At 70.5% G+C, this 57,671-nt stretch carries 47 protein-coding genes and 1 tRNA gene (1 of these 48 running past the window's edge); 31 read left to right on the top strand and 17 right to left on the bottom strand.

All coding sequences use genetic code 11. The features are described 5' to 3' along the window. Window positions 1–4,686: the 3' portion of an AAA domain-containing protein gene (locus P9K36_RS24325; protein WP_278306129.1), read on the top strand. It extends 426 nt beyond the left edge of the window; the window shows 4,686 of its 5,112 coding nt (coding positions 427–5,112); its start codon lies beyond the left edge, outside the window; the stop codon is at window positions 4,684–4,686. Beyond that, complete coding sequence (locus P9K36_RS24320; RefSeq protein WP_278306128.1) at window positions 4,683–6,173, top strand: hypothetical protein; 1,491 nt, start codon at window positions 4,683–4,685, stop codon at window positions 6,171–6,173. The genes P9K36_RS24325 and P9K36_RS24320 overlap by 4 nt, the downstream gene beginning before the upstream one ends. Window positions 6,174–6,376: 203 nt before the next feature. Here P9K36_RS24320 and P9K36_RS24315 read toward each other — a convergent pair whose 3' ends face one another. Continuing rightward, window positions 6,377–6,598, bottom strand: coding sequence for a hypothetical protein (locus tag P9K36_RS24315; protein ID WP_278306126.1), 222 nt, complete (start codon window positions 6,596–6,598; stop codon window positions 6,377–6,379). Between the two features lie 10 nt (window positions 6,599–6,608). Here P9K36_RS24315 and P9K36_RS24310 point away from each other — a divergent pair, with 10 nt between their 5' ends. Then, on the top strand, window positions 6,609–7,595 hold the full coding sequence (locus P9K36_RS24310) for a hypothetical protein (RefSeq protein WP_278306124.1): 987 nt from the start codon (window positions 6,609–6,611) through the stop codon (window positions 7,593–7,595). A gap of 304 nt (window positions 7,596–7,899) precedes the next feature. Here the strand turns inward: P9K36_RS24310 and P9K36_RS24305 are convergent, their stop codons facing one another. Next, on the bottom strand, window positions 7,900–8,424 hold the full coding sequence (locus P9K36_RS24305; protein WP_278306123.1) for a hypothetical protein: 525 nt from the start codon (window positions 8,422–8,424) through the stop codon (window positions 7,900–7,902). Window positions 8,425–9,544: 1,120 nt separating this feature from the next. Between P9K36_RS24305 and P9K36_RS24300 the strand changes: the two genes are divergently transcribed. The 4 genes from P9K36_RS24300 (at window position 9,545) to P9K36_RS24285 (ending at window position 13,553) form a co-directional block, all read left to right on the top strand. Continuing rightward, on the top strand, window positions 9,545–11,611 hold the full coding sequence (locus P9K36_RS24300; protein ID WP_278306122.1) for a recombinase family protein: 2,067 nt from the start codon (window positions 9,545–9,547) through the stop codon (window positions 11,609–11,611). A 274-nt stretch (window positions 11,612–11,885) separates the two neighbouring features. Next, the gene (locus P9K36_RS24295; RefSeq protein WP_278306121.1) at window positions 11,886–12,083 is read left to right on the top strand and encodes a hypothetical protein; all 198 of its coding nucleotides are present in this window, start codon (window positions 11,886–11,888) and stop codon (window positions 12,081–12,083) included. A 243-nt stretch (window positions 12,084–12,326) separates the two neighbouring features. Continuing rightward, window positions 12,327–12,572, top strand: a complete 246-nt coding sequence (locus P9K36_RS24290) for a hypothetical protein (RefSeq protein WP_278306120.1) — start codon at window positions 12,327–12,329, stop codon at window positions 12,570–12,572. Window positions 12,573–12,575: 3 nt separating this feature from the next. Further along, on the top strand, window positions 12,576–13,553 hold the full coding sequence (locus P9K36_RS24285; RefSeq protein WP_278306119.1) for a GNAT family N-acetyltransferase: 978 nt from the start codon (window positions 12,576–12,578) through the stop codon (window positions 13,551–13,553). A 135-nt stretch (window positions 13,554–13,688) separates the two neighbouring features. Here the strand turns inward: P9K36_RS24285 and P9K36_RS24280 are convergent, their stop codons facing one another. The 3 genes from P9K36_RS24280 to P9K36_RS24270 all read right to left on the bottom strand — a co-directional run bounded on the left by P9K36_RS24280 (window position 13,689) and on the right by P9K36_RS24270 (window position 17,756). Further along, a complete protein-coding gene (locus tag P9K36_RS24280; protein WP_278306118.1) occupies window positions 13,689–14,561 on the bottom strand; it encodes a hypothetical protein in 873 nt (290 codons plus the stop codon). A 326-nt stretch (window positions 14,562–14,887) separates the two neighbouring features. Then, the gene (locus tag P9K36_RS24275; RefSeq protein WP_278306117.1) at window positions 14,888–17,098 is read right to left on the bottom strand and encodes a hypothetical protein; all 2,211 of its coding nucleotides are present in this window, start codon (window positions 17,096–17,098) and stop codon (window positions 14,888–14,890) included. A 581-nt stretch (window positions 17,099–17,679) separates the two neighbouring features. After that, window positions 17,680–17,756, bottom strand: a tRNA-Arg gene (locus P9K36_RS24270). A 211-nt stretch (window positions 17,757–17,967) separates the two neighbouring features. Between P9K36_RS24270 and P9K36_RS24265 the strand changes: the two genes are divergently transcribed. Next, window positions 17,968–20,148: an FUSC family protein gene (locus tag P9K36_RS24265; RefSeq protein WP_043759493.1), complete on the top strand. Its 2,181-nt coding sequence runs from the start codon at window positions 17,968–17,970 to the stop codon at window positions 20,146–20,148. Window positions 20,149–20,220: 72 nt separating this feature from the next. On the opposite strand, the gene P9K36_RS24260 is transcribed toward P9K36_RS24265, so the two are convergent. Next, window positions 20,221–20,451: a hypothetical protein gene (locus P9K36_RS24260; RefSeq protein WP_043387836.1), complete on the bottom strand. Its 231-nt coding sequence runs from the start codon at window positions 20,449–20,451 to the stop codon at window positions 20,221–20,223. A 302-nt stretch (window positions 20,452–20,753) separates the two neighbouring features. On the opposite strand from P9K36_RS24260, the gene pth reads away from it, so the two are divergent. The 4 genes from pth to P9K36_RS24240 all read left to right on the top strand — a co-directional run bounded on the left by pth (window position 20,754) and on the right by P9K36_RS24240 (window position 24,808). Further along, window positions 20,754–21,362: an aminoacyl-tRNA hydrolase gene (pth, locus tag P9K36_RS24255; RefSeq protein WP_043387837.1), complete on the top strand. Its 609-nt coding sequence runs from the start codon at window positions 20,754–20,756 to the stop codon at window positions 21,360–21,362. Between the two features lie 231 nt (window positions 21,363–21,593). Further along, complete coding sequence (gene ychF, locus P9K36_RS24250) at window positions 21,594–22,691, top strand: redox-regulated ATPase YchF (protein ID WP_043355673.1); 1,098 nt, start codon at window positions 21,594–21,596, stop codon at window positions 22,689–22,691. Between the two features lie 25 nt (window positions 22,692–22,716). After that, window positions 22,717–23,706 carry a MaoC/PaaZ C-terminal domain-containing protein gene (locus P9K36_RS24245; RefSeq protein WP_278306116.1) on the top strand — a complete coding sequence of 330 codons (990 nt, stop codon included), beginning with the start codon at window positions 22,717–22,719 and terminating at the stop codon, window positions 23,704–23,706. A 58-nt stretch (window positions 23,707–23,764) separates the two neighbouring features. After that, window positions 23,765–24,808, top strand: a complete 1,044-nt coding sequence (locus P9K36_RS24240) for an aldo/keto reductase (RefSeq protein WP_278306115.1) — start codon at window positions 23,765–23,767, stop codon at window positions 24,806–24,808. 6 nt (window positions 24,809–24,814) lie between these two features. On the opposite strand, the gene mtnA is transcribed toward P9K36_RS24240, so the two are convergent. Further along, entirely contained in the window at window positions 24,815–25,918 is a 1,104-nt protein-coding gene (gene mtnA, locus P9K36_RS24235) for an S-methyl-5-thioribose-1-phosphate isomerase (RefSeq protein ID WP_111473573.1), read from the bottom strand. Window positions 25,919–26,086: 168 nt separating this feature from the next. Between mtnA and P9K36_RS24230 the strand changes: the two genes are divergently transcribed. The 6 genes from P9K36_RS24230 (at window position 26,087) to P9K36_RS24205 (ending at window position 31,775) form a co-directional block, all read left to right on the top strand. Beyond that, window positions 26,087–28,753, top strand: coding sequence for a DNA translocase FtsK (locus P9K36_RS24230; protein ID WP_043759488.1), 2,667 nt, complete (start codon window positions 26,087–26,089; stop codon window positions 28,751–28,753). 254 nt (window positions 28,754–29,007) lie between these two features. Further along, window positions 29,008–29,490, top strand: a complete 483-nt coding sequence (locus tag P9K36_RS24225; protein ID WP_043346827.1) for an Hsp20 family protein — start codon at window positions 29,008–29,010, stop codon at window positions 29,488–29,490. Between the two features lie 121 nt (window positions 29,491–29,611). Continuing rightward, window positions 29,612–30,130 carry an Hsp20/alpha crystallin family protein gene (locus tag P9K36_RS24220; RefSeq protein WP_043346830.1) on the top strand — a complete coding sequence of 173 codons (519 nt, stop codon included), beginning with the start codon at window positions 29,612–29,614 and terminating at the stop codon, window positions 30,128–30,130. A gap of 125 nt (window positions 30,131–30,255) precedes the next feature. Continuing rightward, window positions 30,256–30,675 carry a hypothetical protein gene (locus P9K36_RS24215; RefSeq protein WP_043384098.1) on the top strand — a complete coding sequence of 140 codons (420 nt, stop codon included), beginning with the start codon at window positions 30,256–30,258 and terminating at the stop codon, window positions 30,673–30,675. Between the two features lie 14 nt (window positions 30,676–30,689). After that, window positions 30,690–31,034, top strand: coding sequence for a hypothetical protein (locus P9K36_RS24210; protein ID WP_278306114.1), 345 nt, complete (start codon window positions 30,690–30,692; stop codon window positions 31,032–31,034). Between the two features lie 24 nt (window positions 31,035–31,058). Continuing rightward, a complete protein-coding gene (locus tag P9K36_RS24205; RefSeq protein ID WP_043384093.1) occupies window positions 31,059–31,775 on the top strand; it encodes a hypothetical protein in 717 nt (238 codons plus the stop codon). Window positions 31,776–31,897: 122 nt separating this feature from the next. Here P9K36_RS24205 and P9K36_RS24200 read toward each other — a convergent pair whose 3' ends face one another. The 3 genes from P9K36_RS24200 to P9K36_RS24190 form a co-directional block, all read right to left on the bottom strand. Then, window positions 31,898–32,938, bottom strand: coding sequence for an aldose epimerase family protein (locus P9K36_RS24200; protein WP_278306113.1), 1,041 nt, complete (start codon window positions 32,936–32,938; stop codon window positions 31,898–31,900). 4 nt (window positions 32,939–32,942) lie between these two features. Next, window positions 32,943–34,214 (bottom strand): hypothetical protein, encoded by a 1,272-nt coding sequence (locus P9K36_RS24195; RefSeq protein ID WP_043384087.1) that lies wholly within the window; start codon window positions 34,212–34,214, stop codon window positions 32,943–32,945. A 171-nt stretch (window positions 34,215–34,385) separates the two neighbouring features. Beyond that, on the bottom strand, window positions 34,386–35,258 hold the full coding sequence (locus tag P9K36_RS24190) for a hypothetical protein (RefSeq protein WP_278306112.1): 873 nt from the start codon (window positions 35,256–35,258) through the stop codon (window positions 34,386–34,388). Window positions 35,259–35,563: 305 nt separating this feature from the next. On the opposite strand from P9K36_RS24190, the gene P9K36_RS24185 reads away from it, so the two are divergent. From P9K36_RS24185 to P9K36_RS24175, 3 genes are read left to right on the top strand one after another with little or no spacing between them, the layout of a single operon-like run. Then, a complete protein-coding gene (locus tag P9K36_RS24185) occupies window positions 35,564–36,517 on the top strand; it encodes a lipid kinase (protein ID WP_043346841.1) in 954 nt (317 codons plus the stop codon). Then, complete coding sequence (locus tag P9K36_RS24180) at window positions 36,514–37,284, top strand: TerC family protein (protein ID WP_278306111.1); 771 nt, start codon at window positions 36,514–36,516, stop codon at window positions 37,282–37,284. The genes P9K36_RS24185 and P9K36_RS24180 overlap by 4 nt, the downstream gene beginning before the upstream one ends. A 15-nt stretch (window positions 37,285–37,299) precedes the next feature. Continuing rightward, on the top strand, window positions 37,300–38,085 hold the full coding sequence (locus P9K36_RS24175; protein WP_182592703.1) for an ABC transporter substrate-binding protein: 786 nt from the start codon (window positions 37,300–37,302) through the stop codon (window positions 38,083–38,085). A 262-nt stretch (window positions 38,086–38,347) separates the two neighbouring features. On the opposite strand, the gene leuS is transcribed toward P9K36_RS24175, so the two are convergent. Further along, window positions 38,348–40,957: a leucine--tRNA ligase gene (gene leuS / locus P9K36_RS24170; RefSeq protein ID WP_274926632.1), complete on the bottom strand. Its 2,610-nt coding sequence runs from the start codon at window positions 40,955–40,957 to the stop codon at window positions 38,348–38,350. 437 nt (window positions 40,958–41,394) lie between these two features. Here leuS and P9K36_RS24165 point away from each other — a divergent pair, with 437 nt between their 5' ends. After that, entirely contained in the window at window positions 41,395–42,102 is a 708-nt protein-coding gene (locus tag P9K36_RS24165) for a YggS family pyridoxal phosphate-dependent enzyme (RefSeq protein ID WP_199807251.1), read from the top strand. 15 nt (window positions 42,103–42,117) lie between these two features. Here P9K36_RS24165 and P9K36_RS24160 read toward each other — a convergent pair whose 3' ends face one another. Next, window positions 42,118–42,675, bottom strand: coding sequence for a L,D-transpeptidase family protein (locus tag P9K36_RS24160; RefSeq protein ID WP_278306110.1), 558 nt, complete (start codon window positions 42,673–42,675; stop codon window positions 42,118–42,120). A gap of 375 nt (window positions 42,676–43,050) precedes the next feature. On the opposite strand from P9K36_RS24160, the gene P9K36_RS24155 reads away from it, so the two are divergent. The 9 genes from P9K36_RS24155 to holA all read left to right on the top strand — a co-directional run bounded on the left by P9K36_RS24155 (window position 43,051) and on the right by holA (window position 52,318). After that, window positions 43,051–43,737: a response regulator transcription factor gene (locus tag P9K36_RS24155; protein ID WP_043346856.1), complete on the top strand. Its 687-nt coding sequence runs from the start codon at window positions 43,051–43,053 to the stop codon at window positions 43,735–43,737. Between the two features lie 65 nt (window positions 43,738–43,802). Next, window positions 43,803–44,294: a Crp/Fnr family transcriptional regulator gene (locus tag P9K36_RS24150; RefSeq protein WP_043384073.1), complete on the top strand. Its 492-nt coding sequence runs from the start codon at window positions 43,803–43,805 to the stop codon at window positions 44,292–44,294. Window positions 44,295–44,345: 51 nt separating this feature from the next. Then, window positions 44,346–45,191, top strand: coding sequence for a 2,3,4,5-tetrahydropyridine-2,6-dicarboxylate N-succinyltransferase (gene dapD / locus P9K36_RS24145; protein ID WP_043384148.1), 846 nt, complete (start codon window positions 44,346–44,348; stop codon window positions 45,189–45,191). A gap of 40 nt (window positions 45,192–45,231) precedes the next feature. After that, complete coding sequence (locus tag P9K36_RS24140; protein WP_043384071.1) at window positions 45,232–46,086, top strand: alpha/beta hydrolase; 855 nt, start codon at window positions 45,232–45,234, stop codon at window positions 46,084–46,086. Between the two features lie 159 nt (window positions 46,087–46,245). Further along, a complete protein-coding gene (locus tag P9K36_RS24135; RefSeq protein WP_278306109.1) occupies window positions 46,246–47,124 on the top strand; it encodes a phosphatase PAP2 family protein in 879 nt (292 codons plus the stop codon). Between the two features lie 130 nt (window positions 47,125–47,254). Next, entirely contained in the window at window positions 47,255–49,489 is a 2,235-nt protein-coding gene (locus P9K36_RS24130) for a TonB-dependent siderophore receptor (protein ID WP_043384067.1), read from the top strand. 107 nt (window positions 49,490–49,596) lie between these two features. Then, on the top strand, window positions 49,597–50,553 hold the full coding sequence (locus P9K36_RS24125; RefSeq protein WP_043346866.1) for an AEC family transporter: 957 nt from the start codon (window positions 49,597–49,599) through the stop codon (window positions 50,551–50,553). A 169-nt stretch (window positions 50,554–50,722) separates the two neighbouring features. Further along, the gene (lptE, locus tag P9K36_RS24120; RefSeq protein ID WP_043346867.1) at window positions 50,723–51,268 is read left to right on the top strand and encodes an LPS assembly lipoprotein LptE; all 546 of its coding nucleotides are present in this window, start codon (window positions 50,723–50,725) and stop codon (window positions 51,266–51,268) included. 6 nt (window positions 51,269–51,274) lie between these two features. After that, window positions 51,275–52,318: a DNA polymerase III subunit delta gene (gene holA, locus P9K36_RS24115; RefSeq protein ID WP_053609616.1), complete on the top strand. Its 1,044-nt coding sequence runs from the start codon at window positions 51,275–51,277 to the stop codon at window positions 52,316–52,318. Between the two features lie 7 nt (window positions 52,319–52,325). On the opposite strand, the gene P9K36_RS24110 is transcribed toward holA, so the two are convergent. From P9K36_RS24110 to mnmG, 5 genes are all read right to left on the bottom strand, one after another. Continuing rightward, window positions 52,326–53,060, bottom strand: a complete 735-nt coding sequence (locus tag P9K36_RS24110) for a class I SAM-dependent methyltransferase (RefSeq protein WP_278306108.1) — start codon at window positions 53,058–53,060, stop codon at window positions 52,326–52,328. Between the two features lie 136 nt (window positions 53,061–53,196). Further along, a complete protein-coding gene (locus tag P9K36_RS24105; RefSeq protein ID WP_278307325.1) occupies window positions 53,197–54,090 on the bottom strand; it encodes a ParB/RepB/Spo0J family partition protein in 894 nt (297 codons plus the stop codon). 61 nt (window positions 54,091–54,151) lie between these two features. Next, window positions 54,152–55,009, bottom strand: coding sequence for a ParA family protein (locus tag P9K36_RS24100; RefSeq protein ID WP_043354859.1), 858 nt, complete (start codon window positions 55,007–55,009; stop codon window positions 54,152–54,154). Beyond that, window positions 55,006–55,641 carry a 16S rRNA (guanine(527)-N(7))-methyltransferase RsmG gene (gene rsmG, locus P9K36_RS24095; RefSeq protein ID WP_274926637.1) on the bottom strand — a complete coding sequence of 212 codons (636 nt, stop codon included), beginning with the start codon at window positions 55,639–55,641 and terminating at the stop codon, window positions 55,006–55,008. Before rsmG ends, P9K36_RS24100 begins: the two co-directional genes overlap by 4 nt. Continuing rightward, window positions 55,638–57,545: a tRNA uridine-5-carboxymethylaminomethyl(34) synthesis enzyme MnmG gene (gene mnmG, locus P9K36_RS24090; RefSeq protein WP_278306107.1), complete on the bottom strand. Its 1,908-nt coding sequence runs from the start codon at window positions 57,543–57,545 to the stop codon at window positions 55,638–55,640. Before mnmG ends, rsmG begins: the two co-directional genes overlap by 4 nt. Window positions 57,546–57,671: the final 126 nt, after the last annotated feature.

Genomic DNA, 57,671 nt, shown 5'->3' with positions numbered 1-57,671 from the left:
GCACTTGGGAAGCGGCCCGAGACGCGCAGGAAGGCCGTACCGAACATCGTCGGCCTTGTCGTGCTGACCGGTCAGGCAGACCGTTCCGGCATCGCCGAGACCGAGCGCCCCAAAGTCCTGACCGCCGACGAGTTCCTGGCCAAGCTCTCGACCCCCAAGGCCGAGCGCGACGCTTTCGGCAACATCGCCGAGGAGATCCTGAGGGAGCCCCTGACGGAACCGTTCTGGAAGGAGCGGCTGACGCGTTTCTTCAACGCGCGGGCGGGATCGCCGCTGAAACCGGGCCAGCGCCGGTTCCAGCGCTTCGTTGCCAAGGAGGAACTAGCCTTCCCGCACCCGACCGGGATCTACAAGGAGTACGATACCTGGGAAGAAGGCGCACCGCAGAACATCGGTACGCTGCGCCTCTGGGACTTCACCCAATGCCCCGATACGCGGTTCCAGACCCTGGATGGCCGCATGGAGATCGCCGGCCGCGAGGGACGCATCTACCATTGGCTCAAGGACCGGGGCGAGGACATTGAGAACGTCCTGCTCGCCCCCAGGTTCGACGAACCCGAACAGGGCATCGGATACTGGGAGATCTACGACCGCCGTCGACGCCTCAGGCGGCTGTCCGAGTTCGCAGCGGCGGACGCTGTCAAGACCAACCCGGCGGCCCGGATCGAGTTGGCGCGCCAGCTTCTCTCGGCCCTGGCGACGATGCATCGTCACGGCGCGGCGCACCTGGATCTCGGTGACCACAGCGTGTGGCTGGAGTTGCCGACGACGGTGCGGCTCTCGCACCTCCTCGCGGCCAAGTACCAGGACGTCCAGTCGCTCGGCAGGTTCCGCTACCAGTTCCTGTCGAGCGTCTCGCTGCCGGAAGACGTCCTGGGTGACGATGCCGGGCCGAAGCGTCGCGACGTCTACCTCGTCGCGGTCGCGGTGCACATGATCCTGTTCGGCCGCCCGCCCGCCGGCGTGCCGCCGGTGTGGGACACCGCGGTCGACGCCGAGCGGCAGTTCGAGGTCCTGCACGCGTGGTTCGACCAGGCGCTCGACATCGTCGCGTCCGACCGCTTCGCCGACGCGGGCATCGCGCTGGAGGTCTACAACAGAGCGACCGCCGCCCGACCGACGCCCCAGGAAATCGCGGCCGGGCTGGAGAACTACCGGGGCGCCATCCGGTCGCAGATGAAGCTGTTCGCGGTCTATCCCCTGTCCGGCGAGACGTTCCGCGAAAGCGACCGGGTGGACTCATGGCTCAGCACGCGCGACGGCGGTGCCGTCGTGGTCAAGCTGTGGAAGCAAGCCGCCTGGGGTGACCTGCGCCGCGAGGGCGGACGTATCCTCGCGTTCCTGGATCGTGCCGCGGGCATGCGTACGGACCGCCCCCCCGGCCTGCCGGAGGTGCGGGACGTGATGTGGCTCGGCGACGGCATCGTCGTCGTCCAGGACTACGCGGAAGGCGTCACCCTCGACGCGGCGATGCGTGACGGCCCGCCGCCCTGGGAGTCGGCACGCGCCGCGCTCGCCATCGCGGCGACGCTGATCGAGGTCGTGGACGAGCTGCACGAGCGGGGGATCGGCCACGGCGACCTCAAGCCCGGGAACGTCGTCCTTGGTCCGGGCGGCGAAATCGTCCTCATCGACGCGCTCGATTTCTCCTCGGGCGTCGACGGCGACATCCATACGTCCGCCTACGCCCCGGAGAGCGGGACGGTCTTCGAACGCGATAGGTTCGCGGTCATCCGGATGGTCGAGGAGATCCTCGCCCCGGCTGGGCTCGCCGAGGAGGAGGCGCTCATCGTCGCCAAGGGAATCGGCGAGTGCCGCGAGCGGGTCCCGGCCCTGGCGACGCTGCTCCCGCTGCTCGATGCAGTCCGCGAGGCCGAGGCGAGGCTGGATGCTCCCGCGGCACGAGTGGCGGGCCCGGTCCTGTCCCTCGCCGTCCAAGGGGCGACGACCGGCCCCCTTGAAGCCGACGAAGGATTCTTTTTCCTCCGCCTGTACCGGAGCACGGTCCATGCACCCCTCTACCTGCACCTGCGCGGCGCGGTCGAGGAGATCAAGGTCCGCTTCGACGACCGGAACCGGCCTGCCCGGGGCGAGCGCAGCCAGTTACCCCAGGGGCGCATCGCCCGCGTCTCGAAGCACGAGTTCCACAAGGTGGCGATGACGCTGACCGTCACGCGGTCCGATCACACCGACCTCGCGGCGTTGGACGCGTTGCTCCAGGAGCCACCCGTAAGCGAGGCCATCGCGGCGATGGCCTCGCGCGGTCCCGCGGCAACGGCAATCGAGGAGGAGATACGCGACGCCACGGTGTCAGAGGAGGAGGCGGACGACCTCCTGGCCGAGGAGATCGCCGAAGGAGAGAAGCTAGCCCTTTCCCGGGTCGATGTCCGCACGATGTGGCAGGCGTTGATCGACGCCGAGCACGAGATGACCACCGAGGGCGTCGCCCAACTCGCCAGCCGCTTCGACCGCGGCAGTCGTCGGTACATGGTGGCGTTCGAGCTACAATCGGGGGTGTTCGACTACGAACGTAACGACACGGTCGGGGTGCTTCGGCAGGGTCGGCAGGGTGACTGGCGCCGCATCGGCATGCTCGACCTGCAGGCGTCGCGGCCCGACATGATCGCCATCGTCGGGCAGGACCTGGCGACGACCTTCCGCTCGAACTTGGTCAACGCCGGCCAGCGGCTGCGGTTCGTCAGCCACTTCGAGGTCCAGAGCTTCCGCCGCCGCAAGGGGGCCGTGGACAGGGTGCTCGACGGCGACAGCCGTTCGAAGAACCTGTTCACCGTCTTCGACCCGGATGCCGGCGCCGCTCCACAGGTGCTCAGCCATGAACCCGACCTGGGCCTCATCGGGAAGTACGGGCTCAACGGCGACCAGGAGGAGGCGCTCAAGAACCTTCTCCGGGTGCGCCCGGTCGGGTTGCTGCAGGGGCCCCCGGGCACCGGCAAGACGACGTTCATCGCCGCCCTGACGCACTACGCGATCACCAAGGGACTGGCCCGGAACGTCCTCCTCGCCAGCCAGTCCCACGAGGCGGTGAACAACGCGGCCGAGGCGGTCCTCGCGTCGTTCCGGTCCTTCGGGGGCGAACCCGACATCCTGCGCGTCGCCGCGAACGAGGAAGTCGTGTCCGACCCGCTCCGTCCGTTCCATTCGGCCAGGATCGAGCGGTCGCTGAAGGACCGTTTCAGGGCGGCGTTCAAGGAGCGGATCACCATTGTCGGGCGAACGCTCGGCATCGAGCAGGACATCGTGGACGACCTGGTCTTCGTCGAGACCGGCATCCGTCCGGTCGCCGGGCGGATTGCGGATCTCGTAGCCGAGCAGGAGCCCGACGCGCGACGGATCGAAGGCCTGACGGAGACGCTGGCCGGGCATCTGGACCGCCTCGGCCTTCCTAGGGACGGCTTGGCCGAAGCGGACTGGGACGGCTTCGCGGATGCCGTCATCGGACGCCTCATGTCGGCACGCTGGCGGCCGCGCGGCCTCGACGACGTCAGGCTCGGCCGTTTGCGGGCGGCCCTCACCGTGGCGCGGGATTTCATGGGCAGCGCGTCGCGTGCCCAGAGGAGCTTCGAGTCCTTCCTCGCCGGCACGCGCCAGATCGTGGTCGGGACCTGCGTGGGGCTGGGACGAAGCTCCCTCGGCCTGACCACGACACCGTTCGACCTCGTGATCGTGGACGAGGCGGCCCGGTGCACGGCCGGCGAGCTCCTGGTCCCGCTGCAGGCCGCCCGATGGGCGGTCCTCGTCGGCGACCAGGCGCAACTCAAGCCGCAGCATCCCCCCGAGGTGGTGAACCGGGTCGCGTCCCGCACCGGGATCGAGAAGCACGAGATCCGCCGTAGCGATTTCGAGCGGGTGTTCCTCTCCGCTTACGGAGAGGCGGCCAGTTCCCGCCTGTCCATCCAGTACCGCATGCTGCCCGCCATCGGGCGCGTCGTCTCCGACGCGTTCTACCCCGGCCTGAAGCTCAGCCCGGGCCGGCCGGAGCCGGAAATCGACGTCAGTTCCATGCCCGACGACCTCAGCCATCCCTTGACCTGGGTGGAGACCGACGGCCTCGCCGAGAGGGCGTTCGAGACGCAGCCCGAGGGCGGCAGCAGCCGGATCAACCGCGTCGAGGCCGACGCCGTCGTACAGTTGCTTGAGCGGTGGGTCCTGCACGAGCCCTTCGCCGCTTGGCTGACCACGCCCCGCAAGCATCCCGTCGGTATCGGGGTGATCTGCATGTACGCGGCCCAGCGCGACCTGATCTACGGCAAGCTCCTGCGCTCGCCGGTCGGCCACCTGCTGGGTCGCCATATCAAGGTGGGAACCGTCGACAGCTACCAAGGCAAGGAGAACGCGATCATCGTCCTGTCCCTCGTCAGGAACAACGCGGATGGCCGTGAGCAGGAGGGCGTGGGGACGATACGACCCGGTTTCCTCTCCGAGCCGAACAGGATCAACGTCGCGGCCAGCCGGGCTAAGGACCGCCTGGTGGTCGTCGGCGCGAGGCGGAACTGGCTGGCCGAGAGCCCGGTCGCGCTTCTCGCGGCCGGGTTCGACAAGCAAGCGCGTGCGGGACTGGCGCGTTCGTTGGCTGTCGAGGGCGTCCTCCCGCATGCCGGTGCAGCCGCCCGCGGCGCGCGGCGCCGCGGAGGGGCTGCCGACGGGGTCGGGGGAGGCGCGGCATGAGCGGCGGGAAGCGACCCATCATCGGCGTTCGGAAGGACGAGTTGGTCCCGCCGGACGAAGACCGCTTGGTCGAGATCGGCACCTACGACGCGCTTCTGCCCTGCAGGCAGTTCAAGGTGGATTACAAGGTTGCCGTCCTCGGCTCGGTGACACCGAGCCTGGAGTTCATGCTGCGTCTCATCAAGGCCGCGCCCGGCATCGACGAGCAGGACGCGGCCGCGTTCTTCGGCTACGACCAGGGCGAGTTCGATTATGTCATGAGGGAGGCTTGCGAACCCGGATACGCGACCCGCGGCGATGGCTGCCTCTGGCTGACGTCGGCGGGGGAAGACCTCTTCATCGACGCAGGTTCCGAGCCGCTGATCTTTGCGGTGGAGGGGCGTTCGGCGAGCTTCGGGTTCGACCTCCTCTCGGTCGCGCCGCAGCGGCGACTGAGCCTCGACGAGGTCGAGCGTGCCCTGCCGGAGTTGCCGGTGGAGCCGGGGACGCCGATAGGGGCCGTGTCCGAGCGCATCCCGGAGCGGGTCCTTCGCTTCTTCCACGAACTCGGCGACCGACGCGACCGGGAACAGAACCAGCGCCGCGACCTCTACTCGGTGGACGCGGTGGCGGCGGAGGACAGGTTCCAGGTACCCGTGCGGATCCGTGCGTTCGCACGGGCGTCCAGCCCGAGCCTCGCTGAAAGCGACCTGCGGTCATGGATGCCGGATCAAGACCTCGCGGACAGGCCGCAGGTGGAGCGCGCAGCCGCGGTGCTGCTGCAAGGCATGCGCGTCCATCGCGATCCGGTACGCGACCCGTTAGCATACGAGGCCTTGTACTCCTTCGCACCCGAGTTCCTCAGGGAGTTCACCACGCGCGACGGCCTGTCGGTCAATCGGTACTGGCGGGAGGCCGTGGGTCGTGCCGGCGAGGCGCGCGCGGACAGGCCGACCATTCCCATCGTCGGCCCATGGGGCACGAGCGGAAACGCGAAGCGGTTCGGCGAGGTGCTGGACTATGGGTTGCGCGCACGTCCCAAGGCGGGGCTGTCGGTCCTGTCGCTCGCACCCCAGGTCCCGAGCTGGGGCGGCACGACCCAGTTGCGGGAGTCCCTGGGGCTCCTCCGCCGGAGCCTGCGCGAAGCGGCGCCGGCCGGAGGCGGGATCGCCCTCAGGTGCCTGCTCGCCGGTAAGCCGGCCCGTTACGTTGAGGCGGCCTTCGACAGCCTTCACCCCATCGACGCCGGGGCCGTGCCGGCAAGGCTTGAGATCCTTCTGGTTCCCGCGGTCGCGGTCGTCGCCCTGGTGCATGCGCCCATCGGCGTCCTCAACGGGCATCCGGTGCCGTTGGGCCTGGCATCCTTCGATGCCGATGTCGTCTGGCGGGTGGGGGATTACATCCGCCGACAGGCATTCGCCCGACTGGCGCCGAACGAGGCCGATGTCCTCGACGAGGCCTTGCAAGGCATGCCAACGGATATCGACGACCTTCCCGGTACGACCTGACGGTTCAAGCCCGCGGGGACGGCGGACAGGTGGAGGTCATCCGAGGGGTACGCCCCAGATGTCCGTGACGCCCCAAAGGGCCAAGCCCCTCGTTCGGCGGGCTTCGGCGAGATCGTCCAGGCGTTCGGCGGCCGCGCGGGCGCGCCCGGCGGCTGCCTGGTAGCGGTCGAGGGACACGTCCAAGGCTGCAAGGTTACGCCGCGTCACGGTACGCCGAGCGCCGCTCGCGGCCCGCAACCGGTCGAGCGCAGCGCCTCGACCTTGTCCGCCACCTCCGCCACCGCCACCGTCAGGTCGGACATCGCCTCCACCAGGTCGTCGAGGCCCGACGCACCGTCCGCCTCCGGCGGCGCCAGCGCCATCAGGATGCCCTGGAGCAGCGTTTCCATCGCGGCCAGCCGCCGCTCGATCATTGTCTGTTCCACCGTCTGGTCCTTGCAGCATGAGGCCGGCGAGGCGCGCCCGCACCGTCGCCGCCCGGATACGTTCGCACGTGAGGCGTCGGGAAGCCGCGCCGACGAGGCGCGTCGCCAAGTGTGCCGTGCCGCTCGCGTCGACCACGACCGGGCCCTTCCGACCGCTCCTCAGGTCGAGTCCTCGGGCTCGGAGAGCGACGACGAAGCCGGCGCCGTCCGCCGACTCCTGCCAAGCCGAGAAAACCGTTCGGCGCAGGTCGTCGAGCGGCACGCCGGTCCGCTCTTCGACGCGACGCTCGCCGGGCGTCACCTTGGCGACGGGCCGTTCCGCCCGGGTGGCGCCGGCTGCGACGAGCCATCCCGCCACATCGTGTCGCCCATCCTTGCGCAGGGCTTGCGCGATGCTCCGGGCGAACTTCGACGGTACGGGCGCAAGCCCGGCCTCGTACTCGACGATGCGCGCGCATTTCTCGCGGCGGGCGTAATCGTGGGACAGGTCGATCACGGACCCCGAGGGCCGGACCAGGGCATAGACCCGGTGCTCGTGGACGCGTCCGTCCTTGTCGTGCACGACGCCACAGTACGGTTGCCTGTCGAACCCGAACTCAGCTTCGAACAGCGCCCAGAAACGTGCGCGGGCGACGGCGTTGTCGGCGACGCCCGGGTCGGGGCTGCAGTGGACGTGATAGACCGGGCGCGTCGTCCGGCCGCCCGCGCACTGGGCGACCAATTCGCTGATCTGGCCGGCCAAGCCCGGGCTGCCGAGGCCGCGCGCCTCAGTCACGGTCGGGCGGTTCTCACCCTTCAGGAGGTGACGCGCCAGGGCGTCTCCGAGGCCGGCCCCACGCGTCGCCCCCGAGATCACGGCGAAGTCCGGCCCAGCGCGAGCGGGACCAAAACCGCCCGGGCGGCCTGGATCGCGTCGATGGTGGGCGCCCAGTCTTGCTCCGCCGCCGCGGTGCTGGCCTTGGCGAGTGCCCGCAGCGCCGACGCGACCGCGGCTTGATGCGCCTCGGGTATCCGTACGGGACGGCGGCTCCTCTCGTCCGCTTCGGACTGCATGCCAAGGCGATCCAAGAGCAGCCTCCGGGCCCACGCCCCCGCGGTCAGCCCTTCGGCCTGGGCCGCCTGTCCTATGGCCGCGCTGAGGCTGCCGCTAAGCCGGACGACGAAGCGGACGTACAGGCCCCGCTTGTGCGCGGGTGGTCGAGGGGGGAGATGCGGCGTAGGCCGGATCGGGACGATGGCGCGGAATGGTCGGTCGTGCATGCTCGTATACCTTGGGGAACCTTCGGGACGGCGGGATCGCGTCACGCCTGTCCGGGCGGCCCCGTGCCCCCACCGCCCGGGTCTATCGGTACGAGTTCCGGCCCCCCACCGCCGTCGCCGCCGCGTTCGCGCCGGCGGAGGGCGCGCTCCCGCGTCGCCGCCTTGTGCGCCTCGATTGCGGCTGCGACCGCCGGGGGGACGACCAAGGGTGATGGCTCGGGCATCCCGTAGCGGGCGGCGCGGTTTCGCTCCGCGGCGAGGGCCGCGATGGCCCGCTCCCAGAGTGGGATGTCGCGGACCATCAGATCGTGGGCGTTCGCGCGTTCGCCGCTCTCGACGAAGCTGGGCGACGCCCGCCACGGGGAGACCCCTGCCAAGCGGCGTGCGCGCTGCCAGGCCCAGACATCTGCGCCCATGCCGAGGTAGAGCCGCGTGATCTCATAGGCGTTGAGACGGTCGAACGTCTCGCCCTCCAAAGCCCAGGCGTAGTCCCGCGTGGCTGTGGCGAGCGAAGGGACCAGCGTCGACCCGGGTGTCTCTGCGGTGGGCGAAGACCGATGGGCCACGGGCGCCTTCACGGAAGGGTCGCTGGCGGCCGCTGCAGTGGCGTCTGGACGCCGGTTTCGAAGAATGCGTGACCACATCGAGGCGACCCAAGGCCCGGGTCGGGCGAGGCGAATCCAATCAAAGCACTCTAAATGTATTTTCCTAGTGGGATGACATATTTTCCGCTCACGAATGGCTGAATAAGACCACTTCAAATTTCATTCAAATGCCAAACATCTTTTCGAGCAACGCTGCGTCATACCGCGGCACAATTAGAAGTAGATGCATTGGGAATCCCGCGCCGCGAACAGGCGAATCGGTTCGCGACCGCCATAAGACGCTGTCCCCCAACCCTGGTAGGGGATGACATCTATGGCTTGCGGATCGAAGGCAGGCACAGTCGTTTGGCAAATCAGGGCTGGACGGGAACAATCGCAGCCGCACGAAGACGCACGAGGTCGCGATGGTGCCGCCGTTGCGCGGGCTCGGCTTCCCGCACGATGCCTGGCAACGGATAGCGGTCTGAACAGTCCGTCGCTTCCGTCGGGGCTTTTCAAATCAGGGATGCCGACCGTGAAGGGCGCGATTTTGGCCGAGATAGGCGAGGCTGACGGGGAAATGAGGAGTGAGCAAGCCATGGCCGTCATCCCTGATCGGGATGACGGCCAGATGATGCCACGCGTGGCATCACCAGGGCTACCGCCCGTGGACCCGGTGCCGAGGATGAGATCAAGTTCGCCCATCGGGCTCCCGGACGCGGTGATGGCCCTGTTGAGTGCCCTGGCTGCATGGCAGGTCCACGATGGGCTCGTGCGCGATGGATGCTCGAACCAGCGATCTCGGGAAAAGGCATGACTGAGATAACCAAGCTCCGGCTGGCGATTTAAGCAAGAGTCAATTCTTCAACGGCTGTCGAGGCAGCGATTTATTGGCTCTATCGGCATAAATGCGCGCTTGAAACGACGTCAAATATCGGCAGATAATCACAGACGATCAGCCATAAATCGCGGCATTTGCCACGAAGGTAACCTCGTCAGGCGTTGCGGGATCTTTCCAGCGCTCGGATGAGGATTCCGAGGCGGTCATACTGTACTTACCTTAAGCAAGCGCGTGCCTATAGGTTCGCCGCTGGGATGACCCATGAGCGCTTTACCGCAACCCGTCGCCGGTGGTTGGGCCCCTCCCGGAACCCATACGGTCCCGACTCCTCGCGCCCTGATCCGGCTGCGGGCGGCCTACTACACCCGATACTCGACCGCCTCGCAGTTCGAGACCAGCACGGAAAGGCAGATCGAGGACTGCCACGCCTACGCCAAGCGGCTGAGCCTCGCGCTGGTCGAGGACGGGATCTACTCGGACGAAGAGCGCTCCGGGGGCTACATCGTCAACCGGGAGCGTCTCCATGCTCTTCTGGAACGTGCCCAGTCCGGCGCGCTAGACGTGGTCGTGATCGCCGATCCCACCCGGTTGTCCCGGGACATGGTCGACCTGGGCTGGCTGTGGCGGCAACTAGCCCGGGCGGGCGTGGCCCTGCACGCGGCGACGCGGGGCCCGCTCGCAGCCGCCGACATCGCGCTCTATGGGTTTCTGTCCCAGGAGCAGCGCCAGACTATCGCCACGAACACTGCGTGGGGGCGCCGGCGGATGGTGGCGGAGGGGCGCGTGCCGTGGGGCGTGTTCTACGGCTATCGGAAGATCGGGGGCGAAAAACGCGGCGAGATTGAGAAACATCCGGACCAAGCCCCGGTAGTCGCGCAGATCTTCGAGTTCCGCGAGCATGGTGTCTCCCTGCGCGGCATCGCCGAGGCGCTCAACCGGGACGGCGTCGAAGGGCCGGGCGGCGGCATCTGGAAGACAGGGGCGGTGGACACCGTCCTCAAGCAGCCCTGCTACGCCGGCACCCTCGTCTACGGTCGGTATAAGTACGAGACGAACCCAGAGACCGGCAAGCGGAGGCGCACCCTCAGGGACGAGTCTGAATTGCTCGTGGCAGAGGTGCCACGGCTCCAGATCGTCGATCCGGCGACGTGGGAACGCGCCAACGCCGTCAACGTGAGAGACGTCGGCGAGCGCCGGGGAAAGATGGGGCCGAAGAGTGTCTACCTCCTGTCCGGCTTGGTGAGGTGCCAGGCCTGCGGGAGCAACATGATCATCCGGGGCACGAAACGGGGCAGCGAGCACCAAGCCTACGTTTGCAGCTTGAAGGACTCTAGCAACGGCTGCGCGACGCCGAGTTCACTAAGCCTGATCGCGATGGAGCGGGCCGTTTTCGCCGCGCTGGACGGGTTCCTGTCGCAGCCGGAGGCCGGCCTGGAATACCTCCGGTCCGTGGCGGAGGAGACGAACCGCCGCCACGACCGGCTACGGCAGACACGGGCCGCGCTCGAAAGGAGGATCGCCGCTCTAAACGACCGCCTGGACAAGACGTTCGACGACGCCTTGACCGAAGGATTCAGCAGCAAGACGGTGGCAAGGCAGCGCGCCAGCATCGAAGCGAAGCTCGCCGCGCTGGAGCTCAAGCTTGACGGGATGCCCAAGCTCGGGGCGCCCGTCGACGTCGAACGGGAGGCGGTCGGCCTTGGAACCTTGCACGACGCCTTGGCGAGGCTGGGCACGCGTGGCGTGCTCGACGTCAAGAGCGTCCACGGCGAGCGCTTGGCGGCCGCGATACGGGGCCTGATAGACCACGTGGTAGCGGCCCGGATCGATGACACCCGCGGTATCCAAGCCACCGTGAGGCTGAAGCATCCCGTACCCGATGACGGGGAGGTGGAAATCGAGGAGGCCCGCGCGTGGGAGATTACCGGCTGTGGGTTCCCGCCGACGCGGTCCGAAATCTGGCGAAAGGCGGGAAAGCGGCAGGTCGAGCAAGCCCTGTCCGACGGAAACTGCGTGCTCGACGACGCGACATGGGCCCGGATCGCGCACCTCGTCCCGGAGCACTACTGTGCCCCGTTGCGCGGCGCGCTGCGCGAGCCGCGCGCGCTCGTGGACATGATGCTGCTGTCGGCGCGCCTGTCGCGCCCGTTCTCCGACTTGCCCGAGGCCTACGGACCGCGAAGGCCTCTTCGGACCGCGTCGTACTCCCTAAAGGCGAGTGGCGCCTGGGATTCCATATGCGCCGTGCTCGCGGGCGAAGCGCCTCGGTTCCTAGACGGGGTAATCTCGCACATCCCTTCAAAGACATCGACCCCGACCCTGCGCTAGCACGTGGCCAAGGCTGACCGAAGGCTGCCGCCGGATCGCCCCGGCTGCTTGATCAAGATAGGGGGACGGGCGCTGGGCTTCTCAAATGTAAGCTAGCTCGACAGCCTCGACCGTCTTCACGGGTGCCTCTGTGAGGTGAAGCCACGAAGTCAGCCGTTGATTCGTGAATTACCGGCCCACTCCGTGGCCTGGCTTGCCGAGGACGCCTGGGCTTGCGGAATTCGGTATGCTTCCCGACTTGTTTACCAACGGATTACGAGCCGGGCGGCATGACATGACCTATCGCATCGAACGGTACAAGGATGGCGTCCAGGTTGCGGCGACCTCTGTGCCGTGGCCTGAGGGGTTCGTCGTTGGGGTCGCCAAGAAGTGGCTTGCTCGTGGGGATGCCGATTTCATCCGCGTGGTAAGCACGGCTTACGTCGGCGCACCCGAGGTCTGGTCCGGCCGTCGCGGTCCCGGAAGCGCCTGAAAGCCTCGGCCTCGTGATGGAGCAGGGAGGTCACGCGACCTCAAGCCCCTCTTTCTGTCACCCCCTCCGCGCCCGGTGAGGATGTGGCAACCCTTCAGTGCCATAGCCGTTTTCATCGACTGGTGTACGATGGTGTCCGGCAACCTAGATTCGGCCTTGCCGTGTTGCCAACATCGTCTGCCTGAGGCATACGCCGCACAGCCCGCGGCGGGGATCGGACATCGCGCGAGCAAGGATACGTAAATGCCATTCACACCACAGCAGTTTCGTGACGCGGTGGCCCGTGACCAGATGGCATTGCTGAACGGCACCGCCCCTCAGGGGGTGTTCGCTTGCTCGGATTGCGGCATCCCCCTCCAGGAGACGGTTACGGGAAACAGGCCTTGCGGGGACGGCAAGCACCTGTGCAGCGACTGCTTCTACGAGGAGTTCGGGCGTGAGATCGACGCCCATCCCATCGCGACGCTGCGGGTGCTCCGCGGAGCCTGAATCTTGCACACGTTTTTCCTGGGCGAAGCCGAGGTCGGCGCCTATGCGGCCGACCTCGCGGCCCGTCTCGTCCAGATCTACAAGGAAGATCCGGCCAGCGTACCGAAGGTTTGGGTTTCCCTCGGCGTCTCGGGCGACAAGCTGACGGACGTGCTCCTCGACAAGGTCACCGGAACCGAGGTTTCCCCGGACCTCATCTACCGGGCTGCGTTCGACCGCGGAAGCAACGAGGCTGTCGGCCGGGATGGCGACGAGTTGCCTCGGGATCTGAAGGATGCCACGGTCCTCGTTATCGACGCGGCCATCCATTCCGGCATGAGCATGCGGCATCTCGTGGATGCGCTCTCGGCACGGTCCTGCGATACCATATTAAGCTACTCGCTCGTTGTTAAGGTCACCTCCGAGTTCGTCCCGTCCCTGTTCGGGTTGATGATCGGGGAGCACGACCGGGCCTTCTTCCAACTCGACCGCATCCCGAACAACCGCCTCCTCAAGAAGCCTCCGTTCGGCTCGGTCCGGCTGCTTCGGCAGGAGGACATCGAACGCTCTCCCGACCACGTCTCCTGCGGCGTCCCATCGATAGACCGCATGACCTTCGGCGACCTGTGGTATTACACTAAAACCCAGCGGTCGTTCGTGTATCTGTACGAAATCGGGGGCAAGGTCGTCGGGTTCATCCACTTCAAGCGTCTCGACGGTCAGCGGCTGTTCGTGGATCTCGTGGCCAGCCATACCGCTGTGCAAGGCCAAGGTGTCGGCGGAGTGCTGATGCGGTGGGCCGAGACCTATGCGCGTGCAGCCCGAATGGCAGCGATTGAGCTATGGGCCATCGATGGGCGCGTCGGCCAATACGAGCGTTTCGGGTACGGGAAGACTGGCGAGAGCATGCATCTCGGCGGCGAGGGTGAGCTGTATCACCACATGCGCCGGAAACTCCTCTACAACCTCAAGCCGGATGGCATGGACGAGAAGGCAGCCTAGCGACCGTTGACCGACAGCGACCGACGTACGTGTTTGACTGGCCTCACCCGACCTAATCGCGCTTACGGCCCCGCCCACGACACTCGGACCGAAATCGTCAGGCCCGAACGGCTCGCTGCCGAGCCGTTCGGCAGTTCATGCCTTTTCCATCGAAACCGGCGACTGGCGATCCATCTTCCCGGGTCGCGGCACGACGACAGCGTCGTGGACCATCGGGAGCCGCCGCAATCCATCGAGCAGAGTGGTGTGCTCCTCGGTTCTGCGTGAGTCATCCCAGACGAACGGGATGAGCACGTCCCACCTCGGATCGGCACCGTAAAGCGAGGCGTCGGCCGCAACCTCCTCGACAATGTCGGCGAAGCGCTTCCTCGGCCGGACGAACTTGACCTCCACGACAAGGCGCAGGCTAGGGATGGTCAGGTCCATGCGCGGGTTCTTGGGTCCGACCGGTTGGGTGTACTCCTCGGCCCTCAGGTCCGGGAACAGGGGTGCCAGCACGACCCAGAGCAGGTTCTGCACGTGGTACTCGTTCTCCACCTCCCACCTGACCGCGCTCGACCGCCTCGTCAGCGGTCTCTCGTCCCAGGTCCACCCGCGTAACGAGTGCGCGACGCCGGACAGGACCCTGACGACATCGCTCGGTTCGAGCCGCCCCAGCCGCGCCGGCATGTTGCGCGCGCACATCGCATCGAAGGCGCGGAGCGTCAGCGCGGCCCGCGCCGGGCCCCCATCTCCGGGGGCGAGCCGCATCGCGTTGCGCCAGGCATCCGGCCCGCAACCCGCATCCCCATCCACGCATCCCAGATCGGTCAGCGCGACGCGGATCTCGGGCAGCATGCCGGACAGGTCCGGCCGCCCCGGCGCCTCCGACACGTGCGCCGCGGCAACCATCAAAGACCGGTTGAAGGGCGACAGGGACGGCATGCCGGCGCTGGTCACCGCCAGCGTGCCGAGCACTCCGTGCGCAGCACCTTCCAGCGAGCGGGCGCCCAACGCCACACCGAGCATGGCGACCCCGTCGACTTCCAGGGTCGGTTCCCGAAGGGGGCGATGCCAGTGCCTCGCGGCGAGCCAGCGAACGCCGTCGGCGAGGACGGGGCGGACGGCTTCCGGTAGCCGCCGCGCCGCGGCGGCGTAGCCCAGTGCCGCGACTTGGCGGAACGACCGTTCCGTGGGGATGCCAAACCCTTCGGCCGCAGCGACGGCGACATCGGCCAGGGGCGCCGGGTCGCCGAGGACCCAGGCACGGAAGGCCTGCGGCAGCGGCGCCTCGTCGACGACGGCGGAGGCTGTCGCGAGGGCGGCCCTGATCCCGCCGACGTTTGGTCCCTCCCCTACAGGAACCATGGCCGGCGCATCACCGGATTGCCGAGGACGGCGTCCGGGTCCCAGTTCGGGGTACGCTCCAGGCCCGCCAGCTGCCGGGCGACCTGCTCGGCGTAGCTCAACGAGACAGGCAAGCGCGACGAGCCGAAGTTCCGCCAGCTATGGCATGCGAAGTTGCCGACCTGCCGGGCCAGCATCCGCATGTTGCGATACGTCGAGCGGTCGTGGAGCCGGAGCAGGACGGGATCGGGCAACCCCTGCCGCTCGCCCTTCACCTCCTTGCGGCCGACCAAGGTCACCAGCCATTCCCGGTCGCCGAGGTCGACTGCCTGTCCGCGCTCAGGTGCGAGCGGCGCCGTGGCATCCCCCGGCGCGTCCAGGTCGAAGACGGTGAAGGGATGGTCCTCGACGACGTGCAGGAAGGCGAATTCCATGCGCTTCAGCCCGAGTTGTTCGACCGCCTCCACCACGGCGTCGGCGGCATCCCGCCCGAGTTGGGTGAAGGCATGAAACACGAGCCGGACCCGGTCGTCAGGTAACCATCCGTCATCCGCGCGAATGCGCTCGACCGCCTCGACCACGACTCGGCGCAATGCATCGGGCAGCCCCTCGTAGCTCACTGCCGATGTCCTGCTGTCGAGGACGTAGGCCCCCTGTGCCGTGAAGACGGTGGCGATGCCCACGACACGCTGGCCGGCACCCCGCCGACCCCGCTTCTCCACATGGGAGCCGAGCCCGAACACGAACTCGTGCGCGTCGCTCTGCGGCGCGGGTAGGAGCCATGGCAACCCGCCGAGCTTGGCGTAGGTCTGTAGCGCCATGCTTGCCAACGAGCAGGCGTACTCGAACTTCTTCATCCCGATCATCTCGACCGAGACGGACTGGACGACCGTGCCCTGCTTCAGGAACGCAGCCTTGCCCATCCAATACGGGCTGTCCTCATAGGGGCGGGCCATCCACTCCCTTGAGACCAGCAGCAGGGCTAGGTCCCAGCGCACGTCCCGGCCAGCCGCCTCCTCGTTGGCCTGGCGCGCGGCGACTGCGAAATCCTCGCCGGCCGACCCGGCTGCCGTGAAGAAGTGGACCTCGGGCTGTTCCAAGCGGAAACGTCCCACCAGTCCGGTCCCGTGCGGGACAAGGCCGCCGGGCCCCTTGCTCCTGACGTCGGGCAGCCCGTTCAGGAAATGGCCGACGACCGCCTGCATCTGCTTGAGGAGCGCCGCCTCGCACACGACCGCGATCCTGAGCCTTTTACGGGCGAAGCTCTCGCGGTCGTAGGGCCCGACCTCGTCGAGGCCTTTCTGTGGTGTGAGAAACTGCGTACCGACCGTCCCGCCTGGGTCGAACATCAGCTTCGGCTTGAAGATGGCCTCGGCGGGCGGGAACCAAGCGCCGTCGACGGACTGGTCGAGAGGGCCCTCGAATACCAGCGGGACGCCGTCGGCGAGTTGCATGGGCTGACGCGACAGCCACCCGAGGATCGACCGTGCAGTGCCGAGCATCTTCGGTCCGGCATGGGAAGCTGCCTCGATCTCCGCGATCTCCGCCATCACGGCGTCCGACCTCCCCTGCGTGAGCGCGGCGACCACCGCGGCGAAGTTCGTCCGGGAGGGTTCGAGGAACAGCTCCGTGTCCGGGACCTGCACCGGCCCATCGCCCTGGTCCTCCAGTGTCAGGGTCCCGTCATCGTCCACGGCGAGGATGCGACCTGCATAACGCAGCAGGTCGGAGACCTTAGGGTCCGGCGTCTCCCGCACCGTGGAGACGGTCGCCCCAAGCAACGGCACCCCGAGCTCGCGCAATTGCCTGACCGGTGCGTCGATGATCGTACGGAGTCTGTTCGAACACGTGAGGACGACCGACGGGACGCCGCGGCGGATGAGCACCCGCGCGTCGAACTCCAGCACCATCCGCTTCTTGAGCCAGTCGGGCAACCCGAGCGATGCGGGCAGCACGTTCTCGGTCTCGGGCCTGCCGGCCTCGACCACCAGCGGTCTCCGCTTGGTGATGCGATAGCCCTTCTCGGCTCGGGCCGTCAGTTCCCGTAGGACGGCTTCGCGGGCGAGCGCCGCTACGAGATACGGGTCTTCCGAAGCTAGAAGGGACTGACGCTCGGCTGGCAACGCCGCGTCCGACGTCAGGGGGACGACCACGATCTCGTCGCCCCTGCGGATGGCATGCACGTCGGCCGGGGCGCGGTCCAGAAGCTCGTGGAGCACGGTCCGGTCGTAGGGGACCAGGGCTGCCGGGAGGGCGCCTTTCGGAATTGCGATGCGGAACGCGTTTATCGCGAGACGTGGATCCCGCCGTTCGCCTGCCCAGGAAGCCATGCCTGACCATACGCGCCGATTGCCGGCCAGGAACGAGGCGCCCGTGCCGGAGAGGCGGCCATCCACATACAAGGCCGTCTATCCTACGCGGCCCTTCGACACGCCACGGTCGGCGCGAGCTCCGGGCCCGGAACATCCCTCACCCCAGCCGTTCCGGTTCGGTGTAGGCTGACTGGCGGCGCGGCACATCTCGGGAGGACGCATCCGGGCTGCGGTCCATGGTGCGGAATAGCGACCCCGTTGGACCTGCTGGCCTGCCGCGCTCGACGGTGTAAGGATATCCGCGCCGGTCCTTAGGGCTCCTGCCGGAGACTGTAAGACGGGATGGGGGCGCCTCGGACGGGCCCACGGTCATGCCATCGCCGACTCGGCGCGCGGCAAAAGTTAGAAGCGGGTGAGACCGAGCTGTCTCTAGGCTGTCCTAGCTGGAAATGCGCCTGCAGACAGCGTCGCTAAGCCATTGTGAAACCTGGCGACCCCGGTAGGGCTCGAACCTACGACCTGCCGCTTAGAAGGCGGCTGCTCTATCCAGCTGAGCTACGGAGTCAGGATGCCAAGCGGCCCCAGAAGCCACGGGCTCGCCCGGGGGTCAAGCGCGAGACGAAGACGTCCGCCGCCCCCGGGTTCACATCGGCGGTGACGATGTGGACGTCTGGATCGTGCCGCGGATCCGGATTGGGGTTGCGCGACGCTGCGGATCCGGACAGGCCGGGGCGCGGTTCATGCCGGGGCACCGCGCCCCCGTCCGGAGACCGAGGTTGCCCGCGCCGAGTCCCACAGCTTCGCCCCCTGGGCCGGCCCGGCGCCGGTGGAACGCCGCGGGTCGGGGCAGCCTGAACCGGCCGGGCTCGGACCTGCGGCGCCTGCCGACGGGCCTCGACCTCCGGAACGTCCGGCTCGTGGAGGGCGTGCGCGCCGCCTTCGCGTTCGGCGTCGTCATCCTCCTCAACATCTGGATCCAGTGGGCGCCGCTGCTGACGATGGCGCTCGCCGCCAACCTCGCCTGCTTCTGCGACAACGGCGGCCCGATGCGCGCCCGCCTGCGGGTTCTCACCGCCTTCTCGGTCCTGGGCGGCCTGCTCTGGGCCGGACTCGGCCTGATCCAGCCCCTCGGCCTGCCGGTGGTCGTCCCGGTCGCCTGCGCGCTGATCTTCGCCTGCTCGTACGCCCGCGTCTGGAGCGTTCAGGCCCAGTCGGCCGGCAACGTGCTCGTGGTGGTGCTGTGCATCGCCCTCGACCGGCCCCTGACCCCGGAGCAGGCGGCCGTCACCGCGCTGATGTTCGCGGCCGGCGGTCTCTGGGCGACGTTCCTGGCCCTGGTGATCTGGCGGCTGCACCCGTACCGGCCGGCCCACCGGGCGGTGGCGGAGGTCTGGCACAACCTCGCCCGGCTCTGCGGCGACCTCGAGCGGCTCGTCGTCCTGCCGGAACCCGATACGGCCGCCTTCGACGGCCACGCGCGGGGCCACCGGCGGGGCGTGCGGGCGAGCATCGAGACCGCCCGGACCATGATCCTCGACCTCGCCCGCTCCCGCGAGCGCGTCTCGGACCGCACCGCCCAGGCCCTGCTGCGCCTGGAGAGCGCCGAGCAGATCTTTTCCGCGCTGATCGCCGTCGGCGAGCTGATCGACAGCCGTCCCGATGCCCGCCGCCGGGCCCTCGCCAAGGTCTTCCTGCGGCGCCTGCGCCCCCTCTTGGTGACCATCGCCCGGGCGATCCGCGACGACGTCAACCTCGACCTCGACCGTCTGGAACACTCCATCGCCCGCGTGGCCGAGGGGCTGTCGGAGGATCCGACCCTCGCCCGCCTCGCCGAACGGATCGTGGGGCGCGTGCGGATCGGCGCCAAGCTGTCGACCCCGGAGGGCTATCGCCCCGGCGGCACGCTCACGGAGGGCGGCAGCCTCGACCGCTGGACCCGCTATGTCGGGCCGCTGCGGCAGAACTTCACCCTGGCCTCGCCCAATCTCCGGCACGCCCTGCGGGCGAGCGCGGTCGCGGCCCCGGCGCTCGCCGCCACCCTGACCTATGCGGGCGCCTTCACGCACTGGCTGGTGATGACCGTGGTGCTCACCATGCAGCCCTTCTACGCGGCGACGTGGCAGCGGGCGCTGGAGCGGATCGGCGGCACGGTGCTGGGCGGCCTCGTGGGCGCCGTGCTCGCCTACTACGCCACGAGCCCCCTGGCGGAGGCCGGGCTGATCCTCGTGCTCAGCATCGTCGGCTTCGCGGCGCGCCAGATCTCCTACGGCTTCTTCGTCACCTGCCTGACCCCCCTCGTGGTGCTGCTGGTCGAGCTGCTGGAGCCCGGCCACAGCTCCTGGGAGATCGTCGCCATGCGGGGCGGCTTCACGGTGCTGGGCGGCGTGATCGCGGTGGCGAGCTGCCTGGTGCTGTGGCCGATCTGGGAGCCGGATCAGGTCCGGCAGGAACTGCGCCGGGCGCTCAAGGCCCAGGCCGGTCTCGCCGAGGCGGTGCTCCGCGCGCCGCCCGGCGAGGGCCGCGAGACCGCGATCGCGGCGCAGAGCCGCGAGGCCGGCCTCGCCCTCAACGATCTGGAGGCGGCGCTCTCCCGCGCCCTGCAGCAGCCCCGGGCCGGCAGCCACCCGGAGGTGGAATCCGCCCTGGTGGCCGACGCGACCCTGCGCCGGATCAGCGCCCGGCTCATCGTCCTGCGGCACGCCCCGGAGGCGGCGGCCCCCGAGGCGGAGCCGTGGCGGGCCTGGATCACCGCGACTCTGGCGGCCCTGGGCGCGGACAGGCCCGTGCCCGAGCGGCCGGCGCTGGATCGCGGGCAATCGCTCGTGCGTCTCGTCAGCCAGGTCGATCTTCTGGTGGGAACCCTCCGCCCTGGAGAGATCCGGGCTGGGACGGCGGCCGTCGGCGCGGTGCCGGGTCCGGCAAACGGCGCCACCAGCCAGCCCGTCCCTCACGCCTGAGGGTCCGCCGGTCCCGTGCCCCGATCACGGCCGGTTATCGGGGCCCGCGGAGCCCGCGGGCCCGTCCGCCCGTCAGAACCGCGGCAGGGCGTTGGCCGGGCCGCCGGCATGCGGACCGCTGTAGCGGTAGGCGGCCGCCCGCGCGGGACCGGCGGCGTCCCGATGCAGGACGGCGCCGTTGCCGACCCAGCCCGAATAGGCCGAGGCCGGGTAGGGCGAGTGCTTCGAATCCAGGCCCTGCGCGAGGGCGGGCGTGGCGACCGCGGCGACCAGGGCGGCGGCAGCGAGCATGCGGACGGTCATGATGATCTCCTGGTGTCTTCGTACGACTTCAGCGGGAAGTCATCCGGTCAACCGTGTCGCGTGAGGAAGATCGTCGGGTCGGCGGTCTTGATCACTCGGGCTTTGCTTGGCCGAATGTGACCTCTCAACGAGGATATTCTGCTTCGGGTTCGGCCGAGGCCGTGCGCTGGCGCACGACGGAGACGGCCCGGGCCCGGAGGCCGGCCCATCGCTCCGGTCGGGCCGGACCCGGCTCGGGGGTGCGTCCCGCGCGGAAGCGTGCCACAGACCGCGCCGAACGGAGTCCCGCGGAACCCTCTAACATGAAGTTGATCGTCGGCCTCGGAAACCCGGGCGCACGCTATGCGGGCAACCGGCACAATATCGGCTTCCTCGCCGTCGACGCGATCGCCCGCCAGCACCGGGCGAGCCCGTTCCGCCACCGCTTCCAGGGCGAGGCCGCCGAGGCGGTGCTGGGCCCGGAGCGGGCGATCCTCCTGAAGCCCTCGACCTTCATGAACGAGTCCGGCCGCGCGGTCTCGGAGGCGCAGCGCTTCTACAAGATTCCGCTCTCCGACGTGATCGTGCTGCACGACGAGCTCGACCTCGCCCCCGCCAAGCTGCGGGTGAAGCTCGGCGGCGGCAATGCCGGCCATAACGGCCTGCGCTCGATCACCGCCCAATGCGGCAACGACTACCGCCGGGTGCGGCTCGGCATCGGCCATCCCGGCGACAAGGCGCTGGTGCATGCCTACGTGCTCAACGATTTCGGCAAGGCCGAGCTGCCCTGGGTGGACGATCTCTGCCGGGCCGTGGCCGACCACGCCGCCCTGCTCGCCGCCGGCGAGGATGCGAGCTTCCAGAACAAGGTCCACCTCGCCATGGCCGGCCGCGGCTGGGACGAGGTGAAGACGCTGGGCGCCCGAAATTGACACGCCCCCGCGGGGACGGGATATCGGGGCGGGCGAGAGGGTCCGATGAAGGCCGTGCGCCACAAGCCCGGCTGTCGGCGGTTCGATTGCCTCCCGGTGGCTGAGGCCCGGCTCGCCGGTGCCGCGCGTGCTCGACCGAGGACAGGGCGCACGGTGCCGTGTTCGCGGGCCTGACTCTCCGCAACCCTTTTTCGCGCGTCGCCCGACGACGTGCTGCGACGGAACTGACCCATGGGCTTCAAATGCGGCATCGTCGGCCTGCCGAACGTCGGCAAGTCGACCCTCTTCAACGCGCTGACGCAGACGGCAGCCGCCCAGGCGGCGAACTACCCGTTCTGCACCATCGAGCCGAATGTCGGCGAGGTGGCGGTGCCCGATCCGCGGCTCGATGACCTCGCCCGCATCGCCTCGTCGAAGGAGAAGATCCCGACGCGCCTGACCTTCGTGGACATCGCCGGCCTCGTGCGCGGCGCCTCCAAGGGCGAGGGCCTGGGCAACCAGTTCCTGGCCAACATCCGCGAGGTCGACGCCATCGCCCACGTGGTCCGCTGCTTCACGGACGGCGACGTCACCCACGTGGAGGGCAAGGTCGATCCGGCCGCCGACATCGAGACGATCGAGACCGAGCTGATGCTCGCCGACCTCGACAGCCTGGAGCGCCGCGCCGTCGCCCTGGAGAAGAAGGCCAAGGGGGCCGACAAGGAGGCCAAGGAGAGCCTCGACCTCGTCAACCGGGCGCTGCCGCTCCTGCGCGAGGGCAAGCCGGCGCGGCTGGTGGAGCGCAAGCCCGACGAGGAGAAGCTGTTCCAGTCCCTCGGCCTGATGACCGCCAAGCCTGTCCTCTACGTCTGCAACGTCGATGAGCCCGACGCCGACAAGGGCAACGCCTATTCGGACGCGGTCTTCGCCCGCGCCAAGGCGGAGGGCGCCGTGGCGGTGGTGGTCTCGGCCAAGATCGAGAGCGAGATCGCCGTGATGCCCGAGGCCGACCAGGCGGAGTTCCTGGAGGCGGTGGGGCTCGCCGAGCCCGGCCTCAACCGGGTGATCCGCGCCGGCTACGACCTGCTCGGCCTCGTCACCTACTTCACGGTCGGTCCCAAGGAGGCCCGCGCCTGGACGATCACCAAGGGCACCCGCGCCCCCGGGGCGGCCGGGGTGATCCACTCGGATTTCGAGAAGGGCTTCATCCGGGCCGAGACCATCGCGTTCAAGGACTACACGGCGCTCAACGGCGAATCCGGGGCCCGGGACGCCGGCAAGCTGCGGCTGGAGGGCAAGGAGTACGTGGTGCAGGACGGCGACGTGCTGCACTTCCGCTTCGCCAACTGATCCTTCCATCCCGGACGAGCCCGCCATGCCCGATCCCGCCCTCGAGGATTTCGCCGTCGGCGACGTGATCGTCGGCGCGCCGCTCACCGTCACCCGCGACGCCATCGTGGGCTTCGCGCAGGCCTTCGACTTCCAGCCCTTCCACCTCGACGAGGCGGCGGCGGAAGGGACCTTCGTGGGCCGGCTGATCGGCTCGGGCTGGCACACGGCGGCTTTGGGCATGCGGCTGCTCCAGCAGGGACCGTTCAAGGGCGGTTCGTCGCTCGGCGCGCCGGGGATCGACGAGCTGCGCTGGCTCGCGCCGGTCCTGCCGGGGGACGCGCTGACGCTGACCTTCCGGGTGGTGGGGCTGCGCGATTCGGCCTCCAAGCCCGGGCTCGGTTTCGTGACCGCCGAGGTCGCCCTCGGTAACCCGCGCGGCGAGACGGTGCTGACCCAGCGCTTCACCTTCATGCTGGCCCGCCGCGGCACCGATCCCCTGCCCCCGCGGCCGGTGGAGATCGGCGTGCCGGGACCGGTCGCCGAGCCGGAGGATGCCGAGATCCTGCCGTTCCTGCGGGATGCCGAGATCGGCGCCGTGCGGGAGCTGGGCGCCTATCCGTTCACCGCCGAGGCGATCATCGCGTTCGCCGAGGCCTACGATCCGCAGGCCTTCCACCTCGACCACGCGGCGGCCAAGCGCAGCCATTTCGGCGGCCTCTGCGCCTCCGGCTGGCACACGGCCGCCGCCTACATGAACCGGATGCTCACGACCCGCGCCCGCGACGCCGCCTACACGGCGACCCGCGGCCCGGTCCCGGAGGCGGGCCCCTCCCCCGGGTTCAAGAACCTGCGCTGGCTGAAGCCCGTCTACGCGGGCGACACGGTCCGGTTCAGCGCCAAGCTCACCGACAAGCGCGCCTCGGCCTCGCGGCCGGGCTGGGGCCTGGCCTTCGCCCGCAACACCGGGGTGAACCAGCGCGGCGAGCCGGTCTTCGCCTTCGACAGCGCGGTCTTCCACCGCTGGGAGCCCTGAGCGCACCGGGCCTGCTCCCGCGCGTTGACACCCCAGACACGGACGGGATCAGGCAGGCATGTATCAGAAGAAGCTCGGCAGCACGGGGCTGTTCGTCTCGGAACTCTGCCTCGGCACCATGACCTTCGGCGGCGGGGCCGGGATGTGGCGCCAGATCGGCGCCCTCGACCAGACGGAGGCCGGGCGCCTCGTCGGACGGGCGCTCGATGCCGGGATCAACTTCATCGACACGGCCGACGTCTACGCGGAGGGGCTCTCGGAGCAGATCACCGGCCAGGCCCTGCGCGACCTCAAGGTCCCACGCGACAGCGTCGTCGTCGCCACCAAGGGCTACGGGCCGATGGGGTCGGGCGCGAACGCCAAGGGCGCCTCGCGCCTGCACCTGATCGACGCCTGCAAGGCGAGCCTCAAGCGGCTCCAGCTCGATCACATCGACCTCTATCAGGTCCACGGCTTCGACCCGGCGACGCCGATCGAGGAGCAGGTGCGCGCCCTCGACATCCTCGTCCAGCACGGCCACGTCCGCTACGTCGGCGTCTCGAACTGGGCGGCGTGGCAGATCGTGAAGGCGCTGGGGATCAGCGCGCGGGCCGGGCTCGCCCGCTTCGAGACCCTGCAGGCCTATTACTCCATCGCGGGTCGCGACCTGGAGCGGGAGATCGTCCCGATGCTGCGCTCGGAGGGGCTCGGCCTCCTGGTCTGGAGCCCGCTGGCCGGCGGCCTGCTCAGCGGCAAGTATGCCGGCGGCGCGGGGGAGGGCCGGCGCGCGAGCTTCGACTTCCCGCCGGTCGACCGCCCCCGGGCCGACGCCTGCATCGACGCCATGCGGCAGGTGGCGGAGGCCCGCGGCGTCTCGGTGGCCCAGGTGGCGCTCGCCTGGCTGCTGCACCGCAAGGCGGTGACCAGCGTGATCGTCGGTGCCAAGCGCCTCGACCAGCTGGAGGACAACATCGCGGCGACCGAACTCAGCCTCAGCGACGCGGAACTCGACGCCCTCGATGCGGTGAGCGCCCTGCCGCCGGAATATCCGGGCTGGATGTTCGAGCGCCAGGGCGCCCGGGCGCAGCAGCTCGCGGAATCGGGCCGGCCCGGGGTGCGGTGAGGCGGCTCACGCCGCCTTCCGGCGCTCCGGATAGAGCCCGTACAACCCCTCGGCGCTGGCCTCGCAGATGCCGCGTTCGGTGATGATGCCGGTCACCAGCCGGGCCGGGGTCACGTCGAAGGCGGGATTCGCCACGGGACTGCCGGGGGAGACCACCTCGATCGTGGCGAAGCCGCCATCGGCGAGCCGCCCGGTCATGTGGGTGACCTCGCGCCCGTCGCGCTCCTCGATCGGGATCTCCTTGACCCCGTCGTCGAGGGTCCAGTCGATGGTCGAGAACGGCAGGGCGGCGTAGAACGGCACGCCGTTGTCGTGGGCCGCCAGCGCCTTCAGGTAGGTGCCGATCTTGTTGCAGACGTCGCCGCTCGCCGTGGTCCGGTCCGAGCCGACGATGCACAGGTCGACGCCGCCGTGCTGCATGAGGTGGCCGCCGGCATTGTCGGCGATGACCGTGTGCGGCACGCCGTGGCCGTTCAGCTCGAAGGCCGTGAGCGCGGCACCCTGGCTGCGCGGCCGGGTCTCGTCGACCAGGACATGCACCGGCACCCCCCGCTCGTGGGCGGCGTAGATCGGCGCCAGCGCCGTGCCCCAATCCACCGTGGCGAGCCAGCCGGCATTGCAGTGGGTCAGCACGGTGACCGGTCTGTCGCCGCCCTTGGCCCTGTGCAGGTCGGCGATGACCTGGCTGCCATGGGCGCCGATGGCGCGGCAGCTCGCCACGTCCTCCTCGGCGATGCGGCCGGCTTCCGCGAAGGCGCGGGCGAAGCGCTCGTCCGGCGCAACCTGCCGCAGGTTGGTGGAGACCCGATCCAGCGCCCAGCGCAGGTTGATGGCGGTCGGACGTGTCGCCGCGAGCGTCGCCACCGCCCGGTCGATCCCGTCGTGGGAGGCATCCGCCCGCATGGCCAGCGCCAGCCCGTAGGCGGCCGTGACGCCGATCAGGGGCGCCCCCCGCACGATCATCGTGCGGATCGCCACCGCGGCGTCCTCCAGCGTGGCGAGGCGCTTCAGCTCGAACGCGAAGGGCAGGCGGGTCTGGTCGATCACCTGGACGCTGACGCCGTCCGGGTCCGGGAAGATCGTGCGGTAGGGCTGGCCGTCGATATTCATGGCCGCTCCTGTGCCACAGCGGGGCGGCTTTTGCATCCTCCCGGGCGGGATCGCGACGGCCCGAGGAGGCCCGGCCGGGCGCCGGTGAGCCTTCCTCAACCTTAGCAGGTCGTTAAGGCGGTCATGCCTAGCCTCGGGCGTAAGTCCCCGTCTTGCGTCCGGTCCCGCATGCGCTCGCTTCGCCGTCCCGCATCGCCCTACGAGACTTTCGTCGACAGCGTTCGCCCCTTCCTGGGCAAGCGCCTGACGGAACTCGGCGGTTTCGTGCTCTTCACCGGCGCGGTCGCGCTGACCGTGGCCCTGGCCACGTGGTCGATCGACGACCCGAGCCTCAACCACGCCACCGACCACGCCGCCCACAACGTCCTCGGCCAGCCGGGCGCCGTCGTGGCCGATCTCGCCATGCAGATCCTGGGCCTGGGCTCCCTGGCCTTCGTGCTGCCGCCGGTCCTCTGGGGCATCCGGCTGATGCGCGAGCGCAACCTGCCCGAGGGCGGCCTGCGCATCGCGCTCTGGATCATCGGCTTCTGCGCCGCCAGTGCGGTGGCGAGCGCGCTCCCGCCGACGACCCGCTGGCCGCTGCCCACCGGCCTCGGCGGCGTGGCCGGCGACGGCCTGCTGTCGATGGCGCGGGTGATCGTCGGGGCGGTCTCGTCCGCGGCGGCCCATCTCGTCGGCTTCGGCTACGCGGCGGTGGCGATCCTCAGCCTGACCGGTGCCTGCCGCTTCGGCGCCGTCGAGGAGGAAACCCTGCACGACGACCCCTATCCCGTCCGCCGCGCCCCGGCGCGCGGCCGGGAATCGGCCCGCGACGAGCGCGAGGATTCCGACGAGCCGAGCCTCGGCCTCGTCGGTGTCGGCGCCCTGGCGCAGGGGCTGATGGGCCTGCGCGTCGCCGCGGCGGACCGGATCGCGGCATGGCGCGCCGGCCGGGCCGAGCCGATCGACAGTGCCTCGCCGGCCCTCGCGGCCCGGCGCGCCTTCACGGATGCGGATCTGCCCTGGGCCGACCACCTGCCCGAGGGACGGGCGCCGGGGCCGGGTCGGCGCGAGCCGGTCTTCGAGGCGCCCGAGGACGGCCCCCCGGCCACGACCGCCCGCCGAATCGCGGCGCCGCAGGTCGATGCGGAGGACGAGCTGGAGGCGTTCGAGGCGCCGCAGAGCCCGGTCCCGCCGCGCTCCGAACCCACCGCCTCCCGGGTCGCTCCGCCCCCGGCCGCGCCGGTGCCGGCGCGCCGCGCGCCCGCGCCGCCCGTCCGCCCGGAGGATTACGCCCTGCCCGCCCTCGACCTGCTGGCCGCCCCCCGCGGCCCGTCCCAGGCGAGCCTGATCTCGGCGGACGCCCTGGAGCAGAACGCCACGCTCCTCGAGGCGACGCTGGGCGATTTCGGCGTGCGCGGCGACATCCTGGCGGTGCGGCCGGGCCCGGTCGTCACCCTCTACGAGCTGGAGCCGGCACCGGGCACCAAGTCCAGCCGCGTCATCGCGCTCGCCGACGACATCGCCCGGTCGATGTCGGCGGTCTCGGCCCGCGTCGCGGTGGTGCCCGGCCGCAACGCCATCGGCATCGAACTGCCGAACGCCAAGCGCGAGACGGTGTATCTGCGCGAGCTCCTGGCCTCCACGGACTTCGCCGAGAGCAAGCACAAGCTGGCCCTGTGCCTGGGCAAGAACATCGGCGGCGAGCCGATCATCGCCGACCTCGCGCGCATGCCGCACCTGCTGGTGGCCGGCACCACCGGCTCGGGCAAGTCGGTGGCGATCAACACCATGATCCTCAGCCTGCTCTACCGGCTGAAGCCGGAGGAGTGCCGGCTGATCATGGTCGATCCGAAGATGCTGGAGCTGTCGGTCTACGACGGCATCCCGCACCTGCTCTCCCCCGTGGTCACCGACCCCAAGAAGGCGGTCATCGCCCTCAAATGGGCCGTGCGCGAGATGGAGGAGCGCTACAAGAAGATGGCCAAGATCGCGGTGCGCAACATCGACGGCTACAACGCCCGGGTCGCCGAGGCGGCGGCGCGCGGCGAGGTGCTGACCCGGACCGTGCAGACCGGCTTCGACCGCCACACCGGCGAGGCGGTCTACGAGGACGAGGCGATGGACCTGGCGCCGCTGCCGTACATCGTGATCGTGGTCGACGAGATGGCCGACCTGATGATGGTGGCCGGCAAGGACATCGAGGGGGCGATCCAGCGTCTGGCGCAGATGGCGCGGGCGGCGGGCATCCACCTGATCATGGCGACGCAGCGGCCTTCGGTGGACGTGATCACCGGGACGATCAAGGCGAATTTCCCGACCCGGATCAGCTTCCAGGTGACGAGCAAGATCGACTCGCGCACGATCCTGGGGGAGATGGGCGCGGAGCAGCTTCTGGGCCAGGGCGACATGCTGTTCATGGCCGGCGGCGGGCGCACGACCCGGGTGCACGGGCCGTTCTGCTCGGACAGCGAGGTCGAGACGGTGGTCGCCCACCTCAAGCGCCAGGGCCGTCCCAGCTACCTCGACGCCGTCACGGCGGATGACGAGGAGGGCGCGCCCGAGAAGGGCGGCGAACGGGCCGGGAAGGGGAAGGCCGGCGCGGCGGAACTCGAACTCGACGGCGCCGTGTTCGACCAGGGCTCCTTCGGCGAGGCCGGCGGCGATCTCTACGATCAGGCCGTGCAGGTGGTGCTGCGCGACCAGAAGGCGTCGACGAGCTACATCCAGCGCCGCCTGCAGATCGGCTACAACCGCGCCGCCTCGCTCATGGAGCGGATGGAGATCGAGGGCATCGTCGGTCCGGCCAACCATGCCGGCAAGCGCGAGATCCTGGTGGAGGAGGCGGTCGGCTGAGCGTGCGGGCGCCGGTGCCGCCGGTTCCGGTCCGGTGCCCGTCCCAGTCCCCGGCCTCATCCTGATCTCTTGGGGCCGGAATGCCCGGTCCGACAGCCCGCAGCGTCGCGGTCAAAAATTTTCGCTCGGCCTGGAACCCGTCCTCACCCGGCACGTTACGCGCGTGCGAGGCCCGGAAACGGGCTCGCGGTGAGGGCGCCGGACACGGTGTCCGGCGTCGCTTGTAGTCACGTTGCTCGTCGGAGGATGTGGTTATGAGGACTTACGACGTTTCGCCCCTGTTCCGGTCGTCCATCGGGTTCGACCGCCTGTTCGAGCTGCTCAATCAGGCTGAGCGCGTCGAGCCTTCGGCCGCTTGGCCGCCCTACAACATCGAGAAGGTCGCCGAGGACCAGTATCGCATCACCATGGCGGTGGCGGGTTTCACGCCCGAGGAGATCGAGCTGACCCAGCAGGACACCACGCTCCTGGTGTCCGGTCAGAAGGCCGCCCAGGAGGGCGAGAGGCACTACCTCCACCGCGGCATCGCGGCGCGCACCTTCCGCCAGACCTTCAATCTGGCCGAGCACGTGACGGTCGTGGGCGCGTCCCTGGAGAACGGCCTGCTCACCGTCGCGCTGAAGCGCGAGGTGCCGGAGGCGCTCAAGCCCCGCCGCATCGCCATCGGTGGCACGACGGCGGCGTCCGGCCAGGACAACGCCCCGGCTCAGATCGCCCGCGACGCCAAGGCAGCCTGATCGGCGGCCCGGGCCGCGCGTCCGGGCACCCCATGCCGACACGCATGACATCCCTCACGGGTCCGCGGACCCGCCGCGGGCCTGTTCCCACGACTGCATCGCATGCGCTGGAGAATGGACCATGAGCGTGAGAGATCTGATTCCCTGGAGCCGCAGCACGGCCCCGGCGCCCACCGCCCTGTCGCAGGAGCCGGCCAGCCCGTTCCTGACGCTGCACCGGGAGATGAACCGCCTGTTCGACGACGTGTTCAGCGGGTTCGGCGGCGTGCCGAGCCTCGCGAGCCGCGGCATCGGCTGGCCGCAGGTCGAGCTGGTGGAGGCGGACGGGGCGCTGCGCGTCTCCGCCGAGCTTCCCGGCCTCGACGAGAAGGACGTCGAACTCCTCATCGCGGACGGTGTCCTGACCTTGAAGGGCGAGAAGCGTGCCGAGACCACCGACAGGGCGCGCGGCTATTCCGAGCGCAGCTACGGCCGTTTCGAGCGGTCGATCGCCCTCCCCGTGCCGGTGGAGGAGGACAAGGCCGAGGCGACGTTCCGCAACGGCGTGCTCACCGTGACGCTGCCGCGGGCCGCCGAGGCGCCGGAACGCCGTCGGCGCATCGCGATCAACGCTACCGGCGCGCCGGCCGCCAAGCACTGAGCCGGCTTTGGATCGACCTTGCCTGCGGCCGCCCCGGCGGCCGCAGACCTGAACGCATGATGCGGCCGCCGGTGCGTCCCAACGTGCCGGCTGCCCCTGCCTTTACTCACGGCGAGGAGGGTTGCATGCAGCCGATCGATACGACGTCCATCCATCCCGAGATCGAGCGCCTCGGTCCGGTGGCGGCCGCCACCCTGAGACCGCAGGCGGTCGAGCCGTTCGACGCCTTCGTGGCGCCGGGCGACGTCTTCCGGCATCCCCGCGAGGTGCTGCGCTATCCGGGCCTGTCGCACGCCGAGAAGCGGGCGATCCTGGCCTCCTGGGCCTCGGACGCACGGGCGGTCGAGTCCTGTCCGGCGCTGCGCTGCTTGCCCGGTTGCCGGGCCGAGCCCGTGCCGCTCGACGCGATCCTGGACGCGCTCCAGGCGCTCGACGAGGGTTCGGCCCCGCCCGTCTCTCCGGCGCCGCCCAAGCCGCTCGTCCCCGCGGCGTTCACCCGCCGCTGGCGGCGCGGTCCGACCGGGCGCGAGCCTCAGCTGAACTGAGCCGGAGGCGTCCGATGGCAACCTTCGACCTGAGGGGTGGGCACAGGCACGTATCCCGGTTGCGGCACGGCCGGCGTGGCGGGCCGGGGCAGGCGACCTACGGGGCCGTGCTGGGCCGCTGGATCCTGTCCGCCGCGCTGTGCGTCACTTTGGCCGCGCTCTGCCCGTCACCGGCCCTGCCCTGGGTGCTGGCCGTGCTGCTGAGCCTGTCGGGCTTCGTGTGGCTCGGTCTTGCGATCACGCAGGCCGGGCCGCCGGCCAACACCCCGCATCTGACTGCCTGGGACGCCGCGCTGCTCTCGTTCGCGGCGAGCTTCGGCGTGCAATCGGCGGCGCGGCTTGGTCTCTTCGGCGGCTGAGCGCGCCTCAACAGGGAGGCAACCATGCAGGATCGTACGATCGGACTCGGAGACGACACGCCGCCCGCGGGCGCAACGAGGCGCGCCGGCCGCCGGGCGCCGATCCGCCACGGCGGGCGCTCCGTCGAGACATCCGGCCGCGCCCGGGCCGAGAGGGGCGGCCTCGCCGTCGAGCGGGCGACGCCTCCGGAGATCGGGCCGCCGATGGGCTGGACCGGCGAGACCGGCACGCCCGCCACGGAGGAGGCGCCGACAGGCCCGACAGGGGAGCGGGCGGCAGCCTCTGCCCCGGGCCGGAGCCGCCCCGACAGGCCCGCGCCCGACCCGGCGGACCGACGTGGTCGGCCAGGCACTGTGCGGGTCTGGCGCTCGAACCGGGACGCGGCGCCCGTGCAGGTCCGCGCGACGGCGCAGGGTCGTTCCGCGGACGATCGCGTGACGGAGGGGCTGCCGGATCTGGAGCGAGCCCTGGTCAACCCGGCCGCGGTGTTCGTCACGCCGGCCGCGGTCCTCGATCATCCCCGGCTGCTGCCCAGCTGCAAGCGCGAAATCCTGCGGCGCTGGGCGTGGGACGAGTACCTGAAGGAAGTCGCCGCCGCCGAGGGCATGGCCGATGGCGAGCTGTCCCGGCTCGACGCCGTGACGGTTGCCCTACTGGCGCTCGGCGAGACGCGGCGTCCGCATCCCGCCGCGCCGGCCGCCGCGATCCCCGGCCTGCGGGGACGCCCGCAGGCCGCGTGAGGCCGGAGCCAGCCGTCAGACCGGATCGGCCGGTCCCGGATCGATCCAGGCTTCGGCCCTCAGGGCGCTGCGGCCCGGCGGTATGCGCCCTGACGGAGGCGTGAGGCTGGCGCGACGCGCCCTCACACCACCGAGAACCGGAACTCCGTCGTCGCCGCGAAGGTCTCGCCCGGCCGCAGGACCGCGGAGGGAAAGGCCGGCTGGTTCGGCGCATCCGGAAAGCCCTGCGTCTCGAAGCAGACGCCGTCCCCGGACCGGTAGATGCGTCCGGAGGGCCCGATCAGCCGCCCGTCGAGATTGTTGCCGCTGTAGAGCTGCAGCGCCGGCTGTGTGGTCCAGACGTCGAGCCGGCGCCCGCTGCCGGGGGCGATGCAGGTCGCGGCCGGCCGCAGCGTCCCTGCGGCGCCGCGCAGGACGAAGGTGTGATCGTAGCCCTTGGCGTAGGCGAGCTGCAGGTCCCCTTCGCGAATCCGGGTCTCCAGGGCCCGGGGCGTGCGGAAGTCGAACGGCGTCCCGGCGACCGGCTGGAGCGCGCCGGTGGGGATCTGGGTCGCGTCCGTCGGCGCGAATGCGTCCGCTTCGACCTGCACGATGTGGCCGAGGACGCTGCCCGTCCCCTCCCCGGCGAGGTTGAAGTAGCTGTGGTTGGTGAGGTTCACGACCGTCGGCCGGTCGGTGACGGCGGCGTAATCGATGCGCAGCACGCCGTCCTCCGGAAGGCTGTACGTCACGCGGACATCGAGGGTGCCGGGAAATCCCTCTTCCCCGTCCGGGGAGCGGCGGCTCAGGATGAGGCGCGTCGCCTCGGAGAGGTCCGCCCGCCACAGGCGCCGGCCGAAATTGTCCGGGCCGCCGTGGAGGGTGTTGGGCGCCTCGTTCACAGGCAGGCGATAGCTCTGCCCGTCGAGGCTGAAGCGCCCGCCCGCGATGCGGTTGGCGTAGCGGCCGACGATGGCGCCGAAGCTCGGGCTCAGCGTCTCGTAGGCCGCGAGGGTGTCGAGGCCGAGGACGACGTTGGCCGAATGGCCGGCGCGGTCGGGCACCTCGATCGCCGTGACGGCCGCGCCGAAATCGATGATGGCGACGCGCAGACCGTCCCGGCTCAGGACATGGCGGGTGACCGGCCGTCCATCCGCGGTGGTGCCGAACGCTTCGGCCGGCATCGGTCTAGCGCTTCCAGACGCCGAGCCGTTCGCTCCGGGCGTGATCCTCGGCCGCGACCAGTTCGGGGCTCGCCTCCGGCGAGGCGCGACCGCCACCGTTGAACAGCACCACCTCGGAGAGGTCGCGCCCGTCCACGAGGCAATTCATGGTCGTGCTGCCGGGGGCGGGCTGGCAGGTCACCGGCCGGTTGCCGATGTACCGGGCCAACTCCTCCGCCTGGCCGCCGCGCACCCATTCGACGCCGAACAGATGCACGACCTTGCCGCCGACCTTGAGGGTCGCGGTATCGATGACTTGGGCCTGTCCCGTCACGGCATTCGGCGGCAGCGGCGCGTCGGGCTCGGACTCGCCTCCGGTTTCGGGGGGCGGCGTGACCGTGTCGGGGGCTGCCGCCGGGGCGCCGGAGGAGGGATTGTTCGGGGTGGCGCCGTTCGGGGCCTCCGTTCGGGGCGCGGCCGGGGCCGCGGGGCGCGCGGGATCGGGCGCACGGCCCTCCAGGACGAGGCCCGCGGCGATCACCGCCGCCAGGGTGCCGGCACTGGCGCCCAGGAGCAGGCGGCGCTGCCGGCGTGCGCCCTCGTCCGCGCCGTCTCCGCCGCGGCCGAACCGGTCGCGCAGACGGCCGAAGCCGTCACGGAGGGACTCTCCGACGCGGCCGGGGCCGCTGTTCCAGGCCGTTGCCGGATCGACCCCCGGGCTCGCCCCCGTGGCCGCGTCGGTCCGGACCGTCGCGGGACGGGCGAACCGGCCGCGCAGGCTCGTCCGCAGGGTGGCGAACCGGCCGGCGGCGCTCTGCGCCAGCACCCGACCCTGCTCGGAGGAGCGCTCCGCCAGGGAGCGGGCCCGTTCGGACTGGGTTTCGACGAAGCGCGCGGTGGCGGCCTTCATCTCGTAGGCGCCGCTCAGCAGGGACGAATCGCGGGCCTCGTCGGCGGCCTCCGGCGCCGATTCGGGTTCGGGCTCGGGCGGCAGGAACAGGGCCGGATGCCGGGCGCGCAGGTCCGCCACGAGATCCACGAGGGTCATCGGCTCGGACGTGTCGTCCCGCAGGCGCACGGCACCGTGTCGATCGAGCACGCGGAGGCCGGTTCCCGCCTCATCGGGGGTGCAGGCGGCCTCGGCCAGGAGCTCGAGGGTCCGAACCGCCACGGGGCGCGGGCGCGCCCGCGCGATCTCGGCCCGGATTGCCTCGCGCAGGGCGAGGCGGCCGGGACCGTCGAGGGCCGGACGCGCCGGCTCCGCCGCCTGTTTCCCCACCACCATCGAAGACGTCATACACCCGATCCCGGCATCACCGCGCGCCGCGTGAAGGAGGCCCGGCCGCGCCTCCCGACGAAGCCCGCCCGGGGCGCCTCACGGAACGCCCGAGCACCGGGACCGATCCCATGACGCACCACCTCGCACGCCCCTGCCCGCCGCGAGGCGGCGGACCATGATTCGGGGCTCTTACGCCTTGCCGGGCGAAGCGGCCAGGGTTCCGGCCTGGATGCTCCGCCGCAGGACGCGACCGGTCTCGCCGAGGATGTAGGGTCGCGTGCCCGCGAAGCCGACCTCCAGGATCAGCTCGGCCTCGCCGCTGGAGACGGCGCCGCGCCCCGGATTGGCGGTGCGGAAATCGACGATCGTGCGGATCGTACAGGTCTCGGCATCGCAGGCGGCGCGCATCGCCCGCGGCTCGTAGCGACGCTCGGGCCAGCGCTGCACGAAGCTGCGCTTCTCGGCCACGAGGCCCGCCGTGGTGATCGGCCGCCCATAGAAGCGCACGCGGGTCGCGTAGAACCGGGTCGCGGCATCGACCATCGTGTCGCTCGAACCCGAGACGGTGGCGAGGTAGCTCGTGGCCAGCGCCCGGGCGGCGGCGACGCGCTCGGCCGAGGCGCCGGATGCCGGGACCATCGCGGCCGGCGTCTCGGCGAGCCGGTGCTGAGGGCGCGCGTGATGGTGCAGGGATTCCCGGACCGGCGGGCGCTCCAGGGCGGCGGCCCGCTTCGGTCCCGGCCCCCGCGTCGCCGCAGCCTTCGGCAGGGCATCCTCCCCCGGTTCCGGTCTGGCGGCCTGCCGGAGCGGCTCGGCGCCGCGCCCGCCTTCGGGCGGGGCTTTCGCCTGAGCGGTGACGGGCTCCTGGGTCTGAGGGCCTGCGGCTTTGAGCGGGGCCTTCGGGGCAGCCGCAACGGGCGCGGCCGCCCGCGGGGGCGGATCCACCCAGCCGCCCCCGCCCGCAGCACCCGGCTGCTGGGCCACGGCAGAGCCCACGATGGCGAGCGGCAGGACCAAGCCCAGGACGAGGGCCTGGGGACGGGCGGGACGTATGGCGGGCATCGGTGCCTTCCTGGCGGCCGGGGCGGACTGGGGGGCGGACTGGGAGAGAACGCGCCTGCGTGAGTGCGGGGTTCCACGGGGGCTTCGGGCGCGCATCACATCCTGCCCGACTGCGCGGCGGCGGCCAGCCCTGGATTGCGGGGATGATGGGGTTGCGTTCGTGCGTTTGGGTACCAAGTCGGGGACAGTCTCGGCCTTTCGCCGTTCCCGCGTTCCCCTGGCACCCCCTTGCCGCCGTGCACCGAGGATCCCTTGGCCCGACCTGAGACCGAAACGCTGTCCGGCACCCGTCCCGGACGCACACGATGAGCACGCGCCAGCGCCGGGCCCTGCTGATCTGTAACGCCAAGGCCCGCAATGGCGCCCTGGATCTCGACGAGGTGCGCGCCATCCTGCGGGAGGGCGGGATCGAGCCGGAGGAGCCGTCGCCGGAGGCCGATTGCCGGGATGTCATCCGCGACCGCGCCGGCGCGGTCGACCTCGTGATTCTCGGCGGCGGCGACGGCACCATGAACTACGCCGCCCCGGCTCTGGTGGAGGCCGGCCTGCCCTTCGCCATCCTGCCGCTCGGCACGGCCAACGACCTCGCCCGCTCCCTCAACCTGCCGCTGGATCCCCTGGCGGCCGCCCGCTTCATCCCCGCCGCCGAGGCGCGGCCGGTGGATCTCGGCTGGGTCAACGGCCACTACTACTTCAACGTGGCGAGCATCGGCTTCTCCGCCGAACTCGCCGGCGAACTCACGGCGGAATCCAAGAAGACCTGGGGCGTGCTCGGTTACGCGGTCGCGGCTGTCCGCGTGCTGCGCCGTGTCCGGCCCTTCACCGTGACGATCGAGCATGACGGCACGGTGGAGAAGGTCACCACGATCCAGGTCTCGGTGGGCAATGGCCGCCACTACGGCGGCGGCATGACCGTCGAGGAGATGGCCGCGGTGGATGACGGCAAGCTGGATTTCTACAGCCTGGAGATCGATCACTGGTGGCGGCTCATCACCCTGCTCCCGGCGCTTCGGCGGGGCACGCATGGACGGGCGGCCGACGTGCGGGCGTTCCACGCGCAGGAGATCCGCCTCTCCACCCGCAGACCCCGGCCGGTGAACACCGACGGCGAGCTGACCACGCACACACCCGCCCACTTCAAGGTCTTCCCGCAGATTCTGCGGGTGCTGGCTCCCGAGCCGGTGCGCGGCCCCAGCCCGTTCGACCTCACCACCCTGGGCAGCCGCTTGTTCCCGACCAGTGAGGCCCCCAGCCTGTGACCGACCTGCTCCAACTCGCGAGCCAGCCGGCCGTCTGGGCCGCCCTCGCCACCCTGGTGGTGATGGAGGTGGTGCTCGGGATCGACAACCTGATCTTCATCTCGATCCTGACCAACAAGCTGCCGGCCGATCAGCAGACCCGGGCGCGGCGTATCGGCATCGGGCTCGCGCTGATCCTGCGGCTGGGGCTGCTCGGCACCGTGGCGTTCATCGTGCAGCTGACCGAACCGGTCTTCGCGGTGCTCGGCCAGGCTTTCTCCTGGCGCGACCTGATCCTGATCGGCGGCGGCCTGTTCCTGCTGTGGAAGGCCACCAAGGAGATCCACCACACGGTGGATCCGGAGCCCGAGACGGACAGGCCAACCGGGGGCAGCCTGGGCTTCGGCGCGGCGATCGGCCAGATCCTGCTCCTCGACCTCGTCTTCTCCGTCGACTCGATCATCACCGCGGTGGGCATGACCGAGCACGTGCCGGTGATGATGGTGGCGGTGGTGGTCGCCGTGGTGGTGATGCTGGTCGCCGCCGAGCCGCTCTCGGCCTTCATCGCCCGAAACCCCAGCGTGGTGATGCTGGCGCTCGGCTTCCTGATCATGATCGGCATGACGCTGATCGCCGAGGGGTTCGGCGCGCATGTGCAGAAGGGCTACGTCTACACGGCCATGGCCTTCTCGGCCGGCGTCGAGGGCCTCAACATGCTGGCCCGCCGGCGCCGCCGTCCCGCCCGGGACGGTGTCCCCGCGTCGACCGGGCCGGCGCGGCGCGCCTGAGGCGGAGCGACCGTCATGTGGATCCGCGCAGCCCTCCTCCTCCTGCTGCTCCCCGCCGCCGCACATGCCGAGACGAGACCGATGGCACCCGATCCGACGGTCCTGCACGACCTCGCCCCCACCGGCACGCTCCGGGCGGCGATCAATCTCGGCAACCCGGTGCTCGCTCAGGGAGGCCCGGACGGGCCCGCGGGGGTCTCGGTGGATCTGGCCCGGGCCCTGGCGGCGCGGCTCGGGGTGCCGGTGGCGTTCATCACCTATCCGGGAGCGGGCGCGGTTTCGGGCTCGGCGGGCTCCGGAACCTGGGACATCTGCTTCCTGGCGATCGACCCCAAGCGCGCCGAGGGGATCAGCTTCACCGAGCCCTACGTGCTGATCGCCGGCAGCTACCTCGTGCCGGCCGCCTCGCCGCTCCGGTCCCCGGAGGCGGTGGATCGCGACGGCGTGCGCGTCTCGGTGGGGCGCGGCAGCGCCTACGACCTGTTCCTGACCCGCGCCCTGACGCACGCGGCCCTGGTGCGGGCACCGACCTCGGCCGAGGCGGTGACGGCCTTCGCGCGGGACGGGTTGGAGGTGGCGGCGGGCGTGCATCAGCCGCTGGCCGCCTACGCGGCGGCGCATCCGGAGGTGCGATTGCTGCCGGGGCACTTCATGGAGATCCCGCAGGCCATGGGCCTGCCGGTCGGACGCGCGGCCGGGGCCGCCTACCTCGCCGCGTTCATCGCGCAGGCGAAGCGGGACGGACTGGTGCGGCGCGGTCTGGAAGCCAGCGGGCAGGACCCGGAGCTGGCGGCGCCTTGAGGTGCGTCACGCGGCGCGCTGAGGCCTTCGTCAACCCGGCGCTGTGACAGAGGCCCGGCAGAGCCGTCCTCGCCCTGGAATTCGCTTAACTCACCCGTGCCCCATCTGAGGTGCCCGCGTCGGCGGGCCTCGAAGGAGGGCACCCGGGATCGCCCGGCTGGCGGGAGCTCTCTTTCGAGGCCTCCGCTGCGCTCCGGCACCTCAGGATGAGGATGGAGGGTGGGATGGAGTCGATTCCCGATGGGATCGGCAGATCGACGCCTCACACCACCAGGTTCACGATCCGCCCCGGCACGACGATGACCTTGCGGGGCGCCTTGCCCTCCAGGACCTTCTGGACCGCCTCCAGCGCCAGGGTCGCGGCCTCCACAGCCTTGGCGTCGGCATCGCGCGGCACGGTGACGTCCGCACGCTTCTTGCCGTTGATCTGGACCGGCAAGGTGATCTCGTCCTCGACGAGGAGCCCCGCCTCGGTCTCGGGCCAGGGCGCCTGGGCCACGAGGCCGCCGCGGCCGAGGACGGACCAGCACTCCTCGGCGAGGTGCGGCATCATCGGGGCGATGAGCTGGACCAGGATGCCGGCGGCCTCCCGCGCCGCTTGTCCCGAGACCGGCCCGCGCAGGCCATCCTCCAGGGCGTTGGCCAGGGTGTAGATGTGGGCGACGCAGCGGTTGAAGCGCAGGCGCTCGATATCGTCCTGCACGGAGGCCAGCGCCCGGTGGGCGGCCTTGCGCAGGGGCAGGTCCGCGGCGCCGTCGCCGGTCGCCTGTACGGCCGCGTTGACCAGCCGCCAGACCTTCTGGACGAAGCGGGCCGCGCCCTGCACGCCCTCCTCGGTCCAGATCACGTCGCGCTCCGGCGGCGAGTCGGAGAGCATGAACCAGCGCGCCGTGTCGGCCCCATAGCTCGCGATGATGTCGTCGGGGTCGACCACGTTCTTCTTCGACTTGGACATCTTCTCGATGGCGCCGATCGTGATCGGCGCCTGAGTTTTCACGTGAAACGCGCGGCGCTCGCCCTCCTCCGTGGCGAAGCGGATCTCGGCCGGGGGCACCCAGGCGCCGGCCGCGTCCTTGTAGGTTTCGTGGACGACCATACCCTGCGTGAACAGGCCGGCGAAGGGCTCGGAGACGCCGGCCCAGCCGGTCTCGCGCATCGCCCGCATGAAGAACCGGGCGTAGAGCAGATGCAGGATCGCGTGCTCGATGCCGCCGATATACTGGTCCACCGCCAGCCAGCGATCGACCACGGCGCGGTCGGTGGGCGCGTCCGTGAGCCAGGGCGCGGTGAAGCGGGCGTAGTACCAGGACGAATCGACGAACGTGTCCATCGTGTCGGTCTCGCGCCGGGCCGGCGCGCCGCATTGCGGGCAGGGCACGTTCCGCCACGCCGCGTCGCGCTCCAGCGGGTTGCCGGGCTGATCGAAGGAGACGTCCTCGGGGAGCTTCACCGGCAGGTCGGACACCGGAACCGGGACCGGGCCGCAGGACTCGCAGTGGATGATCGGGATCGGGCAGCCCCAGTAGCGCTGGCGGGAGACGCCCCAGTCGCGCAGGCGGAACTGGACCTTGCGCTTGGCGATCCCCTCCCCTTCCAGGCGCCGCGCCACGGCCTCGAAGGCCTCCCCGGTGCTCATGCCGTCGAGGAAGCGCGAATTGATCATCCGCCCGTCCTCGACATAGGCGGTGTCGGTGATGACGAAGGTCGCCGGATCCTGCCCCTCGGGGCAGACCACCGGCGTGTTGCCGAGCCCGTACTTGTTCGAAAAATCGAGGTCGCGCTGGTCGTGCGCCGGGCAGCCGAACACCGCGCCGGTGCCGTATTCCATCAGCACGAAATTCGCCACGTAGACCGGCAGCGTCCAGGACGGGTCCAGGGGATGGCGGACGGTGAGGCCGGTGTCGAAGCCGAGTTTTTCCGCCGTGTCGATCGCCGCCTGGGCCGTGCCCGTGCGCCGGCATTCTTCGATGAAGGCCTGGAGAGCGGGGTTTGTTGCGGCAACCGCTGCCGCCAGCGGATGATCGGCGGCCACGGCGAGGAACTTGGCGCCGAACAGGGTGTCGGGCCGCGTGGTGTAGACCTTGATGTCACGGAGGACCCCATCCGCCGCAGGTTGAGCAGCTGCGGCGTGGGCATCCGGAACAAGTGCGAAAAGAACCTCCAGGCCTTCCGAGCGGCCGATCCAGTTCTTCTGCATCAGCCGGACCTTCTCCGGCCAGCGGTCCAGCCCGTCCAGCGCGGTCAGCAGGTCCTCGGCGAAGTCGGTGATCTTGAAGAACCACTGGGTCAGCTCGCGCTGCTCCACCAGGGCGCCGGAGCGCCAGCCGCGCCCGTCGATCACCTGCTCGTTGGCGAGCACGGTGTGGTCCACCGGGTCCCAGTTCACCTTGGCGGTGCGGCGGGTCACGAGGCCCTTCGCCAAGAAATCCAGGAACATGCGCTGCTGATGCTTGTAATAGTCGGGATCGCAGGTCGCGATCTCCCGGCTCCAGTCCAGCGACAGGCCCATGGCCTTCAACTGGTCGCGCATCGACGCGATGTTGGCGTAGGTCCAGTCCCGTGGGTTGACCTTGCGCTCCATGGCGGCGTTCTCGGCCGGCAGGCCGAAGGCGTCCCAGCCCATCGGGTGCAGCACGTTGAAGCCGCGGGCGCGCTTGTAGCGGGCGACGACGTCGCCCATCGCGTAGTTGCGGACATGGCCCATGTGGATGCGCCCCGACGGATAGGGGAACATCTCAAGAACATAGTATTTCGGACGGCTGTCGGAATTGTCGGTCTCGAACAGGCGCCTCTCAGCCCAGGCTTCCTGCCAGCGCGGCTCGGCATCCTTGGCGTTGTAGCGCTCGACGGGCTGGGGGGCGGTGCTGGTCATGGATCCGGCTGGGTCAGGGGCTCGTCGGTCATTCCGAAGGATGACCACGGCACGGTCGCGCCGCGATAGCATATCTGCGCCGCAGCCGGTCAACGCAGCGCGCGATTCGGGCTTGCGCGGGGCGCGCGAACGCATAGGTCGGACAGGGAGAGGCGGGACATGAGGCGGGGTCGCGCCGGAGCGATCCCATCCAACCCCCTCATCCTGAGACGCGGCGCCGCCGCCTCGACGGCGGGCTGCAGGGTGGCGGACCGCCGGGACCCTCCTTCGAGGCCTCCGCGGCGCTCCGGCATCTCAGGATGAGGGGGTTGGACAGGATGACCGTCCCCTCGAGAATCACGGCAGCGGGGATGCACGGGCCGCCGCCCGGCAGCGACAGGACAGGCAAGGCCATGGACGACGCGAAGACCGAACCCAGCGCGCCTCCCACCGACGGGATGGGGCATGTGACCGCGAAGCTTCCGGTGGGGCAGGCCGATGTCGCCGCGGGTCTCGCCGAGGTCCGGGCGGCCATCGCCCGGGCCGCCGAGGATTCGGAGCGCGATCCGGCCACGGTCCAGCTCGTGGCCGTCTCCAAGACCGTGCCGGCCGAGGGCATCCTGCCGGCGCTCAAGGCCGGACAGCGGGTCTTCGGCGAGAACTACGTCCAGGAATCCGTAGCGAAATGGCCGGACCTCCGGGCCCGCTACCCGGATGTCGAGTTGCACCTCGTCGGGCCGCTGCAATCCAACAAGGCCCGGGAGGCGGTCGCCCTGTTCGACGTGATCCACTCCCTCGACCGGCTGTCGCTCGCGGCGGCGCTGGCCAAGGAGATCGACCGGTCCGGCCGGACGCCGAAGCTTCTGATCCAGGTCAATACCGGCGCAGAGCCGCAGAAGGGCGGCGTGCTCCCGGATCAACTCGACACCCTGCTCTCCGAATGCCAGGAGACCCACGGCCTCGCCATTCAGGGGCTGATGTGCATCCCGCCGGCGGAGGATCCGCCCTCGGCCCATTTCGCCCTGCTGGCCCGGCTCGCGAAGGCCCACAACCTGCCGATCCTCTCCATGGGCATGAGCGCGGATTTCCCCGCGGCGATCCAGCTCGGCGCCACCCATGTCCGGGTCGGGACCGCGATCTTCGGGGCCCGGACCCGGAAGGCCTGAGCCTGAGGTCGGGCCTCAGCCGATCCGCAGATGCGTCCCCGGCCCGAGGCGGCGCAGCAGCCGCAGCAGGTCGGCCCGGGCCAGGGCGACGCAGCCCTCCGTCGGGCGGTAGCCGTCCCGGGCGATGTGCAGGAAGATCGCCGAGCCCCGCCCCTTCCGGATCGGGGCGCGGTTGTAGTCGAGATCGATCACCACGTCGTAGAGCCCGTCGCCGCGCCACATCGATTCGGCGCTGATCCCGGGGGCCGGCAGGCGGATCGGCCGGTTGTAGCGGCGGTCCCGGCTCTCGTCGCACCAGCCGTCGTCGGGCCGGGTCGCCCGCAGGGGCAGCAGCGTGCGCGGCCGGATCCCGAGATGATCGGGCCGGTAGGCGCCGGCCCGCAGGCGGAAGCGCCCGCGCGGCGAGCCGCCGTCGCCCTCGCGCTTGTCGATCACGATCCCGCCCGCCCCGAGGGCGCAGGGGATCACCGCCGGGCCGACGAGAAGCTGACCGCGCCGCCGGTCCCCCACCGTGGCCCGCACGCGGATGTCCCCCAGGGTCAGGCGGACGGGTCCCCTGCTCGGCCGCCGCATCTCCGTCCTCCCGAATCCACCCGGTCCGGCGCGCCTTATGCCCGAGATCCGTACTCCGAACCGGTGAAAAATTGCGCGCAAGGCAACTTCCGGCCACAAAGGGCGCTCTATTTCTCGGTTGAACCCGGGCCGCCGAGCCGGGATTCGGGAGCCAGCCCACCGCCTCGCCGTGGGGTCCGACGCCTTGATCCTGAAGCGGTGCGCCCCGATCCCGCAGCCCGTTCACCGCGGCGATTGCCGCGGCGGCGAAAGGATGCGGAAACACAAGCCTCGGTAGAGTCGCGCCGCGATCCTGCCGAGATCCTGACGTCATCGCATGCTGCACCCGGCAGGCGGCCCCCGCCTCTCCCGCAGCCTGCTCTGGGGCCCCGGACGATGCCGAATGCCTACCGCCTGCTGATCTGCGACGACGACGCGATCCTGCGCGATACCCTCACCGAGCAGCTCGATCTCTGCGACGAGTTCACGGTCTTCACCGAAGCCAACGCCACGGACGCGATCCGACGGGTCGCCGCCGAGCGCATCGACCTCGCCGTGATGGATGTCGGCCTGCCCGACCTCGACGGGCGCGAGGCCGTGCGCCGGATGCGGGCCGGCGGCTTCCGCGGCCCGGTGATCATGCTGACCGCCCAGGATTCCGAGGCGGACCATGTCGAGGGGCTGGAGGCCGGCGCCAACGACTACGTCACCAAGCCGTTCAAGTTCGGCATCCTGCTGGCCCGGATCCGCGCCCACCTGCGCAGCCACGAGGCCTCCGAGGACGCGGTGTTCCAGATCGGCCCCTACACGTTCCGGCCGGGGGCCAAGCTCCTCGTCGGCGAGCGCGGCTCGAAGCTGAAGCTCACCGAGAAGGAGACCGCGATCCTGCGCTTCCTCTACCGGGCGGGCCGGGCCGTGGTGAACCGCGACACCCTCCTCGCCGAGGTCTGGGGCTACAACGCCCAGGTGACCACGCACACGCTGGAGACGCATATCTACCGGCTGCGCCAGAAGATCGAGCCGAACCCCGCCACCGCCGCGATCCTCGTGACCGAGGGGGGCGGATACAAGTTGCTGCCCTGACGAATTGAAGCTTTACGTGTAGGCGATCCGGCAGGTTCGCGTATGCGCAGGGTGGTGAGGCGTTCTTGGGGCTCGACGACGACATCGCGATCCTCGCGGCCGCACCGCTGTTCGGCTTCCTCGACCGGGATGCCCTGCGCCTGCTGACCTTCGCGGCGGAGCGCCGCGACCTCGCGGACGGCGACCTGCTGTTTTCCCGCGGCGATCCGGCCGATGGCGGCTTCGTGGTGATGGCCGGGACGATCCGGCTGGCACCCCGGTCCCCGGGCGCCGAGCCGGTGCGGGCCGGGCGCTCCGCCTTGATCGGCCAGCTCGCCCTGTTCGTGCGCGGGACCCGCCCGACCGAGGCCCGGGCCGAGGGGAGCGCCGCGGTGATGCGCATCACGCCGATGCTGATGCGCCGGGTGCTGGAGGAATTCCCCGCGGCCGCGCAGGCCGTCCACGACACCCTGGCGGACGACCTCGCCGGGCTGGTGACCGATCTCGATCAGGTGCGCGGGCTCCTCGAGGTCATCGACGGCATCTCCTCAGGTGACAGCTCCGATGGCCGCTTGTAAGCACGGGCTCCCGCCGCAAGAGTTCTGACCCGTTCCATGTCCCAGGCCGGCCTGCCCCATTCCGATCTCGCCCAGACCATCGAAGCCGCCTGGGAAGACCGCGCCAACATCTCGACCGCCACCCAGGGGGCGGTGCGCGAGGCGGTCGAGACGGCCCTGGAGCTGCTCGATTCGGGCAAGGCACGGGTCGCCGAGAAGAGCGGCAACCACGACTGGGTGGTCAACCAGTGGCTGAAGAAGGCGGTGCTGCTCTCCTTCCGCCTCAACGACATGGCGACGATCGAGGGCGGCCCCGGCGGCGCGCCCTGGTGGGACAAGGTCGCGTCGAAATTCGCCGGCTGGGGCGAGGCCGAGTTCCGCGCCGCGGGCCTGCGCGCCGTGCCGGGCTGCTTCGTCCGCCGGGGCTCCTACATCGCCCCCGGTGCCGTGCTGATGCCGAGCTTCGTCAATCTCGGCGCCCATGTGGGCGAGGGCACGATGGTCGACACCTGGGTGACGATCGGCTCCTGCGCGCAGGTGGGGAAGAACTGCCACATCTCCGGCGGCGCCGGCATCGCGGGCGTGCTGGAGCCGCTCCAGGCCAACCCGGTGATCATCGAGGACGATTGCTTCATCGGCGCCCGCGCCGAGGTGGCGGAGGGCGTCATCGTCGGCCAGGGCAGCGTCCTGTCCATGGGCGTGTATATCGGCGCCTCCACCAAGATCGTCGATCGGACCACCGGCGAGGTGATGTACGGCCGCGTGCCGCCCTACTCCGTGGTCGTCTCGGGCACGATGCCCGGCAAGGCGCTTCCGGACGGATCGCCCGGCCCGGGCCTCTACTGCGCGGTGATCGTCAAGCGCGTCGATGCCGGCACCCGGTCGAAGACCGCCATCAACGAGCTGCTGCGCACCTGATGTCCTGAGACTGGGCGGGAGCGTGCTTGGCGGGAGCGCGATGGAGACGCTGGAGCTGAACCTCACGGTGGCGGGCCGGCCGGTGCCGACCCCCTGCGACGTGTTCGGAGCGGGGCCCGACGCCCTCCTGCTCCCGGCCCTGTCGACCATCTCGGCGCGCGCCGAGATGCGGGACCTCGCCCGCGACCTGGGAACCGCGTATCGCTGCCTCGTGCCCGACTGGCCCGGTTTCGGCGCCCGGCCGCGGACGCGGGTGCCCCTCGCCCCCGCGACCTTCCACGCCTTCCTCGACGCCCTGCTCGCCGCTGCCCCCGGCCCGTACGCGCTCGGCGTCGCGGCCGGCCATGCCGCCGGCTACCTCGTGGCGGCGGCGCGGCGCCATCCGCAGGCCTTCGCGCGCCTGGTCCTGGTGGCGCCGACCTGGCGGGGGCCGCTGCCCACCGCGATGCCGGGACGGGCGCACTGGTTCCCGCGCATCCGCCGCGCCGTGGAGGCGCCGCTCCTCGGCGAGGCGCTCTACCGCATCAACATCAGCCCACCGATCATCGGCCGGATGATGCGCGCCCATGTCTATGCCGACGCCGCCCGGGTGACCCCGGCTCTGATCCGCGACAAGCACGCCATCACCCGCCAGCGCAACGGCCGCTTCGGCACCGCCGCCTTCGTCACCGGAGGCCTCGATCCGGTGGGCAGCCGCGACGCCTTCCTGGCCCTGTTCGGCGACGGCCTGCCGCCGACCCTGGTGCTGCGGCCCGAGGGCGCACCCCGGCGCTCGGGCGCCGAGATGGACGCCCTCATCGCCGGCGGCCGCGTGACCGGCGCCGCGATCCCCGGCGCCCTGAGCCCGCACGAGGAGCATCCGGGCGCCGTGGCCGCCGCGATCCGGGCGGCGTGAATGCGGCGGGGGCGCGATCACGCGTGACAGTCGGCGCGGATCGGCACCGTCACCCTGGACAGAAGAGGGCGCCTGTGCAGGGACTGGATGGGCCGGCTGAGCCGTTCGTCCGGCAGCGGGCGCGCCCCGCAGATTCCATCCGATAGAGCCCCGGATCCGATGCTGCGCACGCCGTCCCTGCCCCTCCTCGCCCCGGCCGCCCTCGCCCTCCTCCTGGCCGTCGCGGCCCGGGCTGAGGATGCGCCCCACCCCCCCCCGGCGATGACCCCTGCAGCCCCGTCCCTGGGCGCCGAGACGCTGAAGCCCGGCAAGCCGGCCGTGAAGCCCTACCTGGCGGACGCGGCGGTGCCGGACGCCGTCCAGATCCTGCCGGCCCCGCCGGCCCACGACGCGCCCCTCGACAAGGCCGACCGGGCGGCCTTCAACAGCACCCGTGTCCTCAAGGGAACGGCCCGTTGGGACCTGGCCGCCAACGACGTCGCGGAGGGCGCGGCGGCGGTGCTGGAGAATTTCGCCTGCGTCCTCGGCACCCGGATCGATCAGGCGCGGGTGCCGGCGGTGATCAACCTCCTGGAGCGCGCCCGCCTCGACCTCGCCCGGGCGACGCGGGGCCCCAAGGTCCATTACCGACGCCTGCGCCCGTTCGTGGGCAACGAGGCGCCGATCTGCGTGCAGCGCAGCCAGGCCCTGGCCGACAGCTTCAGTTATCCCTCCGGGCACGCCACCCAGGGGTGGGCCTACGCGCTGATCCTTGCATCCCTGGTTCCCGAGAAGGCGACGCCGATCCTGACCCGCGGCCGGGCCTATGGCGAGAGCCGGATCGTCTGCGGCGTGCACTGGCTCAGCGACGTGGCGGCGGGACGCCTCACCGGCACCGCGGTCTTCGCCGCCCTGATGGGGGATGCAACCTTCCGGGCGGACCTCGACCGGGCTCGGGCCGAGCTCCGGAGCGCCATGGCGGGCGCCGGGACGGTACCGGATCAGGCCACCTGTACCCGGGAGGCCGACGCCCTGCGGGAGCCGCCGCTCGAGTTCTAGGCTCGAACCGTTCCAGATTTGAAGTCTTCTAAGTGTGTGATTTACAACACGTTTTCGGCTTGCTCAAGGACCCGTGAACGATGGTACGTGGACCCCAGGCGCCGCGTAAGGGCGCGTTTCGGGGTCTCCGATGTCATTCCGTATCGCCCAGTCCGGCCTGCTGCTCGCCACCACGGCGCTGACCACGATTGCCCTCGCCCCGGCGGCTGCCGCGCAAGAGACCGCCGTGCAGCTCAACGAGATCTCCGTGGAGGCCGCCCGGCCGGCCGTGGCGGCTCCGACGGGATCCGGCGGCGGCGGCGGCAATGTCAGCGGCGGTGACGGCGGCAGCGCCGCCACCAGCGGCGGCGGCGGCGGGCCCTCCGGCATCACCGGCTACGTGGCGCGGGTGAGCCCGACCGCCACGAAGACCAACACGCCCCTGATCGAGACCCCGCAATCGGTCTCCGTGGTCACCCGCGAGCAGCTCAACGACCGCAATGTGCAGAGCTTCAGCGACGCGCTCGCCTACGTTCCAGGCGCGACCATCAACGTGTCCGGCTTCGACCCGCGCTTCGATCAGATCTTCATCCGCGGCTTCGATGTGCTCTCCAACCAGGGCACCTATCGCGACGGCCTGCGTCAGATCGGGAGCGGCTTCATCTTCCCGCGCATCGAGCCCTATGGCTTGGAATCCGTCACCGTTCTGCGCGGACCGGCCTCCGGCCTGTACGGTCTCGGTTCACCGGGTGGCATCCTCGACGCCACGTCGAAGCGGCCGGTCTTCGCGCCGTTCGGCGAAGTCTGGTTCCAGTCGGGGAGCTTTGATCGCTTCCAGGGCAATTTCGATCTCGGCGGACCGATCGAGGGCACCGGCGGCACCATGGCTTACCGCCTGACGGGTGTGCGTCGGGAGGCGGGGACCTTCATCGGCCGCGGCACGAACGACGACCAGCTCAACATCGCCCCCGCTTTCACGTGGAAGCCCTCGGCCGATACGACCTTCACGTTTCTGAGCGAATTTCAGGTCCGGAATACGCCGGCGACGGTGTTCTACTACAATGATCCCGGCTTCCGCGTTACCAAGTATTACAGCGGCGACCCCCGCTTTGCCGGGCTCGATCAGACGCAATACCGTGTCGGCTACGCTTTCGAGCATCGCTTTTCGGACGACCTGATCTTCCGTCAGAACTTTCGGCACTACGGGGTCTTCCTGAGCGCGAAGTACACCGGAATCGATTCGATCAACGAGGCACGCACCATCGGTACCCGATCGACCGGCTACATCCGCGAGGGACTGGTCCAGCAGACTCTGGATAACCAGCTCGAGGCGCACGTCACCACGGGCCCGATCTCCCATACCCTCGTGGCTGGTGTGGATTACGCCCATTATGGCCTGAGCAACCGGTTCGGCGCCGGTTCTGCGCCGTCTCTCAACCTAATCACCCAGAATTACGGCCAACAATTCATCCCGACACCCGTTCTCGCGAGCCCGACGCGCCAAGCCCAGGACCAGATCGGCGTCTACCTCCAGGATCAGGCCAAGTTCGGCGACTTCGTGTTGACGCTGAACGGCCGTCATGACTGGGTCTTCCAGGATAACCGGACCTCACCCGTCAGCGCGGTGACGAGCCAGGACAACACCGCCTTCACCGGCCGCGTCGGCCTGAACTATCTCCTGGCGCCCGGCCTCGTGCCCTATGCCAGCTATGCCACGACCTTCACGCCGCAGGTGGGCACGGATGTGCGCGGCCAAGCTTTCAAGCCGGCGACGGGTGACCAGATCGAGGCGGGTGTAAAGTACCTGATCCCCGGGACCAACATTCAGACCGCTTTCGCGGGATTCGACATCGTGCAGTCGAGCATCCTGCGGACTGACCCGACCAACCTCGCCTTCCAGGCGGCCACCGGCTCCGTGCGGTCCCGCGGCTTCGAGGCCGAGGCCACGGCCAACCTCGCTCCGGGCACGAACCTGACGATCGCCTACACCCACCTGGATTTCCGCTTCCTGAGCCAGACCTCGTTTACGGGCGCCACGCAGGATGGAAACCGCGTTTCTGGCATCCCCAGCGACACCTACACGTCGTTCCTGACCTACGCGTTCCCGACATATTCGCCGTTGCGCGGGCTGACGGTGGGTGGTGGCATCCGCTACATCGGCACGAGCTTCGCTGACGACGACAATACAGTGCGGAACCCGACTGTAACGCTCTACGACGCTCTGGTGGCCTACGATTTCGCGGCGATCGATCCGAAGTATCAGGGGCTGCGCGCGCAGGTTAACGCCTACAATATCTTTGACCGGACCTATAACACCTGCGCGTTCGGGAATTGCTATCGCGGCGCGCCCGCGACAGTCATCGGCAGCCTGATCTACCGCTGGTAGGTCCTGTGAGCCGGGGCCGCGGCATGGCAGGTCCCCGCCCCCGGCACTGGAGATGGCCCCGCAAACCGTCCTAAGGCCGGAGCATCGTCCTCCGACCCGGACCCGCCATGCTCTCGACCGTGCTGGTCGTGCTGCCGATCTTCGCGCTGATCTTCGCCGGCTGGCTGGCCCGCCGGATCGGCGTGCTCGGCGCCGCCGCCACCACCGAACTCAACCGGTTCGTGGTCTTCCTGGCCCTGCCGGCCCTCCTGTTCGACGTCACCGCCCACGCTCATTGGAGCGCCATCTGGAAGCCCGGCTTCATCGGCGCCTTCGGTCTCAGCAGTCTCGCGGTCTTCGCCCTCACCGTGCTGATCCGGCGCGGGGAGGGGCGGCCGCTGGCCGATGCCGCGGTGGACGGGCTCAACGCCGGCTACGCCAATACCGGCTTCATGGGGTTCCCCCTGGCGCTGGTCGCCTTCGGGCCCGAGGCGCTCGCCCCCACCACGGTGGCGGCGATCCTGACGGTCTGCGGCGTGTTCGCGGTGGCCATCGTGCTGATCGAGACCGGGCTGCGGCGCGAGGCGGCCGCGTCGGGCCGGAGCGGGCCCCGCATGCCCGTCTGGCGGTCGGTCGGCCGCTCGCTCATGCGCAACCCGCTTCTGGTGGCGCCGGCGCTGGGCGCCCTGGTGCCGAGTGCCGGACTGACCGTGCCGGAATCCGCGGAGACCTTCCTGAAGCTCCTCGGCGGCGCAGCCGCGCCCTGCGCCCTGGTGGCGCTCGGCCTGTTCCTGGCCCAGACCCGTCACGCCGGCGGCGGGCAGGGGCGGACCGCCGCGCTCCTCGTCGGCCTCAAGCTCGCCCTTCATCCGCTGCTGGCCTACGGCCTCGGCCGCTACCTGTTCGACCTGCCCCCGCTCCTGCTGCACACCGCGGTGCTCATGGCCGCCCTCCCCACCGGCACCGGACCGTTCATGCTGGCGGAGTTCTATCGGCGCGAGGCCGACCTGACCGCCACCGTGGTGCTGGTCTCGACGGTGCTGGCGATCGTCACGGTCTCGGCCTACCTGTCGGCGATCGCCTAGGATTTGCGGCCGGTCATCGGATTTCTCTCCCGCCGCGGCATGACATTCGGAAACCGGACGATCACGCTCTTGCCGCAGAGGAATCGTAACGTTTGACCCCTAGCGTCGTGGCGCGGCATGCCGTGTCCGCGCTAGAACGATCCGACAAGCGGGGGCGGAACGACGGCGGATGGTGGGTTCGGGAGTTTCCATCGCGGGGCGGATCGTCCGCCTCGCCTGCGCGACCGGCCTGGCGCTGAGCCTCTCGGCCTGCTTTCGGCCGCTCTACGGGCCGACCGCATCGGGCGAGTCCGTCCAGGCGCTGCTCGCCTCGGTCCAGGTCGACGACGTGGCGATGGCCCAGGGGCAGGAGCGCCTCGGCCATTACCTGCGCAGCGAACTGGTCTTCGATCTCGACGGGTCCGGTCATCCGGCGACCAAGCGCTACCGGCTGAAGCTCTCGGGCTCCGAGATCGTGCAGACCCCGATCGTCTCCTCAACCACCGGCCGCGCCGAGGCCGGCACCCTGGTGGCCAACATCAAGTACAGCCTCGAGGATATGAGCGGCGCCAAGGTCTATACCGAGGGCGTGGCCACCTCGACCGCGACCTACGATCGCTCGGTCCAGCGCTTCGCCAGCCAACGGGCGGCGCGGGACGCCGAGATCCGGCTGGCGAGCGTGCTGTCCGATCAGATCAAGAGCCGCCTCGCCGCCGTGCTCTCGACGAAGCCGTAATCCGACGTGACGGCGGTCAAGGCGGGTGAGATCGAGGGGCTGATCCGGCGCGGACCCGATCCGCGCATCCCCGTCATCCTCGTCTACGGGCCGGATACCGGGCTGGTCACCGAGCGGGCCCGGAAGCTCGCCGAGGATTTCGTCGACGACCCGGCCGATCCCTTCGCGCTGGTTCGGATCGACGGCGACGCCCTGGCGGCCGATCCGGGCCGGCTGTGCGACGAGGCCGGGACGATGGGCCTGTTCGGTGGCCGCCGGTCGATCTGGGTCCGTCCGGGCACCCGCAATTACGCCCCCGCCGTCGAGGCGGTGCTCGGCGCGACGGTTGCCGACGCCCGCATCGTCGTCGAGGCCGGGGATCTCGCCAAGAACAACCCGCTCCGCACCCTGTGCGAGCGCTCTCCGAAGGCTCTGGCGATCCCCTGCTATGCCGACGACGAGCGGACCCTCTCGGACCTGATCGAGCGGACCCTTCAGGAGCGTGGCCTGCGCATCGACCGGGCCGCCCGGGAGGTTCTGGCCCGCAGCCTCGGCGGCGACCGCCGGGCGAGCCTGATGGAGATCGAGAAGCTCGCCCTCTACGCCGGGGGCGAGGGGGGAGGGGACAAGACCGTGACCCTCGACCATGTGGAGGCGATCACCAGCGACGTCGCGGCGAGCGTGCTCAACACCCTGATCGATGCCGCCTTCGACGGCCGCCGCGACGCGGTGGAGCGCGATTACCGCCGCTTCCGGCATGAGGGCCTCGACCCCGGCGTGGTGCTGGGCTCGGCGCTGCGGCACGCCCTGACGCTGCTCACCACCCGGCTCGACAATCCCGACAAGACGCCCGCCATGATGGTCGCGACGTGGCGCGGCCTGCATTTCAAGCGCAAGGCCAGCATCGAGGGCCAGCTCGGCGCCTGGCCGCCCGGCACCCTCCGGCAGGCCGTCGCGGCCCTGCAGGCGGCGGTCCTGGCCTGCCGGCGGGCGGAGCCCGACCTGGCCCACGCCCTGGCCTCGGCGGCCCTCCTGCGGGTCGCGGAGGCGGGGGCGCGGCGGCGGCGCTAGTCCGGGTTCAGGCGCCGTCGGCGCTTCCGGCACGGCGCAGCGCGAGCCACGCGCCCCAGAACAGGCTGGAAAAGAAGCGGGTCGGAGGCGCGAAGCCGGCGGCATCCAGCAGGGCCGCGACGGCCGCCTCGGAATGGGGCGGATCGGCCCCCTGCAGGATCTTCCCGCGTCGGGCCTCGATCGCGTCGGCGCTGGCGCCGTGCTGGCGCCAGCGTTCGCCCCAGGCCGCAAGCAGCAGGGGCTGACTTGCATACGCGTAATGGTTGCCGGCGAGCACCAGAGGCGCGCCCGGCTTCAGGCGCCCGGCAATGGCCTGCAGGATCGCCCGTTTCTCCGCGTCGCCCGGCAGATGGTGCAGCACGCCGATCAGGGTCGCGGCGTCGTAGACCGCGTCCTGGGGGAGGGCATCCACCGTTCCGAGGACGATCTCGGTCCGGTCGTGGAGACCGTCCTGCTCCAGCCGCGCGATCGTGAGATCCATCATGGCGCTGGACGGGTCGACGGCGGTGAAGCGCCAGCCGGGCTCGAGGGCCGCCGCAGTGACGATCTCCGGGCCGCCCCCGCCCGCCCCGACGATCAGCAGCCGCGCAGGCGTGCCGCTGCCCAGGACGGCGGCAAGCATGCAGGCGGCGAGCTCATGGCAGGCCTCGTAGCCGGCCAGGGCGATCCGGCTCTGCTGCGCGTATTCGCCGGCCCGGTCGGCGTCGAATTTCCGAGCCGCCGCGCTTACACCGTCCGCCAAGGTCCGGCCCTCCGGTCATCCGGACTGCGGACCGGCCCGCATGTCCCAACTCTGGGCCGGGCGGCACACGCGCGCCGGCCACCGATACGGTGCGCGCTCCCGCCTGCAAGCGCCACCGGCAGGGCAGGGGGCCCGATCAGGCGTCCGAGACCTTGAACCGGTTGAGCAGGGCCTGAAGCTCGTCCTTCGTCTCGTAGCGGATGCGGATCTCGCCCGAATCGGCGTCCTTCGGCTTGTAGGAGACCGGGACGCCGAGCGCCCGGTGGATCCGCAACTCCAGATCGCGCACCGGCGCGGGGCGCTCGGCCGAGAGGCGCGGGCGCCCGGGGCGGGGTGCCTCGGCCGGCGCGGCCTCCACGGAGGCGATGGCCTCCACGTCCCGGACCGACAGACCCTCGGCCACGACGCGGCGCGCCGTCGCCTCGGGATCGCGCACGGCCAGCAGGGCGCGGGCATGACCGGCGGTCAGCTCGCCGGCGGAGACCCGCTCCTGCACGGAGAGCGGCAGGTTGAGCAGCCGGAGCGTGTTGGCCAGATGGCTGCGGCTCTTGCCGAGGATCTCGGCCAACTCCTTCTGCGTGTACGAGAAATCCTTCATCAGGCGCTCGTAGCCGGACGCCTCCTCGATCGCGTTGAGGTCGGTGCGCTGGACGTTCTCCAGGATGGCGAATTCCAGGGAGCCCCGGTCGTCGATCTCGACCACCACCACCGGCACCTCGTCGAGGCCGGCGCGCTGAGCCGCCCGCCAGCGCCGCTCGCCGGCCACGATCTCGAAGGTGCCGGGCACGTCGCCGATCGGCCGCACAACGATCGGCTGGATGATGCCCCGCTGGCCGATCGAGACCGCGAGCTCCGACAGCTCCGTCTCGGCGAAGCTCCGGCGCGGGTTGCGCGGGTTGGCACGCAGGAACTCGATCGGAACCTTGCGCTGCTCCTCGGCCTTGGCCGACCCACGGCCCGCCTCGTTGAAATCGCCGATCAGCGCCGCGAGCCCGCGCCCCAGTCGAGGCTTCGCCCCCTCCTCCGCCATGATCGCCACCCGTGTCACGCTCCACACTCCCCCTCTTCGAACCGGAGGGGGCTCAAATCAATCAGGCCGCGGCCGGAACCCGGCCCTCGCGCTGGATCACCTCCGAGGCGAGGCGCAGGTAGGCTTGGCTGCCGGCGCATTTCAGGTCGTACAGCAGCGCCGGCTTGCCGTGCGAGGGCGCCTCGGAGATCCGGACGTTGCGCGGGATCACGGTCTCGTAGACCTTGTCGCCCATGAACCCGCGCACATCCGCCACCACCTGGGCGGAGAGGTTGTTGCGCGGGTCGAACATCGTCAGCACGATGCCCTGGATCGTCAGCTTCGGGTTCAGGGCGCCGCGGACCTGCTCGACGGTGCGCAGCAGCTGGCTGAGGCCTTCCAGGGCGAAGAACTCGCATTGCAGCGGCACCAGCACCGCGTCGGCCGCCGCCAGGGCATTGATGGTCAGCAGGTTGAGCGAGGGCGGGCAGTCGATCAGCACGTAGCTGATCCGGCTGAGGCTCGGCGCCTGGGTCAGGCTCTTCAGGACGCTGCGCAGCCGGTGCGCCCGGTCGGGCAGGGTGGCCAGTTCCAGCTCCAGGCCGAGGAGGTCCATGGTCGAGGGCGCCAGGGACAGCCGCGGTACCGCCGTGGGGACCACGGCCTGCGCCAGGGAGGCTTCGCCGGCCATGACCTCGTAGGTCGAGACCCTGCGCTTGGCGCGGTCGATCCCGAGTCCCGTGGAGGCGTTGCCCTGCGGATCGAGATCGATCACCAGCACATCCTCGCCGATCGCCGCCAGGGCGGTGCCGAGGTTGATCGCCGTCGTGGTCTTGCCGACGCCGCCCTTCTGGTTGGCGAGCGCCAGAACGCGCAGAGGGCGTCGCATGGATGAATCCATGGACCGGTCGGCGGAATCGCCGAGGATCGCTTCGCTCATCGGTGGCTCGGGGCGGCGAGGGCAGTGACGCGCACGATCCGGGCTTCGGAATCGGTCCGGCTCGGCACGAGGTCGTTAACGACTGTCCACTGCGCGCCGGCCTGGGTCAATTCGGCTTGTACGTCCCGGCCCTTCGGAAACAGTCCGGTGGTGCCCGTTTTCAACAGAGGCTCGGTCCAGGCGAGGAGCTGCGTCATCGGCGCGAGGGCGCGGGCGCAGACCACGTCGGTGCCGACATAGTCCCCGATCACCGCCTCGATCCGGGCGTTGCGCACCCGGGCCGGGGCTCCGGTGAGCCGTGCGGTCTCGGTGAGGAAGGCGCATTTGCGCGCGTTGCTCTCCACGAGGTCCACCCGGATGCCGCGCTCCTGGCCGGCGATGGCCAGGATCAAGCCGGGGATGCCCGCGCCGGAGCCGAGATCGAGCCACGTGCGCGCCTCCGGTGCCAGGTCGAGCAGCTGGAGCGCGTCGTCGATATGGCGGCTCCAGACCTCCGTCAGCGTCGCCGGGCCGACGAGGTTCTTGATGGGCTGCCAGCGCCGCAGCTGGGCCACGTAGAGGTCGAGCCGCTCGGCTGTTTCACGTGAAACACCGGCCGCCGCGAGGACGCGGGCGCGATCCGGATCGTTCATGCCGAAAGCGGGTCCACGGGGGCCGCGACCGGGACCGATCGGGCGCCGCGCCGCGCATGCGCGGCCAGCAGGGTCAGGGCCGCCGGCGTCACGCCCTCGATCCGCGCCGCCTGTCCGAGGGTCCCGGGGCGCACGGTCTCGAGCTTCACCCGCATTTCGTTGGAGAGCCCGCTGATCGTCGCGTAATCCAGGGCCGGCGGCAGGCGCACCGCCTCGTCCCGGCGGAAGGCCGCGATGTCGGCGTTCTGACGATCGAGATAGACCGCGTAGGTGGCGTCGGTCTTCATCCGGTCGGCGATCCGCGGGGCGATATCCGCGAGGTCCGGCCACACCGCCGCCAGATCGGACCACGCGATCTCCGGATAGGCCAGCAGCTGGAAGCCCGTGCGGCGGATGCCATCGCGGTTCAGGCTGATCCCATGGGACGCGGCCTGGCTCGGCGTCAGGCTCAAGGCTTCGAGGCGGGCGCGGGCTTCGTCCAGGGCCGCCTGTCCGGCCGCATAATGGGCCGCCCGGTCTCCGCCGACGCAGCCCAGCGCGATCCCCCGCGGCGTCAGCCGGGCGTCGGCATTGTCGACCCGCAGGGACAGCCGATACTCCGAGCGCGAGGTGAACATCCGGTAGGGCTCGCTGACCCCCTGGGTCACGAGGTCGTCGATCATCACGCCGAGATACGACTCGGCCCGGTCGAAGCCCACGATGCCGCGGCCGCCCGCGTGCCGAGCGGCGTTGAGGCCGGCCACCAGCCCCTGGCCGGCCGCCTCCTCGTAGCCCGTGGTGCCGTTGATCTGGCCGGCCAGGAACAGGCCCGGCAGGCGCTTCACCTGCAGGCCGACATCGAGTTCCCGGGGATCGACGTAATCGTACTCGATGGCGTAGCCCGGCCGGAGGATCGCGGCCCGCTCCAGCCCGGGGATCAGGCGGACGAGATCGTGCTGGACCTCCTCCGGCAGCGCCGTGGAAATGCCGTTCGGGTAGATCGTCGGATCGTCGAGGCCTTCGGGCTCCAGGAAGATCTGGTGCCCTTCCCGGTCGCCGAAGCGCACGACCTTGTCCTCGATCGACGGACAGTAGCGCGGGCCCCGGCTGGCGATCCCGCCGGAATACATCGGCGAGCGGTGCAGGTTGGCGCGGATCAGGTCGTGGACGGCTTGGCTCGTCCGGGTGATGCCGCAGCGGATCTGTGGCGTCGTGATCCGCTCGGTGAGCGTCGAGAACGGCACCGGCTCGGCGTCGGCCTCCTGCATCTCCAGGCCCGACCAATCGATGGTCCGTCCGTCGAGGCGCGGGGGCGTGCCGGTCTTCAGGCGTCCGAGGCGAAGGCCGAGGCGGTCGAGGGTCTGCGCCAGCCCGATCGCCGGCGCCTCGCCGACCCGGCCCGCCGGGATCTGCCGCTCGCCGATATGGATCAGCCCGCGCAGGAAGGTGCCGGTGGTCAGCACCACCGCGCCGCAGGCGAGGGTGCGCCCATCCGCCAGACCGAGGCCGCAGAGGCGGCCATCCGCGTCGAAGGTCAGATCCTCGCAGGCGCCCGCGATCACCGTGAGCCCCGCGGTCTCGGCGACGGCGGCCTGCATGGCGGCCGCGTAGAGCTTGCGGTCGGCCTGGGTCCGGGGGCCGCGCACCGCCGGCCCCTTGCGACGGTTGAGCAGGCGGAACTGGATGCCCGCCGCGTCGGCGACGCGACCCATCAGCCCGTCCAGGGCGTCGACCTCGCGGACGAGATGGCCCTTGCCGAGACCGCCGATGGCCGGGTTGCACGACATCGCCCCGATCGTCGCCGGATCGTGGGTGACCAGCGCCGTGCGCGCGCCGCAGCGCGCGGCCGCGGCCGCGGCCTCGACGCCGGCATGGCCGCCGCCGACGACCGCGACGTCGAACCGGGCGGAGGAGGTGGTGAGCATGGGGTGACGAGCAGCCTTTCGCAGACATCCCGCCGCGGATGCGGGTGACGCACACCCGCTGTCCTCCGGACTGGAGCCCGGGGGCGGCGGTTCTTCCGGGAGGTCTAAGCGGGGGCGGGCGCGGCG

The sequence above is a fragment of the Methylobacterium sp. 391_Methyba4 genome, assembly GCF_029691625.1.
GTDB classification, from domain to species: domain Bacteria; phylum Pseudomonadota; class Alphaproteobacteria; order Rhizobiales; family Beijerinckiaceae; genus Methylobacterium; species Methylobacterium fujisawaense.
The sequence above is the reverse complement of the archived record's forward strand: the minus strand, read 5'-3'. Positions and strand labels throughout refer to the sequence as shown.

Excerpts from the sequence above, each read along its gene's own strand:
- P9K36_RS24320 (WP_278306128.1), top strand. The coding sequence starts at position 4,683 with ATGAGCGGCGGGAAGCGACCCATCATCGGCGTTCGGAAGGACGAGTTG.
- P9K36_RS24300 (WP_278306122.1), top strand. The coding sequence starts at position 9,545 with ATGAGCGCTTTACCGCAACCCGTCGCCGGTGGTTGGGCCCCTCCCGGA.
- P9K36_RS24295 (WP_278306121.1), top strand. The coding sequence starts at position 11,886 with ATGACCTATCGCATCGAACGGTACAAGGATGGCGTCCAGGTTGCGGCG.
- P9K36_RS24290 (WP_278306120.1), top strand. The coding sequence starts at position 12,327 with ATGCCATTCACACCACAGCAGTTTCGTGACGCGGTGGCCCGTGACCAG.
- P9K36_RS24280 (WP_278306118.1), bottom strand. The coding sequence starts at position 14,561 with ATGCTCGGTGTGGCGTTGGGCGCCCGCTCGCTGGAAGGTGCTGCGCAC.
- P9K36_RS24260 (WP_043387836.1), bottom strand. The coding sequence starts at position 20,451 with ATGACCGTCCGCATGCTCGCTGCCGCCGCCCTGGTCGCCGCGGTCGCC.
- pth (WP_043387837.1), top strand. The coding sequence starts at position 20,754 with ATGAAGTTGATCGTCGGCCTCGGAAACCCGGGCGCACGCTATGCGGGC.
- ychF (WP_043355673.1), top strand. The coding sequence starts at position 21,594 with ATGGGCTTCAAATGCGGCATCGTCGGCCTGCCGAACGTCGGCAAGTCG.
- P9K36_RS24245 (WP_278306116.1), top strand. The coding sequence starts at position 22,717 with ATGCCCGATCCCGCCCTCGAGGATTTCGCCGTCGGCGACGTGATCGTC.
- P9K36_RS24240 (WP_278306115.1), top strand. The coding sequence starts at position 23,765 with ATGTATCAGAAGAAGCTCGGCAGCACGGGGCTGTTCGTCTCGGAACTC.
- mtnA (WP_111473573.1), bottom strand. The coding sequence starts at position 25,918 with ATGAATATCGACGGCCAGCCCTACCGCACGATCTTCCCGGACCCGGAC.
- P9K36_RS24230 (WP_043759488.1), top strand. The coding sequence starts at position 26,087 with ATGCGCTCGCTTCGCCGTCCCGCATCGCCCTACGAGACTTTCGTCGAC.
- P9K36_RS24225 (WP_043346827.1), top strand. The coding sequence starts at position 29,008 with ATGAGGACTTACGACGTTTCGCCCCTGTTCCGGTCGTCCATCGGGTTC.
- P9K36_RS24220 (WP_043346830.1), top strand. The coding sequence starts at position 29,612 with ATGAGCGTGAGAGATCTGATTCCCTGGAGCCGCAGCACGGCCCCGGCG.
- P9K36_RS24215 (WP_043384098.1), top strand. The coding sequence starts at position 30,256 with ATGCAGCCGATCGATACGACGTCCATCCATCCCGAGATCGAGCGCCTC.
- P9K36_RS24210 (WP_278306114.1), top strand. The coding sequence starts at position 30,690 with ATGGCAACCTTCGACCTGAGGGGTGGGCACAGGCACGTATCCCGGTTG.
- P9K36_RS24205 (WP_043384093.1), top strand. The coding sequence starts at position 31,059 with ATGCAGGATCGTACGATCGGACTCGGAGACGACACGCCGCCCGCGGGC.
- P9K36_RS24200 (WP_278306113.1), bottom strand. The coding sequence starts at position 32,938 with ATGCCGGCCGAAGCGTTCGGCACCACCGCGGATGGACGGCCGGTCACC.
- P9K36_RS24195 (WP_043384087.1), bottom strand. The coding sequence starts at position 34,214 with ATGACGTCTTCGATGGTGGTGGGGAAACAGGCGGCGGAGCCGGCGCGT.
- P9K36_RS24190 (WP_278306112.1), bottom strand. The coding sequence starts at position 35,258 with ATGCCCGCCATACGTCCCGCCCGTCCCCAGGCCCTCGTCCTGGGCTTG.
- P9K36_RS24185 (WP_043346841.1), top strand. The coding sequence starts at position 35,564 with ATGAGCACGCGCCAGCGCCGGGCCCTGCTGATCTGTAACGCCAAGGCC.
- P9K36_RS24175 (WP_182592703.1), top strand. The coding sequence starts at position 37,300 with ATGTGGATCCGCGCAGCCCTCCTCCTCCTGCTGCTCCCCGCCGCCGCA.
- leuS (WP_274926632.1), bottom strand. The coding sequence starts at position 40,957 with ATGACCAGCACCGCCCCCCAGCCCGTCGAGCGCTACAACGCCAAGGAT.
- P9K36_RS24165 (WP_199807251.1), top strand. The coding sequence starts at position 41,395 with ATGGGGCATGTGACCGCGAAGCTTCCGGTGGGGCAGGCCGATGTCGCC.
- P9K36_RS24160 (WP_278306110.1), bottom strand. The coding sequence starts at position 42,675 with ATGCGGCGGCCGAGCAGGGGACCCGTCCGCCTGACCCTGGGGGACATC.
- P9K36_RS24155 (WP_043346856.1), top strand. The coding sequence starts at position 43,051 with ATGCCGAATGCCTACCGCCTGCTGATCTGCGACGACGACGCGATCCTG.
- P9K36_RS24140 (WP_043384071.1), top strand. The coding sequence starts at position 45,232 with ATGGAGACGCTGGAGCTGAACCTCACGGTGGCGGGCCGGCCGGTGCCG.
- P9K36_RS24135 (WP_278306109.1), top strand. The coding sequence starts at position 46,246 with ATGCTGCGCACGCCGTCCCTGCCCCTCCTCGCCCCGGCCGCCCTCGCC.
- P9K36_RS24130 (WP_043384067.1), top strand. The coding sequence starts at position 47,255 with ATGTCATTCCGTATCGCCCAGTCCGGCCTGCTGCTCGCCACCACGGCG.
- P9K36_RS24125 (WP_043346866.1), top strand. The coding sequence starts at position 49,597 with ATGCTCTCGACCGTGCTGGTCGTGCTGCCGATCTTCGCGCTGATCTTC.
- lptE (WP_043346867.1), top strand. The coding sequence starts at position 50,723 with ATGGTGGGTTCGGGAGTTTCCATCGCGGGGCGGATCGTCCGCCTCGCC.
- P9K36_RS24105 (WP_278307325.1), bottom strand. The coding sequence starts at position 54,090 with ATGGCGGAGGAGGGGGCGAAGCCTCGACTGGGGCGCGGGCTCGCGGCG.
- P9K36_RS24100 (WP_043354859.1), bottom strand. The coding sequence starts at position 55,009 with ATGAGCGAAGCGATCCTCGGCGATTCCGCCGACCGGTCCATGGATTCA.
- rsmG (WP_274926637.1), bottom strand. The coding sequence starts at position 55,641 with ATGAACGATCCGGATCGCGCCCGCGTCCTCGCGGCGGCCGGTGTTTCA.
- mnmG (WP_278306107.1), bottom strand. The coding sequence starts at position 57,545 with ATGCTCACCACCTCCTCCGCCCGGTTCGACGTCGCGGTCGTCGGCGGC.